Genomic DNA, 57,671 nt, shown 5'->3' with positions numbered 1-57,671 from the left:
GCGTCCTCCGTGAAGAACGGCAGGTCGTCGCGGCTGGGTTCGCCCCCGCGGTTCGCACCCGGCCGGGTGCCGCTGCCCGCCGGACCGCCGGCCAGCGCCTCGGTCACGTCGAAGGAGCCGGTGCCGCCGCCGTGCCCGGGGGCCACGGGGCCGCCGGTCGCGCCGGTGAGTCCGGAACCCGTCGTCCCGCCGGGACGGGGGCCGCCGGGGGCGCCCATGGAGCCGACCACGCCACCCGGACGTGCGGCGCCGGGCCGCGCGCCACCGGGCGCACCGGCCACCTTCGGCGCACCGGCACCCTTCGGCGTCCCGGGACCCGCCGGGGCACCACTGCCGGCGCCGGTACCCGAACCGCTCGGCGTGCCCGTCCCGTTGGCAGTGGCGCCGCCCGGACCGCTCTTGCCCGCACCGGACTTGCGCGGCGCGAACCAGTCACTGGCCGGCTTGTCCTCGTCCGCCGGGCCGGCGGACCGGTCGGGCCGGGCGGGAGGCTCGGCCGGGTCGGGGGACGGGGCCGGGGCCAGGGCCGGGGCCGGCGCCTCCGCGTCGGTGCGCCCCTTGGTCTCCGCGTCCTTGACGGGCTTGCGCACGACGACCGGCGGAATGGGCCGCGATCCGGGGATGTTGATCCGGATCCGGGTCGTCAGCGTGGTCTCGGTCTTGCGTTCCTCCGGTCGCGCGGCCGAACGGCCCGCGCCCGTACCCTCGTCCGGAATCGCCGGAATCCCGTAGGGCGGGGTGCCCGACGGATAGGCGGCTCCGCCGTGCCCGTTGGGCCCGGAGGACGGAGTGTCAGTTTCACGACTCAAGGCAGGTTCTCCCGGTTGGCTCCGCCGCCCGTCACGACCTCACGGTGGGGGTCCCCCCTTGCTCGGGCGAAGCCGAGAGTTCGAGGGAGGCTCGGCGGCGCGCACCACCTTACTGGCCATATCCGGCCCGTATCCCAGGACCGCTGGCGAAAAGCGCACCGGACCCCCACACCCGGGACACGGCGAAGTGGTACGTCACTTGCCAAGTCGGACAGGGCCCGTGTCCGGTTGCCGCCCGCCTCCGAGCGTGGCACAGATCACAGCGACCGCGATGCCGCCGAGCAGGAACAGGTACGAGCCGGCGCCCGCGGCGAACAGGAAATCCCCCTCCGGGCGGCTGGCCGTGAGCAGGATGACGACGAGCGTCCAGCCCGCGGCGACCACCGCGCCACCGGCCCGCCCGCGCATCACCCGCGACGCCCCGAGCACGAGTCCCGCCTCTCCCGCGAGAGCCAGCAGCAGTCCCCCCGGGAACCACGCGGGCTGGACGAGCGCCCCGGCCACGCCGACCACGGCACCGAGCACGAACAGGCCCAGGTAGGCGCCGGCCCGCCCGGCGGACGGCGGACGCAGCGGCTGTGCCATCACGGGCGCGCGGCCGCCGCTCACGGCGCCTCCCCCACCCCGGCGAACAGGTCGCTCTCCCGGCTCAGGGGGCGTTCCCCGCGCACCAGCTCGTAGTACTCGGTGGTGAAGAGCGGCTGCGCGAGCTCGTTGGAGAGCACGAAGTACGGGTCCGCGACGGTGATCTGGGTGGCGTGCGCCCGCATGGCGGCGGCCTTGGCGGATGCGTACGCGGTGCCGTCGATCACGGTGGTGATCCGCTCGTCGTCGACCACACCGGGTACGTCGTCGAGGACGCCCGCCTTCTCGAAGGGCAGCCCGTCCAACTCTCCGTTCAGCTTGGCGAAGGCCTCCTCGCCCACGGACCGGGGCACCCGGTTCCAGTACACCTTGGGCACATCCCACCCGGCCCCGGCGGCGAGCTCGACGGCACGCACGGCGACGCGGTGCGCCTGGATGTGGTCGGGGTGCCCGTACCCCCCGTTCTCGTCGTACGTGACAAGAACCTGCGGCCGCACCTCGAGGATCACCTCGGCGAGCAGCCCGGCGGCCTGATCCACGTCGGCCTGCCAGAAGCAGCCGGGGTCGTCGTTGTCGGGCAGTCCCATCATCCCGGAGTCGCAGTACCGCCCGGCCCCGCCGAGCAGCCGGAAGTCCGTGACCCCGAGCGCGCGCATCGCGTCCTTGAGCTCACCGAGCCGGTGCCCGCCCAGGGCGGCCCCGCTCAGGTGCCGCAGCTCGGGCGGGATGACCTCGCCCCGCTCACCGAGCGTGCAGGTGACCAGCGTCACCTGGGCGCCCTCGGCGGCGTACCGGGCCATGGTCGCGCCGTTGTTGATCGACTCGTCGTCCGGGTGGGCGTGCACCAGCATCAGACGCCGGGAGCGCATTTCCGTCATGGGATCACCTTATGAGGTCCCCGGCCGCCGCCCTCACGCCTGCCCGGAGTCGGCCTCCTCCGCGCCGCCGTCCTGCGGGACCGGTGCCGGTACGGGGTCGAAGACCAGCCTTCGCCTCCGAGGCCGGCTTCCTGCCGTACGCGGTCGAGGGCTGACCGCAACGCCCGTCAGACGTCCTGGAGGCGCCGGAACGGCTGGTCCGCCTCCAGGGCGAACGCCAGCTCCAGCAGCGTCCGTTCCGCGCCAGGGCGGCCGGAGATCATGACGCCGATCGGGAGGCCGTCCGGTGTCGCGTGCGCGGCCGGCACGGAGATCGACGGTGTTCCGACGACGTTGTTGACCGGGGTGAACGCGACGTAGGCGAGGATCCGCTCGATCAGCGTGGCGTACGGGACGGCCGGGCTGAGGTGGCCGATCGGCGGGGTGGTGTGGGCGAGGACCGGGGAGAGGATCACGTCCAGGCCGCGGAACCCGGCCGCGTACGCCTCCCGCGTGCGCTTGAGCCGGCGCAGGACGCCCGGGGTGTTCCTCCAGTTGCCGACGTACATCTCGCGCAGCCCCCGGCTGAGGCCGTCCATGCGGCGGCGGTCGAAGTCCGTGCCGAGCGTCCTTCCTGTGACGCCGATCAGGAACGACAGCAGACCCCAGTAGGTGAGGAAGTCGTCGGTGAAGCGCGGGTCGATGGACAGTTCCACCGGCTCCACGGTGTGGCCGAACCGCTCCAGGCGCTCGGCCGTCTCCGTGACGGCCGCCCGGGTGCCGGCGTCGGAGCGGACGCCGTTCGGGGAGTCCAGCAGGAGCCCGATGCGCAGGCGGCGCTCCGAGGGGCCCTCGACCAGGCCGACGGGCGGCAGTTTCGGGTTGCGCCAGTGCTGTTCAGCGGCGGCGAGGAACGTGGCGCTGTCGCGCACCGAGCGGCTCACCACGCCGTCGGTGACGAGGTCGATGGGAAGCTGACGGCCCTGCGCGTTCGCCACCATCCGGCCGCGGGTCGGCTTCAGGCCGACGAGTCCGCACGCGGCGGCCGGGATGCGGATGGAGCCGCCCCCGTCGTTGGCATGCGCGATCGGCACCGCTCCCGCGGCGACGAGGGCCGCGCTGCCGCCCGACGAACCGCCCGCCGAGTGGCCGGTGTGCCACGGATTGCGGACGGGCTCGGCCCCCTCGTACTCCGTGGTGGGGCTGAACCCGAACTCGGGCAGCCGGGTCTTGCCGAGCACGGTGACACCGGTGCTCAGGAACTGGCGGGTGAAGGGCGCGTGGCGCCGGGCGGCCCTGGGCGCGAACGCGACGCTGCCGTGGCCGGTGGGCAGCCCCTGGTAGTCGGTGTTGTCCTTGACGAAGGCCGGCACCCCGGCGAAGGCGCCGGTCCCCGGGCCGTGCGCCGGGATGTCCAGGTGGACCTGCACGGCGTTGAGCCGGGCCTCGACGGCCCTGACCCGGGCCACCGCGTCGCGGGAGGCCTCCGCGGCGGAGACCTCTCCCCGGCGGATCGCCCGGGCGAGGCCGACCGCGTCGTGGTCGCCGAGGGCGTCGTCCCGGAAGACGTGCACCCTGGTCCGTGCCTCGCTCTGTTCCTCGGAAGTCGTCACCGTCGGCTCCGCCCCTGCGCGTGTGGATGGTCGCCCGCCATCATTCCTTACCCATGGGTAACACGCGAGGGGCCGCTCACGGTCCGGTCCCAGTCGATCTCCCACACCCGCACCCGCCCGGCGGCGTCGCCGGAGACGACGTACCGGCCGTCGGGGGTCGGTACGGCCGCCGGCGGGCCGTCCCCCTTCGACTCCGGCAGCGGGAAGCACCGGCCCGTGCCGACGCTCCACACCTCGATCCCCTCCCGGCCGTCGCACACCACGAAGCGGCCGTCCCCGGTGAGACGGACGCCGAAGGAGGAGTAGCCGGCGAAGGTCCGCAGGCACTCACCGGTCGTCGTGTCCCACAGGCGCCGGACGCGCTCGCGGTGGTCGCCGCCCGACAGGGCGTGGCGGCCGTCCGGGCTGAGCCACACCGACCGCACGGCGCGAGTGTGGCCCGTCATGACGCGCAGGCAGCGGCCGCTGTCGAGGTCCCACAGGCGCACGTCCCTGTCGTCGCCCCCGGCGACGGCGAACCGGCCGTCCCCCGCGGTCCACACGGCGTTGACGGAGAGTTCCGGCCCGGTGAAGGCGCGCAGCGGCCGGTCCTCCTCCACGTCCCACAGGCGCAGCCTCCGGCCCGGGCCGCCGACGAGCGCGCGCCGGCCGTCGGGGAGCAGCCGGGCCGACGAGCCGTACGCCTCGTCGTCCAGGACGCGCAGGCACGTTCCGGAGGCCACGTCCCACAGGCGGGCGGTCCGGTCCCGGCCGAGTGACAGCAGGCGGGTGCCGTCGGGGCTGAGGCAGATCTCCTCCACCAGGTGCGTGTGTCCCTCCAGTACGCCGACGCACCGGGCCGAGGTGAGGTCCCACAGCCGGATGGTGCGGTCGCTGCTCGCGGAGGCGGCGATCGTGCCGTCCGCGGAGAGGTCGATCCCCGTGACGTACCCGGTGTGGCCGGTGAGTTCGTGGACCCGCCAGGCCGTACGCGGGCCCACCCGCTCGGCGCGGCCCTCCAGTCGCCGCCAGTGGGCGAGGAGCCGCGGGGCCCGCTCGTGGCCGGGGACGGAACGGGCGAGGGTGAGACGGTCCAGGGCGCGTGCCGTGTCGCCGTCGGCCAGGGCGTGTTCCGCCTCGGCGATCAGGGTGTCGACCCGCTCCGCGAGGCCGGAGAGCTCGGCCGGGGGACGGGGGCGGCTCAGGTGCGGCGGGGCGGTGTACCCGCCGGGCAGCGCCCACCGCCGCAGCGTGTCGTCCTGCGCGGCGCTCATGCCGTACCGGGCGTCCGGGCAGAACCGCACGGCCGCCACCGGACCGCGGTGCCCCGTGTACGTGCGCAGGCACCGGCCGGTGCCCAGATCCCAGTGGCGCACCTTGTGGTCGGCCGCGCCCGACAGCGCGAAACGGCCGTCCTCGCTCATCGCCAGGGAGAGGACGTCGGCGCCCCGGGGCCCGTGGAGCGTACGCAGCAGGCGGCCCGAGTCGACGTCCCACAGGTGGATCGTGCCGTTGCCGTGTCCGCTCAGTGCGCGGCGGCCGTCCGCGCCGAAGCACACCGACCACACGAACGAGGCGTCACCGCCGTGCAGTTGACGCACGGAGGCGTCGCTCATGGACACGAGCTGCAGGGTGCCGCTGGTGCCGCCGGCCAGCGCCCAGCGGCCGTCAGGGGCGACTTCCAGGGCGTGCACCGGTTCGTCGGTACGGCCCGGCCGGTTGACGGACCGCAGGGTGCCGCCGCGGCGCGTCACGCCGATGACCGTCCCCTGGTTCGTCCCGAACAGGACCGCCTGCCCGGCAGGGGTCAGCCGCACCGGCGACACGGTGAACCCGCCCTCGGCGGGCGCGGGGAAGCCGGCCGCGTACAGGCACCGCCCGTCCGTCAGGTCCCAGAACCGGACGTCCCGGTCCACGCCGACCGACACGGCGGTCCGCCCGTCGCGGCTCACGTCCACGGACCGCACCGGCCCGTCGTGGGCGCGGACGGCGAGCAGACACGCGCCGTCCGGCACGGACCACAGCCGCACGGTGCCGTCCCGGTCCCCACTGAGCACGGTCCCCGCCCGCGGGCCGAACCGGAGCCGGACCTCCGTCGCGACGCGGTCCCGGTCGGTCATCCGCTCACGCGGGTACGGCTGCCAGGGCATCCACGTCTCCTCGACGCAGCGCGCGTCGGCCACACGGCCGGACTCGGCGGCGCGGTGCGCGTCGGTCGCGTCCGGGTCCCCGGGCCGCTGCCCGAGCAGTGCACGGGCGGCCTGCACGTCGCCGCGTTCCAGGTGGACCTCGGCCAGCAGGCGGTCGGCGACATGAGCGGCGGGTTCCGCCCCGACGGCGGCCCGGGCGGCCTCCAGGGTGGTGACCAGGTGCTCGTCGGTGATCTCGCCCCGTCTCCAGCGCAGCAGGCCGACGTTGTACCGGGCGGCCGGGTGGTGCGGGTCGGCGGCCGTCGCCCGCTGGAAGGTCTCCGCCGCCTCGGCCGGGCGTCCGAGGTCGAGCAGCGACAGCGCGCGGTTGTTCAGTTCGTCCGCGCGCAGTTCGGCCGGGACCGGCACGGGGCGGGGGTAGGGGTGGCCGGCCGAGCGCTCGTACAGCGTCGTCAGCTCCGCGGCGACCTCGGTCATCGAAGCGGGCCGGCTCGCCGGGTCCAGCGACAGGCACCGGGCGAGCAGCGCCGCGACGTCGTCGGGCGGTCGCAGCATCCACCCGTCCGACCGCCGCAGGTCCTCGAGGGTCCGGCCGGCCACCGGACCCGCGAACCAGGTGATCTCGCCGACGAACATCTCCAGGACGGACACGGCGAAGCTGAAGAGGTCGCTCGCCGGGCCGACGCGCCGTCCCGCCCACTGCTCGGGGGAGGCATAGACCTGGGTCATCCCGAGGCCGGTGACGAGCATGTCCGCCGGGGGCGCCCCGCCGGTCCCGGCCGCCGCCTCCGGCCACGCCGCGGGCGCCTGCCGGCCGGCCCAGGACCGCGCCAGCCCGAAGTCCGTCACCTTCGCGACGCCGTCGCCGACGAGGACGTTCCCCGGTTTGACGTCCTGGTGCACCAGACCCCTGCGGTGCGCGTGCTCCAGTCCGCGCGCACACTGCACGGCGAGATCGAGGACGCGGGCCAGCGCCTCGCGCGGTGTCCCCCGGTACAGGCTCCGGCCGGCGATCAGCTCCCGCAGGCTGCCGCCGGACACGTACTCGGCGAAGACCCGCGGCACCCCCTCCAGGGTGCGGACGTAGTAGCAGGCGCAGACGTTGGGATGCAGGCCCAGCGCCACCCATTCCTCGGCCTCGGTGACGAACCGCTCCCGCCGGCGCGCGTCCCGGTACACGTGCGCCCGCGGGCTCTTCACGGCGAGGTCGATGTTCCAGCCCAGGTGCCGCACCTGGTGGACGAGCCCCATGCCGCCCTGGCCGTGCACACGGGTGACCCGGTACCTCCCGTCCACCACGTCGCCGACGCGCCACTGCGCCACGGCTTCCTCCTCACGGCAGCACGCGGGGCCCGGGCGGGCAGGGCGGCGGCCGGGGCCGGCCCCCGGCTCAGAAGTTGATGCTGCCGATCATCCCCGCGATGTTGTTCGTCAGCTCGCTGATCGTGGGCGCCATCGTCGACGAGGCGAGGTAGAAGCCGAGCAGCATGCACACGATGGCGTGCCCTGCCTTCAGTCCCGACTTCTTGATCAGCAGGAAGACGATGATCGCCAGCAGCACCACCGCCGAAATCGAGAGTGCCACGGCGGTTCACCTCCAAGAATCCCAGGGCGCGGGGGTATAGGAATTGGGGGCAGACAGTTCCACACAGCAGCCAGCAGGTTCATACCCACTGTGCGCGAACGATCATAACTATCCGTACGTGCGCATCGGTCGGCGCACGGCCGCACAAGGGGGCGCATGGCCAATATGGTCAGGGCATGACGACCGAGGCTGACTCCTTCCCCCGACGGCACGCCCGTACCCTGCGCTTCACGCTCGGCGCGCCGCGTTCGTTCAGCGTGGCTCCCGACGGTTCGCGTGTCGTGTTCCTGCGCTCGAATTCCGGTACGGACCGGGCCCATTCACTCTGGGTCCTCGACACGGAGGGGGGCGGGGAGCGCGTGGCGGCCGACCCGCGCGCCCTCCTGGGCGGGGCCCTGGAGAACCTCTCCGCCGAGGAACGCGCGCGGCGCGAGCGAAGCCGTGAGGGCGGCGCCGGCATCGTCGGCTACGCCACCGACACCGCCGTCGAGTTGGCGTCTTTCGCCTTGTCAGGGCGGCTGTTCACGGCCGAGCTACGGGCCGGCACGGCGCGTGAACTGACCGTACGGGGGCCGGTGATCGACCCCCGTCCTTCGCCCGACGGGCGGCACGTCGCCTACGTCGCCCGCGGTGCGCTGCGGGTGACCGGGGCCGAGGGGGCGGACGACCGCGCGCTCGCGACCCCCGAGACGGAGAACGTCACCTACGGTCTGGCGGAGTTCGTCGCGGCCGAGGAGATGGGGCGTTCGCGGGGCTTCTGGTGGGCGCCGGAGTCGGACCGGCTGCTGGTGGCGCGCGTGGACGACACGCCGGTGCAGTCGTGGTGGATCTCCGACCCCGCCCACCCGGAACGTGAGCCGGGCCACGTCCGCTACCCGGCCGCGGGCACCCCGAACGCGGACGTCCGGCTGTTCGTGATCGGCCTGGACGGGACGCGCACGGAGGTCGCCTGGGACCGTGCGCGCTATCCGTATCTGGCACGTGTGCACTGGTCAGCCGCGGGAGCCCCGCTGCTGCTCGTACAGGCGCGCGACCAGCGCGGCCAGCTCGTCCTGGCCGTGGACCCGGACTCCGGTGCGACCCGGATGGTGCACGCCGACGAAGATCCAACTTGGCTGGAACTTTTCCCCGGGGTGCCCTGCTGGAGCCCCTCGGGGCAGCTGGTGCGGATCGCGGACGAAGGGGGCGCGCGACGCCTCGTCGTCGGTGAACGACCGCTCACCGGAGCGCAGTTGCACATCCGCGCGGTGCTCGACGTCTCCGACGGAGAGGTGCTGGTCTCGGCGTCGGCGGGCGAGGAGGCGGCCGAGGCGGAGATCGGCGAGGTGCACGTGTACCGGGTGAACGAACTGGGGGTGGAACGCCTCTCGCAGGAACCCGGCGTGCACTCGGCGGTACGCGCCGGGGGCGTGACCGTGCTCGTCTCCGCCACACCGGATCGGCCAGGTTCGCGGGCCCAGGTGCTGCGTGACGGGAAACCGACGGCGACTGTCCGCTCGTACGCCGAAGACCCCGGTATGTCCCCCCGGGTGACTCTGACCCAGGGGGGCGCACGCCGCATTCCGTGCGCCGTGCTTATGCCTCGGGACTACGCCGGTGACACCCTTCTGCCGGTCCTCATGGACCCCTATGGGGGCCCGCACGGGCAGCGGGTGGTCGCCGCCCACAACCCGCACCTGACCTCGCAGTGGTTCGCCGACCAGGGTTTCGCGGTGATCGTCGCGGACGGGCGCGGGACGCCGGGCCGGTCGCCCGCCTGGGAGAAGGCCGTCAGGGACGACATCGCGGCGATCGTGGTCCAGGACCAGGTCGACGCGCTCCAGGCGCTCGCCGCCGACTTCCCGCTCGACCTGGACCGGGTCGCCGTCCGCGGCTGGTCCTTCGGCGGCTATCTGGCGGCCCTCGCGGCGCTGCGCCGGCCCGACGTCTTCCACGCGGCCGTGGTGGGCGCCCCGGTCACCGATCTGCGCCTCTACGACACGCATTACCAGGAACGCTACGTCGGCCACCCGGCCGAGCAGCCGGACGTCTACCGCCGCAACTCGGTGATCGACGACGCGGGCCTGGTCGACGCCGCCGAACCGCACCGGCCGATGATGGTCATCCACGGGCTGGCGGACGACAACGTGGTCGTCGCGCACTCGCTGCGGCTGTCCTCGGCCCTGCTGGCGGCCGGCCGGCCGCACGAGGTGCTGCCGCTGTCCGGCGTCACGCACATGACCCCGCAGGAGGAGGTCGCCGAGAACCTGCTCCGTCTCCAGCTCGACTTCCTCAGGCGCTCGCTGTCCCTGACAAACGGGGACGAACCGCGTTAACACGCAGGCAACGTCACGGAAGCGGTACCGATATGCGGACCCGGAACGCTGACGCGTACGGCCGTGCGGGTGCCGTGAGCGGGCCGGGGTGCGCCATGTCATCCCGGCCCGCCGCCGTGTCTCCCCTCCGGTACCACGTGTCTCTCCTCCGCGAAGTGGCAGGCCGAGTCGTGGGCCGCCGGGCCCCCGGCCGCGGCGAACGTGGCCGGCACGGCGAGCGCGGGCACCTCCAGCGCACAGCGCTCCCGCGCCTTCCAGCAGCGGGTGCGGAAGCGGCAGCCCGAGGGGATGTCCGTGGGTGACGGCACGTCACCACTGAGGATGATCCGCTCCCGGTGCTCCCGGGCCCCAGGGTCCGGCACGGGGACGGCGGAGAGCAGCGCCTGGGTGTAGGGGTGCGTGGGATGGTCGTAGATCTCGGTGTCCGTGCCCGTCTCCACGATCCGGCCGAGGTACATCACCCCGACCCGGTCCGAGATGTGACGGACGACCGACAGGTCGTGCGCGATGAAGACGTAGGCGAGGTCGAACTCGCTCTGCAGCCGGTCCATCAGATTGACGACCTGGGCCTGCACCGAGACGTCCAGCGCGGAGACCGGTTCGTCGGCGACGATCACCTCGGGCCGCAGCGCCAGGCCCCGCGCGATGCCGATGCGCTGCCGCTGGCCGCCGGAGAACTGGTGCGGATAGCGGTTGATGTACTCCGGGTTGAGGCCGACGACGTCCAGCAGCTCCCGCACCTTCCGGCGCCGGTCGCCCTTGGGCGCCACCTCGGGGTGGATGTCGTAGGGCTCCCCGATGATGTCGCCCACCGTCATGCGGGGGTTGAGGGAGGTGTACGGGTCCTGGAAGACCATCTGGATGTTGCGGCGCACGGCCTTGAGCGCACGCCCGGACAGCCTGGTGATGTCCTCGCCCTTGTAGCGGATCGAACCGGCCGTCGGCCGTTCCAGGTTGACCAGCATCTTCGCGACCGTCGACTTGCCGCAGCCGGACTCGCCGACGATGCCCAGCGTCTCGCCCCGGCCGAGGCGGAGGTCCACGCCGTCGACCGCGCGCACGGCGCCGGCCTGCTTGCGGAAGACGGTGCCCCGGGTGAGCGGGTAGTGCTTGACCAGGTCGCTGACCTCCAGGATCGGCTCAGTCATCCAGGCACTCCCGCCAGAAGTGGCAGGCACTCCCCCGCGTCGCCGAGACCTGGTACAGCGGGGGCTCGTCGGTGCGGCAGACGTCCCGGGCCAGCGGGCAGCGGGGGTGGAAGGCGCAGCCCGGCGGGATGCTCATGAGGTTGGGCGGCAGTCCCTTGATGGCGTAGAGCTCCTGCCCCTTCCGGTCCAGGCGCGGGATGGAGTCCAGCAGGCCGCGGGTGTAGGGGTGCGCGGGCGCCTTGTAGATGTCGTGGACGGGCGCCGACTCGACGATCCGGCCCGCGTACATCACGGCGATGCGGTCGGCGACGTCGGCGACGACGCCCAGGTCGTGGGTGATGAGGACGAGACCCATGCGGTACTCGCGTCTCAGTTCCGCGAGCAGTTCCATGACCTGGGCCTGGACGGTGACGTCGAGGGCGGTGGTGGGTTCGTCGGCGATGATCAGGGCGGGCTCCAGGGCCAGCGCCATCGCGATCATGATGCGCTGGCGCATGCCACCGGAGAACTGGTGCGGGTACTGCCCGACCCGCTCCCGGGCGGCGGGGATGCGCACCCGGTCCATCAGCTCGACGGCCTCGGCCCGCGCCTGCTTCCGCGACATGCCCCGGTGCACGGTGAACATCTCGCCGAGCTGGTCGCCGACGGTGAGCACGGGGTTCAGGGACGACAGCGCGTCCTGGAAGATCATCGCCATCTCGGCGCCCCGGATCCGCCGGCGTTCGTCCTCCTTCAGCGTCAGCAGGTCGCGCCCCTGGAAGACGACCTCGCCCCCGGTGACCCGGCCGGGCGGCACATCGAGGATGCCCATGATCGCCTGCGCGGTCACGGACTTGCCGGAGCCGGACTCGCCGAGCACGGCCAGCGTCTCACCCTCGTCCACGCGGTAGCCGACCCCGTTGACGGCCTTCGCGACCCCGTCCCGGGTGTGGAACTCCACGTGCAGGTCCCGCACTTCGAGCAGCACGACGGCTCACCTCAGCTTCGGGTCGAGGGCGTCGCGCACCGCGTCGCCGAGCATGATGAACGCCAGGACGGTGATCGCCAGGGCCCCGGAGGGCCACAGCAGCGCGTGCGGGGCGTTGCGGATGTACGGGGAGGCGGCGGAGATGTCGATGCCCCAGGAGACGCTGGGCGGCTTCAGGCCGACACCGAGGTAGGACAAGGTGGCCTCCAGCGCGATGTAGGTACCGAGGGCGATGGTCGCGACGACGATGACGGGCGCGACGGCGTTGGGCGCGATGTGCCGGAGCACCAGGCGGGAGTGGGAGGCGCCGAGGGCCCGCGCGGCCTGCACGTAGTCGTTCTGCTTGGCGGTGATGACGGCCCCGCGGGCGATGCGGGAGATCTGCGGCCAGCCGAGCAGCACGATGAAGCCGATGACGGGCCAGATCGTGTTGCTGGTGATGACGGAGAGCAGCACCAGTCCGCCGAGGACGACCGGGATGGCGAAGAAGACGTCGGTGATCCGGGACAGGACCGAGTCCCAGACGCCGCCGAAGAACCCGGCGAGCGCGCCCAGGACGCTGCCGAGGACGGTGACGCCGAGGGTGGCGAGGACGCCGACGGCGACGGACGTGCGGGCGCCGTAGACGGTGCGGGTGTAGACGTCGCAGCCCTGGCCGTCGAAGCCGAAGGGGTGGCCGGACTGCGACCCCTGCTGGGCCTTGGACAGGTCGCAGGTGAGGGGGCTGCCGGAGGCGATCGCCGAGGGCCACAGGGAGATGAGGACCAGGAAGCAGATGACCAGGGCGGAGACGATGAAGACAGGGTTGCGGCGCAGGTCGCGCCAGGCGTCGGACCACAGGGAGCGCGGCGGTTCCTGCGGTCCGCCTCCGTCCGGGCCGGGCCGCTTCCCCAGGGTCTCGGCCTCGTCGACGCCCAGGTCCATGGTGCCGCCCATTCCGGTGCCCGCGATGGCGCGCTCGGCTTCGTGGTACTGGTTAGGCATAGCGGATCCTCGGGTCCAGTACGGCGTAGAGGAGGTCGACGACGAGGTTGGCGACCAGGAACACCAGCACCAGCACGGTGACGAAACCGACGACGGTCTGCGTGTTCTGCCGGAGGATGCCCTGGTAGAGCTGGTAGCCGACACCGTGGATGTTGAAGATCCGTTCGGTGACGATGGCGCCGCCCATGAGGAAGCCGATGTCGGCGCCGATGAAGGTGACGACGGGGATCAGGGAGTTGCGCAGCAGGTGCCGGACGACCACCCGGTGCCGGGGCAGGCCCTTGGCGACGGCCGTGCGGACGTAGTCGGAGCGGCGGTTCTCGGCGATGGAGGTGCGGGTCAGCCGGGTCACGTAGGCGAGTGAGACGGAGGCCAGCACCAGGCCGGGCAGGATCAGCTCGTCGAAGGGGGCCTCCGAGGAGACCGAGGGCCGGATCCAGCCCCACTTCACGCCGAGCAGGAGCTGGAGCAGCAGGCCCGTGACGAAGGTGGGCACGGAGATGACGACCAGGGTGAACAGCAGGACGCCGGTGTCGACGGGGCGTCCGCGGCGCAGTCCGGTGACCACACCGAGGGTGACGCCGATGACGACCTCGAAGAGGATCGCGATCAGGGTGAGCCGGATGGTGACGGGGAACGCCGTCGACATCAGCTCGGTGACCTCCTGACCGTTGAAGGCGGTACCGAAGTCGCCGGTGAAGACGTTGCCCATGTAGGTCAGGTATTGCTGCCACACGGGCTCGTCGAGGCCGAACTCGTGCTCCAGCCGGGCGGCGGTCGCCGGGTCGCACCGGCGCTCGCCGCACAGTCCGGCGATGGGGTCGCCCATCACGTTGACCATGAGGAAGATCAGCAGCGTGGCCCCGATGAAGACCGGGATCATCTGGAGCAGACGCCGGACGACGTAGCGTCCCATGGCGGCTCAGCTCACCTTGATCTGTTCGTACACGGGGACGCTGAACGGGTTGAGCTTGACGCCGGACAGCCGCGCGGACCAGCCGGCGCTGCCGTTCTGGTACCAGAGCGGGATGGCGGCCATGTCGTCCCGGACGACCTTCTCGGCCTGCTGGAACAGCCCGACGGCCTTGGCGGTGTCGGTCTCCCGGTTGGCGCGGTCGACGAGGTCGTCGAACTCCTGGTTGGACCAATCGCCGTCGTTGGAGGAGGCGCCGGTGTAGTAGAGCGGCTGGAGGAAGTTCTGGATGAGCGGGTAGTCCATCTGCCAGCCCGAGCGGAACGGGCCCGGCATCTTCCGTTCGGTGATCTCGCTCCGGAAGTCGGCGAAGGTGCCGACCGGGGCGGCGGTGCAGGCGCGCTCGTCGTCCAGCGCGTTGTTGATGGAGTTGCAGACGGCGTTGACCCATTCGCGGTGGGATCCGGTGTCCGCGTTGAAGGTGATCGTCACCTTGCCGCCGGGCAGCCCGCCGCCCTCCTCGATGAGCTTCTTGGCCTCGTCGGGCTTGTACTCGCAGGCGTCTCCGCACAGGCCCTCCTGGTAGCCGCCGTCCTCGCCGAGGACGGGTGAGGTCCAGTCGGTGGCCGGGGTGCGGGTCTTCTGGAAGATCGTGTCGGTGATCTGCCCCCGGTCGATCGCCATGGACAGGCCCTTGCGGACCTTCTCCGAGCCCGGCTTGTTCCAGGCGTCGTCGTAGAAGGGGAAGGCGAGGGTCTGGGTGATGCCGGCGGGGGTGTTGAGGTAGCGGTCGCCGAGGTCGGTCCGGACGTTCTTCAGCTGGGCGGCGGGGATGTCGTCCGCGAGGTCGAGGTTGCCGGCCATCAGGTCGGTGTAGGCGGTGTTGACGTCGGTGTAGACCTTGAGGTCGACGCCACCGTTCTGCGCCTTGTCCGGGCCGGGGTAGGCGTCCCACCGGCGCAGGGACATCTGCGAGCCGCGCGTGTAGGAGTCGACGAGGTAGGGGCCGTTGCCGACCGGTTTCTTCACCCAGGCGTCGTGGTCGTCGAAGAAGGCGCGGGGCAGCGGGACGAAGGCGTTGTAGCCGAGCGTGTCGGGGAAGGTCGAGAACTTCTGGGTGAGCTTGACGGTGAAGGTCAGGTCACCGGTGACCTTCAGGCCGGACATGGTGTCGGCGGTCTGCTCCCCCTTGTCGGGGTGGACCTGGTCGTAGCCCTCGATGTAGCCGAAGAAGTACGCGTTGCGCTGGTTGTTCCTGAGGCTCGCGCCGTAGTTCCAGGCGTCGACGAAGGACCGCGCGGTGACCTTCTCCCCGTTGCTGAAGGTCCAGCCGTCCCTGACGGTGACGGTGAAGTTCTGCGAGTCGGAGGTCTCGATCTTCTCGGCGAGCATGTCCTTGGCCTCGCCGGTCTCCGGGTCGTACCGCTTGAGACCCCGGAAGATCATGTCGAGGACCTTGCCGCCCTGGACCTCGTTGGTGTTCGAGGGCTCCAGCGGGTTCTGCGGGTCGCCCCAGGAGGCGCTCAGCACGGCACCGGCGTCGCTGCCGCCGTCCCCGTCGCCTCCGCAGGCCGTCGCCGCGAGGGCGACCGCCACCGCGCAAGCGGCCCATCTGACGTGCGTGGCTCCGCGCATGGGTGCCTCCTCGTACGTGCGCCGGTCCTTCACGCCAAATATCGGCGCAAAGGGTGCAGCACGCACATGTACGGCACCTGTACGGGGGTGACTCCAGCCGTATGTACGTATGAGGGCCCCGAACGGACAACGGCTGCCGTCCGCCCCGGTGGGCGGTCGGCAGCCGTCGTGTCCGACGAGGTGTCAGTCCTTGTCGGCCGAGTCCTCCAGCGCCTTCAGGGCGGGGTCGAGGACGACGTCCTCGCCGCGGGCCTGAGTGGTCGGCTCCTCGGGGAAGTGGCAGGCCGTCAGGTGACCCTCGCGGTTGCCGGAGATCTGCACCAGCGGGGGCTCCTCGGTGGCGCACTTGTCCTGCGCCTTCCAGCAACGGGTGCGGAAGCGGCAGCCGGACGGCGGCATGATCGGCGAGGGCACGTCGCCGTAGAGGCGGATGCGCTCCCGGCTCTCCTCCTCGTCGTCCATGGCCACCTCGGGCACGGCCGACAGCAGGGCGTGGGTGTACGGGTGCCGGGGCCGGTTGTAGATGGAGTCCCGGTCGCCGACCTCGACCACCTTGCCGAGGTACATCACGGCCACGCGCTGCGAGAAGTGCCGGACCACCGCCAGGTCGTGGGCGATGAACAGGAAGGCGATGCCCAGCTCCTCCTGCACCTTCTGCAGCAGGTTGACGACCTGCGCCTGGATGGACACGTCCAGGGCGGAGACCGGCTCGTCCGCGACGATCAGCTTCGGGTTGAGCGCGAGGGCCCGGGCGACGCCGATGCGCTGGCGCTGGCCGCCGGAGAACTCGTGCGGGAAGCGGTTGTAGTGCTCGGGGTTGAGGCCGACGAGCTCGAGCAGCTCGCGGACCTTCTTCTCCCGGCCGCCCGCGGGGTTGATCCCGTTGACCTCCATCGGCGACCTGATGATGGTGCCGACGGTCTGCCGCGGGTTCAGCGACGAGTACGGGTCCTGGAAGATCATCTGGATCTCGGACCGCACGGGCGCAAGCTGCCTGCGCTTGGCGTGCGTGATGTCCTGGCCCGCGTACTCGATCTTTCCGCCGGTCGGCTCCAGGAGCCGGGTGATGAGCCGGCCGGTGGTCGACTTGCCGCAGCCCGACTCACCCACCAGGCCGACGCTCTCGCCGACGCCGACGGTCAGGTCGACGTTGTCGACGGCCTGGACGGCGCCGACCTTCCGCTTGATCGGAAAGCCGCCGTAGATCGGGAAGTGCTTGGTCAGGCCCTCCACCTTCAGCAGCGCCTCGGTGGACGTGCCGGTGGAGCCCTGCTGTGCGGGGAGGGTGAGGTTGTCGCTCATGTCTCGGATCTCTCCCTAGCGCAGCCGGGGCTGGATCGTGTCGATGAATATGGTCTGCTTCTGCTCCGCCGTCAGGTGGCAGGCAGCGGCCCGGCCCTCGCCGAGCGGCGGGCGCTCGGTGCTGCACCGGTTGCCCGGCACCTCGCCGGTGAAGGCGCAGCGCGGGTGGAAGGGGCAGCCGGAGGGCGGGTTCAGCAGGCTGGGCGGCGATCCGGGGATCGGGTTGAGCGCCTGCGAGGTGTCGCCGCCGAGGCGCGGCATCGAGCTGAGCAGGCCCCAGGTGTAGGGGTGCTTGGGCTCGCGCAGCACTTCACGGACGCCGCCGCGCTCCACGGCCCGGCCCGAGTACATCACCAGCAGGTCGTCGGCCATGTCGGAGATGACGCCGAGGTCGTGGGTGATGAAGATGATCGCGGAGCCGAACTCCTGCTGGAGGTCCTTGAGCAGGTCGAGGATCTGCGCCTGGACCGTCACGTCCAGAGCCGTGGTCGGCTCGTCGGCGATCAGCAGGTCGGGGTCGCAGACCAGCGCCATGGCGATCATGGCGCGCTGGCGCATGCCGCCGGAGAACTGGTGCGGGTAGTCGTCCACGCGGGTCTTGGGCTGCGGGATGCCGACCTTGGTCAGCATCTCGATCGCCCGCTCCCGGGCCTCCTTCTTGGAGGCGCCGGTGTGCTTCATGAACGGCTCGGCGATCTGCCGGCCCACCGTGTAGTACGGCGAGAGCGCCGTCAGCGGGTCCTGGAAGATCATCGCGACCTTGTTGCCGCGGAGCTTCTCCATCTCCTTCTCGGGGGCGGTGACCAGGTCCTGCCCCTCGAGGAGGATCTCGCCCTCGACGGTGGCGGTCTTGGGGTTGTGCAGACCGAGAACGGTCAGGTTGGTCACGGACTTGCCGGAGCCCGACTCGCCCACGATGCCGAGGGTCTTGCCGCGCTCGACGTCGAAGGACAGTCCGTCGACCGCCTTGACGATGCCGTCCTCAGTGGAGAACCGCACCCGCAGGTCGCGGACCGAGAGGAAGGAGTCAGGCCCGGTCGGGGCCTTGTCGCCTTCGGTCTTGGTCAGTGTGGTCACGGTGTTTCTCCTAGCTGAGCCGCACGCGCGGGTCGATGTATGCGTACGCGAGGTCGACGATGATGTTCAGGATCAGGATGAAGAACGCCCCGAACAGCATGATGCCCATCGTCAGCGGCAGGTCCTTGGTCAGCGAGGAGTCGACCGCGAGCCGGCCGAGGCCGGGCAGGTCGAAGGTGAACTCCGTGACGACCGCGCCCCCGAGCAGCGCGCTGAGGTCGATGCCGAGGATGGTGACGATCGGGATGAGGGAGCCGCGCCAGGCGTAGCGGAAGAAGACGAACCGCTGCGACATGCCCTTGGCGCGCGCGGTGCGGACGTGCTCCTCCTGCAGTTGCTCGATCATGGTCGAGCGCGACATACGCGTGTACTGGGCGGTGAAGATGGTGGCCATCACGGCCCAGGGGATGAGCAGTCCGAGAGCCCAGGTGGCCGGGTTCTCGGTGAACGGGTGGTACTTGGGGTTCTCCATGATGCCGCTGCTGTACACCAGGATGCCGAGGACGATCGGGCCGAGCAGGTAGATCTGGAACGAGCTGAGCACGATCGAGGCGCCGGAGACCAGCTTGTCGATCACGGTGCCGCGCTTCCAGGCGGCGAGCAGACCCGAGCCGAGGCCCAGGGTCAGGAAGATCACCAGGCCGCCGACGGTCAGTGACAGGGTCAGCGGGAAGCGGTCGACGATGGAGTCCCAGACGAAGTTGCCGCTGTCGAAGGACACACCCAGGCACGGCGCGGAGCAGTGCCCCTGCGGGAAGTCGCGGCCGGCCACGATGCCCGACATGAACTCCCAGAACTGTGTGGTGATGGGCTTGTCGAGGCCCAGGTTCTCCCGGATCACCGCGAGGTTCTCGGGCGAGCAGTTCTTGCCGCAGGACAGCGCAGCGAAGTCCTGTGGAACCGTATAGAACAGGAAGAACGTGAAGGCGCCGATCAGGAACATGATGACGACGGCGCCGATCAGCCTGCGGATGAGGAACTGAAGCATGGCGGGTGAATGCTCTCTTCGAAACGCGGCGGCAGGGAGGGGGAACCGTCCGCGGGGGTGCGCTCCGCCTGGCGCACACCCCCGCGGTCAGCCGAGCTGACGGTTACGGCTTCTTCAGGTACAGGTCGTTGATGTCGATGTAGCTCGACTCGGTGCTGTACTTGGCGCCACCGACGTTCGATCCAAAGAGCTGGATCTGCTTCGAGTAGTAGACCGGGGCAGCCGGGTTGATCTCCTCCACGATGCGGCGGTGAGCCTGCTCCCAGGTCTTGGCGGCCTCCTCCGGCTCCTGCGCCGAGGCCTTCTTGATCAGGTCGTTGACCTGCTTGTCGTTGATGTGCGAGTAGTTCGACGCACCGTCGGCGACGAGCTCACCGTCGTAGACCGGGGTGATGACCGTGGACGGCGAGGACCAGTCCTGGCCCCAGCCGGTCATGTAGATGTCGTACGGGTTGTCCAGCTTGCCGACCTGCTCGTAGAAGCTGGCCCGGTCGATCTCCTTGGCCTGGACGTCGAGACCGATCTTGCCCAGGGCGTCCTTGATGATGACCTGCTGGGCCTGGCCACGCGGGGTGTTGGAGTAGGCGTAGGTGAGCTTCGTGCCCTCCTTGACACCCGCCTCCTTCAGCAGCTGCTTGGCCTTCTCGATGTCGCCGTTGGGCTTCTTCAGCTTGCCGAACGGGTCGTACTCGGGGTCGAAGTTCGGCAGGGTCGGGGCGAGCAGACCGCCGGCGACCTCGCCGCCGTAGCGGCCACCGTCCGCCTGGACCATGGACTGGTTCGGGATGGCGTAGGTGATCGCGTCGCGGATCTTCTTGTCCTTGACGCGGTCGAGGTTGAAGGTGAGCTGCCACACGTAGGGCTGGTAGCCCTGGATGGTGCGCTTCTTGGCGTCCGCGTTGCTGATGACCGTGGACAGCTGCGCCGGGTCGACCGAGTCCGTGAACTGGATGGCGTTCTTGGCCTCGCCCTGGTCGGCGATCAGACGCTTGGTCTGGCTGGGCTGGTCGATCGTCGAGGTGAAGTTGTAACCGTCGACGTACTGGTGGCGCACCGAGTCCGTCTTCGGGTCCCACTGGTCGTTCTTGACCAGCTTCAGCGACTTGCCGGCCTTGTACTCGGCGATCTTGTAGGGGCCGAGCGCCGCCGGGGCGTCGTCGTACTTCTCCTTCGTGTCCTGCTTCTCGGGCACGATGGCGTAGCCGGCCATGGCCAGGGCCTGCGGGAGGTCCGGACGCGGCTTGTCGAAGTGGAAGACGACCGTCTTGTCGTCCGGGGTCTCCAGCACGGAGTCCGGCAGGTGCTTGCCCTTGTAGGGGCCGTCCGGCAGCGCCTTGCGGTAGTCGTTGCCCGACAGCCAGGACTGGATGTAGGTCGGGCCGTCGAAGATGACCTTCGAGTACTGGCGCTCGATGGTGTGGCGGACGTCGGCGGACGTGATGGCGTTGCCGTCCTCGTCCTTGACGCCGTCCTTGAGCGTGTACGTCCAGGTCTTGCCGCCGTCGGAGGACTTGCCGGAGTCGGTGGCGATGTCACCGACGACCGTCAGGTTGCCCTTGTCGTCCTCCTGGTAGTTCGTCAGGCCGCGGTGGACCAGGTTGGCGAACTGGCCGGCGTCGCTGACGTAGATCTGACCCGGGTCCATGTGGGACAGGTCGGACTGCATGTAGACGTTGATGAAACCGCCGGACTTGGCTCCGGAGACCTCCTCGGCCGGGCCGGTGGAGGCGGCGGCGTCACCGTAGGCGACAGGGTCCTGCTGCTCGGCGGCGTCCTTCTGCTGCTTGGAGTCGTCCTTGCCCTTGCTGCCGCCGCCGTTGTCGCCCGAGCAGCCGGTCAGTGCCAGCGAGCCGGCCACGATGGCCACGGCGATAGCGCGCGCGGTGCGCGTTCTGATGGGCTTCATGATGCCGATGCACCTACCTGTCGTTAGTTGTCCACGAGTGCTGCCTGACGGTCCGGTCACCCGGCACGGGGGCGGCAGCTCCCCCACCACCAATGGACGGTTAGCGTCCGGTCTTGGGGTCGAATGCGTCCCGGACGGAGTCTCCGAGAAGGTTGAAGGCGAGAACGAAGGTCACCAGCGCCACGCCCGGGAAGAACATGAACATCGGGTCCTGCTCGTACACGTCGGCGCCGACGGCGAACATCCGGCCCCAGTCGGGGGTCGGCTCGACGAAGCCGACGCCGATGAACGAGAGGAAGGCGATGGTGAGGATCGTGCTCGGGAGGATGTAGGTGGCCTGCACCAGGATCGGGGTGACGATGTTCGGCAGGATCTCCTTGCGCACGATGCGCCAGGGAGAAGCACCGGACACCTTGGCCGCCTCCACGAACTCCCTGTCCGCCAGCGACAGTACGGAACTGCGCACCAGACGGGCCAGGCCCATCCAGCCGAGGAACCACATCACCAGGATGATCGCCACGGCCCGCAGATAGGTGGGGGTCTCGTCCGCGGGAGAGACGAACATGGCGGTCACGACGGGCATGAAGGCGATGAAGAACAGCTGCTGCGGGAAGGCCAGGAAGAAGTCCGTGACCCGACCCATCCAGTAGTCCACCCGGCCGCCGAAGTAGCCCATCACCATGCCGATGACCACGCCCGTCACCACACACAGCGTGGTGACGACCACGGCCATGTACAGCGAGGTCCGCATGCCGTACAGCAGCATCGTGAACACGTCACGACCCAGCTTCGGCTCCACACCGAACCAGAACTCGCCCGACATGCCGCCGAAGGAACCGGTCGGCATGGCGAAGTCGTCCAGGAGGAAGGGATAGTCCGGCTCCTGGGCGTACAGCGTGTAGGGGTTCTTCCCGTACAGCTTCGCGATGAGCGGGGCACAAGCGGCGACCACGAAGAAGAAAATCACTACGCACGCGGAGACGACCCCGGTACGGTCGCGCTTGAAGCGCTGCCACATCAACTGGCCGGGGGAACGACCCTCGGGCTGCTTCTCGCCCTTGGCGACCGCTTCATCGGTGGTCGCTGCGAGCTCAGGGTCCAAGACAGCCGCGGACCCGGAGTCCTCGGCCTTGATTGGACTGGTCATCGTGTTCGTCCCCCGGGGGGTTGGAGAGTTGAGCGCAGCACAGATACCGGCAGGTTCTGTGGTTTGGGGGAACTTTCGCCAAGACCGTCAACGCGCGTCAAGGGCGGAAGACATAGGGATCTCCCTACCGTCCATATTTTGAGCAAAAATTGCAAAGATTGACACCTACGCGCGCTTGACACCCCCATAGGCAAACCGGCAATTCGGGCATTTAGGTGCACCTTTTTGTTTACTTGTCCGAAACGTGTTTGAGCACACACCGATATCCGAACGAAACTTTCCGCTCCCCGGGAGGCTCCTGGGGCCCGAGAGCTCGCGACGGCGGACCGCGCGACGGGCCCGTACCATGGGGTGAGGCCGTGGCGTGTGTCAGCCCGGCAGGGCCCGCACACCACAGACGCTCGTGCAGGGCATTCCTCAGCACTCCGGGAGATACGCCTTTTATGGCCACGCGCCACGACATCCGCAACGTCGCCATCGTCGCTCACGTCGACCACGGCAAGACCACCATCGTCGACGGCATGCTCAAGCAGGCCGGCGCCTTCGCCGCCCACCAGCTCGACCAGGTCGACGACCGCATGATGGACTCGAACGACCTGGAGCGTGAGAAGGGCATCACGATCCTCGCCAAGAACACGGCGGTGAAGTACCACCCCAAGGACGGCGGGGAGCCCATCACCATCAACATCATCGACACCCCCGGCCACGCCGACTTCGGCGGCGAGGTCGAGCGCGGTCTGTCGATGGTCGACGGCGTGGTGCTGCTGGTGGACGCCTCCGAGGGCCCGCTGCCGCAGACCCGCTTCGTGCTGCGCAAGGCGCTGCAGCAGCGGCTGCCGATCATCCTCTGCATCAACAAGACCGACCGTCCGGACGCCCGGATCGACGAGGTCGTCAACGAGACCTACGACCTCTTCCTCGACCTGGACGCCGACGAGGAGCAGATCGAGTTCCCGATCGTCTACGCCTGCGGCAGGGACGGCGTCGCCTCCCTGACCAAGCCGGAGGACGGCACGGTCCCGGGCGACTCCGACTCGCTGGAGCCGTTCTTCTCCACGATCCTGGAGCACATCCCGGCCCCCACCTACGACGAGGCCGCCCCGCTCCAGGCGCACGTCACCAACCTCGACGCCGACAACTTCCTCGGCCGCATCGCCCTGCTGCGCGTCCACCAGGGCGAGCTGAAGAAGGGGCAGACGGTCGCCTGGCTGAAGCGCGACGGCTCCGTCAGCAACGTGCGCATCTCCGAGCTGATGATGACCGAGGCGCTCACCCGCAAGCCCGCCGAGAAGGCCGGCCCCGGTGACATCTGCGCCGTCGCCGGCATCCCGGACATCATGATCGGCGAGACCCTGGCCGACCAGGAGAACCCGGTCCCGCTGCCGTTGATCACGGTGGACGAGCCCGCGATCTCCATGACCATCGGCACCAACACCTCCCCGCTGGTCGGCCGCGGTGCCACCGGCAAGGGCGCGGACAACAAGGCGGCCGTCAAGGACCGCAAGGTCACCGCCCGCCAGGTCAAGGACCGCCTGGACCGCGAGCTGATCGGCAACGTCTCGCTCCGTGTCCTGGACACCGACCGCCCCGACGCCTGGGAGGTGCAGGGCCGCGGCGAGCTGGCCCTGGCCATCCTGGTGGAGACCATGCGCCGGGAGGGCTACGAGCTCACCGTCGGCAAGCCCCAGGTCGTCACCAAGGAGGTCGAGGGCAAGACCTACGAGCCGGTCGAGCGCATGACCATCGACGTGCCCGAGGAGCACATGGGCGCGGTCACGCAGCTCATGGGCGTCCGCAAGGGCCGCATGGACAACATGTCCAACCACGGCTCCGGCTGGGTGCGCATGGAGTTCGTGGTGCCCTCGCGCGGTCTGATCGGCTTCCGCACGGAGTTCCTGACCCAGACCCGCGGCACGGGCATCGCCCACTCCATCCACGAGGGGCACGAGCCCTGGTTCGGGACGCTCACGACCCGTAACAACGGTTCCCTGGTCGCCGACCGCTCCGGTGCCGTCACCGCGTTCGCGATGACCAACCTCCAGGAGCGCGGCGTGCTGTTCGTCGAGCCCGGCACCGAGGTGTACGAGGGCATGATCGTCGGAGAGAACTCCCGCGCCGACGACATGGACGTCAACATCACCAAGGAGAAGAAGCTCACGAACATGCGGTCCTCCACGGCCGATGTGACCGAGTCGATCGTGCCCCCGCGCAAGCTGTCGCTGGAGCAGTCCCTGGAGTTCTGCCGTGACGACGAGTGCGTGGAGGTCACCCCGGAAGCGGTCCGCATCCGCAAGGTGAACCTGGACGCCCGCGAGCGCGCCCGCGCCGCGAGCCGCGCCAAGCACGGCTGATCCCGGCCGGCACGACACGTCGAGCGGCCCGCCCCGTCCGGGGCGGGCCGCTCGACGTGCGTGTCCGGGCGTCAGTCCCCCGACGGCGTCCCGGAGCTCCTTGCGCCCGGTGTGCCCGACGGTCCCTGGGCGGACTTCTTCAGGAAGCCCATGTCCTCGTACACCGGTGTGCGGAACCCGAAGGCGCCGGCGTTGGCCAGGTTCTTGCGGACCGCGGTGAGCTGGGGGCGCTGGTAGAGGGGGATCGAGCCGGCCGCCGCCCAGATGCGGGAGTCGGCCTTGCGGATCAGGGCGTGCCGCTCGGCGTCGTCCAGGGTGCCGATGGCCTGGTCGAAGAGCTGGTCGACCTGGTCGGTGCCGACGCGGGTGTAGTTCTGCTCCACGTTCAGGGAGCCGTCGGCGGCCGGGACGGGCTTGGAGTAGACGGGGCGGGCGTCGGTGGCGGGGAAGGCGGTCGCGGGCCACGAGTAGAGGGCGAGATCGTACTCGCCGGAGGCGATGTGGTCCTTGAAGTAGCTCTCGTCGTCCACCCGGGAGACGTCCGTACGGATGCCGATCCGCTCCAGCATCACCGAGATCCGGCCGGCCACGGTGGCCAGCGTGTCCGAGCCCGGCCCGGAGGGCAGGACGAACCGGAGGGTGAGCGCCTTGCCGTCCTTGGCCACCGGCGCGTTCCCCGCGCGGGCCGGGGCGGCGGTGCCCTCGGGGGCGTAGGCACCGGGCGCGCTCCCCTGCGGCAGGCGCTGGGCGCCGGTGCCGGAGTCGCGCGGGGCCTTGTCGTCGCCGCTCCCGGCGCCCGTGTCGCCGCCGTCCCCGTCCTTCTCGTCGTCCTCACCGACGATGTACGTGCCGTCGTCGCCCTCCGACCCGCTTCCGGAGCCCTCCCCGGAGCCGGCCTCCTCGCCCTCCGCGCCGGCCGCCTCCTCACCCTCGTCCTTCTTCTTCTCCTCCTTCACCGGGCCGCCCGGCACCCAGCCGGCGTCCGCGAGCAGGGCACGGGCCTCCTTGGCGTCCTGCTCGCCGAGGGCGCCGCTGCTGTCGGCGTAGGCGGCCTGGCCGGCCAGCGCGAGGTGGCTGCCGACGGGCTCGGCGGGCAGGCCCAGCGGCTTCAGGACGGCCCCGGCGATGTCCTCGCGGTCCAGGGCGCGGGCCACGGCGCGGCGGACCCGCTCGTCGGCGAGGGGGCCGTCGGCGCCGTTGAGGGCGAGCTGGGTGTAGGCGGGCTCGAGTGACGTGCGCACCTCGAAGCCGGTGAGTGCCTTCTGCTGGCGGGCGTACTTCGCGGCCTTCTTGCGCAGCTTCCTGCGGGCGGAGAGCTCCTCGTCGGCGGCGTCCTCGTCGGAGCCGTTGGCGACCGCCCAGGAGCGCAGCGCGTCCGCCGCGGACCGGTCGGCGCCGGGGCCCATGAGCGGGCTGTTCTCGTTCTGCGGGAGCGCGGCGACGGTGATCCGGCGGGCGGCGGCGGGGTCGATCTCGGCCAGGTCGACGGTGCCGGCGCTCAGCGCGGAGATCCGCTTGTCGCGGGGCACGGCGCGCAGCACGATCCGCGAAAGCTTCGCCGGATCGCCCCACCATCGCGCGTTCCGGGTGAGGGTGACCTCGTCCTCCTCGGTGTCGACCTTCTGCACCGTGAAGGGGCCGGCGGTGACCTTCAGCTTCCTGCGCGCCCCGTCGTTGAAGGAGTCGGGCGTGCCCATGACCTCCTTGGGGTAGAGCGGGGTGAACAGCGACCGCCAGTCGGCGTAGGGGCGCCGGAAGGTGACCTTGACCTCGAGGTCGTTCTCGCCCCGCTCGATCTTCTCGATGCGGTCGTAGCCCGCGTTGCGGGCCGTCCAGTAGGCGGTGTCCTTGCCGGACAGGGCGCGCCACTGGGCGGCGAAGTCGGCGGCGCCGATCTCGCGGCCGTCGCTCCAGACGGCCTGCTGGTTGAGCTTGTAGAGGACCACCTGCCGGGGTTCGGTGTCGACGACCTCGGCGGATTCCAGGTAGTCGGGGTTGCGCACCGCCCGCCCCCGGCCGTCCATCCGGTACATCGACGGCAGGACGGCCTGGGCGATCCGGGACGTGGTGGTGTCGGCGTCCGCCTGGAAGGTGTTCAGGGTGTCCGGGACGGTGTCCACGGCCCAGCGCAGCGTGCCCCCGTCGGTGATCCCGGCCCGTTCGGCGCGCCCGATGTCCGCTCCGGCGAGCGGCTCGCCCGCGGGGTCGTCGTCGGAACCGCATCCGGCCAGCGCGGGCACCGCGAGCATGCCGGCGGTGAGGAGGGCGACCGAGCGCAGAGCCGCGCGCGGACCGACGCCGTCGTGGGACATCTCTGGGTACCTCCGGGAAGCCGCGGGCGTTACGATCACTTTTGGTGGTATTTGGAGTTCATCCGATGTATGCGGCCCACTGAAGAGGAAAGGGTTCGGCAAGGCGGGGCGACACGGCGGCCACGGGCGGCAAGCCCACCCGTGCGGCGCAACGCACGGTCCGATGCACCCGTACGCCTCGGCCAATCGATGCACATCCCTTCACAGCGCAAGGTGTGACGCGCAACACTCTCAGGCGCATGAGCGTTGCCGCCTTGGGCCCGAGGGACCCGTGGAAGTGAGGTCACGTCATGTCCGTGCACGACGAACTGGCATCCGTCCAGCGCTGTCTCGACGACCTGATCAGGTCGGTGGGGCGCCTGGAGAAGCAGCTGGGCAGCGGCGGCCTGGAGATGCGCCGCGTCCGCGCCGACACCAACCACCTGCGCGAGAGCGTGGCGCTGCTGCGGGAGACGGCCGCCACCGCGGCCCCGCCGAAGCGCCCCGACCTCGTGACCATCTCCGACACGCCGTACGACCCCTCGCTGTGGGTGGACACGGACGACGAGGGTCTGGGCGCCCGCAACCGGCACGCCCCCTGACCACCCGCCGATCGCGGCGCCCCCGACCCCTACCGGAGTGGACAAGTGGCCACTGGCACGGAACCTCCTGCCACAGAACCCCATCACCCGAGCGGCGGCGTGAGAACCGGTACGCGCGCCGCCATCGCCGCCCGGCACCTGCGGACCGACCGCTGGTGGCTGGCCCCGGCCGCCACCGCGGCCGGACTGCTCGCCTTCGTCGTCTACTCGACCTGGCGGGCCTTCGCCAACGCCGACTACTACGCGGCGCCGTACGTCTCGCCGTTCTACTCGCCCTGTCTGGCGGAGAACTGCGAACCGATGAGGGGCGGGCCGAACTGGGAGCTGTTCGGAAGCTGGTGGGGCGTCTCGCCGGCGATCATCATTCTGATCTTCCCGCTCGGCTTCCGGCTGACCTGCTACTACTACCGCAAGGCCTACTACCGGGGCTTCTGGGCGTCCCCGCCGGCGTGCGCGGTGGCCGAACCGCACGCCAGGTACACCGGGGAGACCCGCTTCCCGCTGATCCTGCAGAACGTCCACCGGTACTTCTTCTACGCGGCGGTCCCGGTCGCCGGCATCCTGACCTACGACACGGTGCTCGCCTTCCGTGACGAGCACTACGACTGGGGCCACATGGGTCTCGGCACCCTGGTGTTCCTGGTCAACATCGTGCTGATCTGGGCGTACACGCTCTCCTGCCACTCCTGCCGGCACATCGTCGGCGGGAAGCTGAAGCACTTCTCCCGGCATCCCGTGCGCTACCGGATGTGGCAGTGGGTGGGCCGGCTGAACGCCCGGCACATGCAGCTCGCCTGGGCGTCCCTGCTGAGCGTGGCGCTCGCCGACCTCTACGTCTACCTCGTCGCGTCCGGTGTCTTCGACGATCCGCGCTTCTTCTAGCTGGGGGCCTTACCTATGTCCGTGGTCGACCGACAGGAGTGGGACGCCGTCGTGGTCGGGGCCGGCGGCGCCGGTCTGCGCGCCGCGATCGAGGCCCGCGAGCGGGGCGCCCGTACGGCCGTGATCTGCAAGTCGCTGTTCGGCAAGGCACACACCGTGATGGCCGAGGGCGGCATCGCGGCGGCGATGGGCAACGTGAACGCGGGGGACAACTGGCAGGTCCACTTCCGCGACACCATGCGCGGCGGCAAGTTCCTCAACCAGTGGCGGATGGCCGAGCTGCACGCCCGGGAGGCACCGCAGCGGGTGTGGGAGCTGGAGACGTGGGGCGCGCTGTTCGACCGGACGAAGGACGGCCGGATCTCGCAGCGCAACTTCGGCGGCCACGAGTACCCGCGCCTGGCGCATGTGGGCGACCGCACGGGTCTCGAACTGATCCGCACCCTCCAGCAGAAGATCGTCTCACTCCAGCAGGAGGACTTCCGGGAGACCGGCGACCACGAGTCGCGGCTGAAGGTCTTCCAGGAGTGCACGGTCACCCGGGTGCTGAAGGACGGCGAGCGAAGCGAGACGGGGGTCCCTCCGGCCGAAGGCCGGGGGAGGGTCAGCGGGGTCTTCGGCTACGAGCGGGAGTCGGGGCGCTTCTTCGTCCTCGAGGCGCCCGCCGTGGTGATCGCGACCGGCGGCATCGGCAAGTCGTTCAAGGTGACGTCGAACTCCTGGGAGTACACGGGCGACGGGCACGCGCTGGCGCTGCTGGCCGGGGCCCCGCTGCTGAACATGGAGTTCGTGCAGTTCCATCCGACCGGGATGGTCTGGCCGCCGTCGGTGAAGGGCATCCTCGTCACCGAGTCGGTACGCGGGGACGGCGGGGTGCTGCGCAACTCCGAGGGCAGGCGGTTCATGTTCGACTACGTCCCGGACGTCTTCAAGGAGAAGTACGCCGAGTCGGAGGAGGAGGGCGACCGCTGGTACGACGACCCGGACCACAACCGGCGCCCGCCCGAGCTGCTCCCCCGCGACGAGGTCGCCCGCGCGATCAACGCCGAGGTGAAGGCGGGCCGCGGCTCCCCGCACGGCGGGGTGTTCCTGGACGTGTCCACACGGATGCCGGCCGAGGTGATCAAGCGGCGGCTGCCGTCGATGTACCACCAGTTCAAGGAGCTGGCGGACGTCGACATCACGGCGGAGGCGATGGAGGTCGGGCCGACCTGTCACTACGTGATGGGCGGCATCGCCGTCGACTCCGACTCGGCGGCGGCGCGCGGGGTGCCGGGGCTGTTCGCGGCCGGTGAGGTGGCCGGCGGGATGCACGGCTCCAACCGGCTCGGCGGCAACTCGCTGTCCGACCTGCTGGTGTTCGGGCGCCGGGCCGGCCGGCACGCGGCCGAGTACGCGGGCGCCCAGGGGGCCGGACGGCCCCGCGTGGACGACGTACAGGTCGACGCGGCCGCCGCGGAGGCCCTGCGCCCGTTCTCCGCGGAGAGCGGGGAAGGCGCCGACGGGCCACCGGAGAACCCGTACACGCTGCACCAGGAACTCCAGCAGGCGATGCACGACCTGGTCGGCATCATCCGCCGCCGGCACGAGATGGAGCGGGCCCTGGAGAAGCTGGCCGAGCTGCGCCTGCGGGCCCGCCGGGCCGGAGTCGAGGGGCACCGCCAGTTCAACCCGGGCTGGCACCTGGCCCTCGACCTCAGGAACATGCTGCTGGTCAGCGAGTGCGTGGCCCGGGCGGCGCTGGAGCGCACCGAGTCGCGCGGCGGGCACACCCGCGAGGACCACTCCGCCATGGACCGGTCCTGGCGCAACGTCAATCTGCTGTGCGCGCTCACCGACCCGACGGGCGGTCTCGCGGGCACCGACGCGGTGCGCGGGCAGATCGCCCTCACCCGCGAGAGGACCGACCCCATCCGTCCCGACCTGCTCGCCCTCTTCGAGAAGGAGGAGCTGGTCAAGTACCTGGCCGAAGAGGAGCTCTACGAGTGAGCAGCTACGAGGCCCGCTTCAAGGTGTGGCGGGGGGACGTCGAGGGCGGCGGCCTGGAGGACTTCGCGGTCGAGGTGAACGACGGCGAGGTGGTCCTCGACATCATCCACCGCCTCCAGGCCACCCAGGCCCCCGACCTCGCCGTGCGCTGGAACTGCAAGGCCGGCAAGTGCGGTTCGTGCTCGGCGGAGATCAACGGGCGTCCCCGGCTGCTGTGCATGACCCGGATGTCGGTGTTCGGGCGGGACGAGACCGTCACCGTGACCCCGCTGCGGGCCTTCCCGGTGATCCGGGACCTGGTGACGGACGTCGGCTTCAACCACACCAAGGCCCGGCAGGTCCCGTCCTTCGTGGCGCCGGAGGGGCTCGCTCCGGGCGAGTACCGGATGATGCAGGAGGACGTGGAGCGGCCGCAGGAGTTCCGCAAGTGCATCGAGTGCTTCCTGTGTCAGGACGTCTGCCACGTGGTCCGTGACCACGAGGAGAACAAGCCGGCGTTCGCCGGGCCGCGCTTCCTGATGCGGATCGCGGAACTCGACATGCACCCGCTGGACGCGGCCGAGGAGACCGGCCTGGACCGCAAGCGCACGGCCCAGGAGGAACACGGCCTCGGCTACTGCAACATCACCAAGTGCTGTACGGAGGTCTGCCCCGAGGGCATCAGGATCACGGACAACGCGCTGATCCCGATGAAGGAACGGGCGGTGGACCGCACGTACGACCCGCTGGTGTGGCTGGGCTCGAAGATCAGGAGGCGGTAGGGCGCAGCCAGCCGTCGCGGTACTCCCGCCAGTTGGTCTCCGTCGCCGTGAAGTCGATGTACGGTGCGACGCCGAAGAGCTCGCGGTCGGCGTCCGTCCGGGAGAGGCCGAGGCGGGCGCCGCGGACGGCGGCGGCGACGGTCTCGGCGTGACCCCAGTGGCTGGGGTTGCTCTCGTGGTAGAAGGGCAGCCCCATCAGCAGGTGCGTGGTGGGCGGGGTGACCTCCAGGGCGAGGGAGGTCTGCAGGGCCACGTAGCCGCCGTAGGTGCCCTCCAGGGGCTGCGCGGTGTCGTACGACATCACGGCGATCTGGTCGACGCGCCGGGCGACCTGGCCGAAGAACTCCTGCGACCACCACTTGGGGTGGTCGGCGAAGAGGCCGGCGACGGAGTGGAGGGCCGGGAGCGGGTCGATCTGGTGGGCGGCCACGGACAGGTGGGCGTCCTTCGCACGGGTGAGGGCGCGCAGGTCGTCCAGGAGGGAGAGGTAGTCCCGGTCACCTGAGTGCAAGGGCTCCAGGTCGAGGTGGACGCCGTCGTAGCCGGTGTCCAGGACCTGGCCGGCGCTGCGGACGACCTCGGCGCGGGTGGCGGCGCGGTCCAGGTGCAGGCCCTCGGGGCCCTCGTTGGCGAGGACGTCGCCGAGGAAGGCCTGGACACGGACGCCCGGCAGCTCACGGTGCACCGCGTCGATCAGCCAGCGGGCCCTGGGGTAGGCCGACTTCGGCAGGGTGCCGTCGTGTTCCAGCGGGCCGGAGTGGACGTAGAGGTCGCGGATGCCGGTGTCCTTCAGGCGGCGGGCGAGGGCGGTGACGTCGGCGTCCTTCTTGCGTCCGTCCACCCAGGCGTGCCCGAGCCACATGGCGTCCCGGTCGCGGGTGTACGTCCCCTCCGCCGGGTCCCCCATGTAGTTCACCCGCAGGGCGGTCCCGGCGGCGAGCAGGGGGACGACCAGGAGGAGTGCGACCACGAGGGCGGCGCGCCGGGCCCGGCGGACCCAGGGGCTGCCGGGCTTCCCCCCGGGCGCGGGTGCGGTGCTCTCCCGCTCGCCGAGCGCCCGTTCCTCCGGCTCCGTGCCCTCCATGCCGCGTTCCCCTCGCCGTCGGTGTTGCCGGGGAGGACGAGGGGAACGGGTGTTCCGGTTGCGATCACCCGGCGGAAGGAGCCTGCCGTATGTGCCGGTGGCCGTCGAGGGGGAAGGCCGGCGGAGCGGCGGGGAGCAGGCCGGCCGGCGCGAACCCACTCTTCTCGGCGACCCGGCAGGAAGCCGTGTTGTCGACCTGGTGCAGCAACTCCAGGCGGGTCAGGCCCTCGTGGGCGAAGGTGGCGAACGCCCAGTCGGCCAGGGCTGTCAGGGCGCGCGGGGCCACTCCCCTGCCCCGCGCGTGGGCGGCCGTCCAGTAGCCGACCGCGGCCGGGGCGGAAGCCGCGGCGGGGCGCTTGAGGACGACGCCGCCTGCCGGGCGGGTGTCCGACGCCCGCGTCTCCTCCACCGCGAACGCGAGGCGTTCGCCGGTTTCCCAGCCGCGCCGTTGTTCGGCCACCCAGCGTGCCGCGCTCGGCTCGTCGTGCACGGGCGCGCTCGCCCAGCGGCGCATCGCCTCGTCCTGGTACAGCTCGGCGACGACGGCCGCGTCCTCGGGCTCCCAAGGGGCGCAGGGTGAGGAGGCCGGCCGTCAGGCGTATCGGGGCGATGTGCACGGTGCCAGCGTACGCGTAACTCCGACGGGCCGTCAGAACAGGCTCAGCAGCGCCTCCGCCGGATCGGTGAGACCGGTGTCGGTGCCGGGCAGGGGCAGTTCGAACCAGACCGTCTTGCCCCGGTGCGTGCGGCGTGAGCCCCAGGCAGCGCTGAGCAGGCCGACGAGCTGGAGGCCGCGGCCGCCCTCGTCGGTGTCGCGGGCGCGCCGGCGGCGGGGCTGGACCAGGCCGGCGTCCCAGACCTCGCAGACCAGGGTGCGGTCGAGGAGGAGCCGCAGTCTGATCTCCCCCTCGCCGTAGCGCAGGGCGTTGGTGACCAGTTCGCTGACCAGGAGTTCCGTGGTGTCGACCAGCGGCTCCATGTCCCAGCTGAGCAGTTGCGCCCGGGCGTACTCGCGGGCCCGGCCCACGCTGCGGGGCTCGCGGGGCAGGGTCCAGTCGCCGACGGAGTCGGCGGGCAGACCCTGGACGCGGGCCATCAGCAGGGCGATGTCGTCCTCGCCGTGGTGCGTGTCGAGGGTGTTGAGGACGTGGTCGCAGACGTCCTCCAGCGGCGCGGAGGGGTCCGTCAGGGTGCCCACGAAGGCCTGGAGGCCCTCGTCGAGGGGGTGGTCGCGGCTTTCCACCAGGCCGTCCGTGTAGAGCGCGAGCAGGGCGCCCTCGGGCAGTTCGACCTCCACCTCCTCGAACGGCTCCCCGCCGACGCCGAGCGGCATGCCGGGCGGCACGTCCAGCATCAGGGCGGGCTCGCCCGGTTCGACCAGGACGGGCGGCAGATGGCCCGCGTTGGCGAAGGTGCAGCGCCGGGTCACCGAGTCGTAGACGGCGTAGACACAGGTCGCCAGGTAGACCTCGGAGAGGTCCGCCTCGCGGGGTCGGCGGGCCGCCCGGGTGGCCTGCTGGACGCCTCCGGCGAAGGCCTGGGAGGGACCGCCGGGGGCGCCGAGGCCCCGGGCGATCTCGTCCAACTGGGACAGCACCTCGGCGGGTTCCAGGTCGAGCTGGGCCAGGGTGCGGACGGCGGTGCGCAGTTCGCCCATCGCCACGGCCGCACGCAGGCCGCGTCCCATGACGTCGCCGACGACCAGCGCGGTGCGGTGGCCAGGCAGTTCGATCACGTCGAACCAGTCGCCGCCGACCTCGCTGGGCCGGCCGGTGGCCGCGTTGCCGGGCAGGTAGCGGCAGGCGATGTCGAGGCCGGAGGCCTCCGGGTCGCCTGGCGGGAGCAGGGACCGCTGCAGTATCAGCGCGCGTTCGTGCTCACGGCGGTACAGACGGGCGTTGTCGATGCAGACGGCGGCCCGTGCGGCCAGTTCGACCGCGAGCTCGCGGTCGCGGTCGCCGAACGGCTCGCTGCCCTTGGTGCGGGCGAACTGGGCGAGGCCCACCACGGTGTCGTGGGCGACCATCGGCACGGCGAGCGTGGACTGCACCAGGCCGCCGTCGTCGCCCGGCACCTTCTTCGGGCGGGCGGTGCGCAGGGCGTCCGCGCAGGGCGAGTTGAAGGGGTAGTGGTGGACGGCGCCCAGCTTGACGGGCTCCGTGGTGCCGCTGAACGGCGCGTCGGAGACCGCGCTGGCGAAGGCGACCCGGCGCACCTCCGCGCTGCCGTCGGCGAGCCCCGGCGGGTTCTCGTCACCGGCCAGCAGTCCCTGGTACAGATCGACGGTGGCCAGGTCGCAGAAGCCGGGGACGACGACGTCCAGGAGTTCCCGGGCGGTGGTCTCCAGGTCGAGGGAGTTGCCGATCCGGGCGCCCGCCTCGTTGAGGAGGGCGAGATTGCGCCGCGCGGCGGCGGCCTCCCGGGCGGCGGCACGGCGGGCGGTGATGTCGGTGCCGAGCCAGGCGACGCCGATGGGCCGGCCGCTGCCGCTGTGCACGCGGTAGAGGTTGACGGACCAGTGACGGCGCTCGTCGGACCCCGGGACGAAGCCCGTGACGTGCATGTCCGTGATGGAGTCGCCCGAGTCGAGGACCCGGCGCAGGGTCGCCGCCACCCGCTCGGCCTCCCCGCGCGGCAGATAGTCGTACACGCCCTTGCCCCGGTGGTCGTCGGGGGTGCCGCCGAAGACGGACGCGAACCGCTGGTTGGCGCGGCGCACCCGCAGGTCGGGGTCGATCAGCAGGAAGCCGAAGGGGGATTGGCCGAATATGGCCTGCGAGGCGGCGAGGTCGGTCTCGATGCGGCGCAGGGTGCGGACGTCCACGACGATGCAGACGGCGGCCTTCTCCCCCTCCTCCGTCCGCGTCGGCATGACGTAGACCTCGGCGAGGCCCTCCCGGTCGCGCTCGTCCGCCACCATCGTGTCGGGCAGCCGGAAGGGCACCACTCCGGTCCACTCCCGGCCGTCCAGGATCTCGGCCATCTTGCGCTGGCCCCGCTCCCGCCGGACGGGCTCGATGAACGCCTCGATGGGGTCCATGCCGACGGCGCGGTCCGCGGGGATGCCGAAGATCTGCTCGGCGCGCAGGCTCCACTGGTCGACGAGCCCGTCCGGGCCGATGGAGAAGGAGGCGACCTTGATGTAGTCGTACATGGAGCCGGGCGGACTGCTCTGCCACATCGCGTCACCGGACGGGCCGTCGCCGAGGGTGAGGCCGTCGGCGGCCTCTCCTCTCGCGCCGCCCGACGGGTCCTCGGACTCCGTGGCCTTCGCTGGTATCTCGCTCACGCGAACCGTCCCCTCCAGCTCACCGCGTCCGGCACCGGTCACCGGGGGCGGCTGCCCGCAGTATCCAGCACTACGGCGCCGCACAACACGGTGTTCACGATCACAGCACGGTCCCGATGCTTTTCGGTCCGCGCCGTGAGAACACTCCCAGTCTTCTAACCAGCGGACACGTCGTCGAACCCCCTCTTCGGCAACCTCCGCAGGGCCGCCCCGGTCACCCGGCGGACGGGCGGGGCGCGGGGACCGGTGAACGCCCGTGCGAGATGTCATCGGGGCACCGTGAGTTCGAACCACACGGTCTTGCCGACGGCCCCGGGGCGGGTGCCCCAGCGGCGGGAGGCGGAGGCCAGCAGTTGCAGTCCGCGTCCGCCCTCGTCCTCCGGCCGCGCGGCGCGTTCGCGCGGGGGGTCGGGGAGCGGGTCGGAGACCTCCACGAGGAGGACTTCGTTGAGGTCACAGGGGCGTACCAGGCGGACACCGATGGGGCCGGTGGCGTGCCGCAGGGCGTTCGTGACCAGTTCGCTGACCAGCAGGGCCGCGAGGTCGCCGACGCCCTCGAGGCCCCAGAGGGCCAGTTGGTCGCGGACGGCGGAGCGGGCGGCGCGTACGGCTCCCGGGTCGGCGGAGAAGGTCCACGCGGCCCAGTCGCCGTCGGTACAGGTCACGCGGATCACTTCCCCGCCGCGGGAGTGAGGGAACTCGAAGAGGACATCCGCCCATGTCCGGTTTCATGCGGTTAAGGGGCCCATACCCGATATCCCGCACCCAGTACCCCGTTCGGTGGCGCATCGTGGCACGAGCGGCGCGGGACGGCGCTCACGCTCCGTCATCAGCGCGTCCGTGCGCCGCAGTAGTGCCTCACACGCTCTGCCGGGGGCCGCGGTGGGCGAGGGTGTCCCGGACGGCCGGCACGTCGTGCTCGAGCCAGTCGACGTCCCAGACCCGGTCGGGGGTCAGCCAGCGCAGCTCGTCGTGGTCCTCCAGCGGCCGGGGGGCGGCGGACCCGGGGCGCAGGCGCGCGGTCCACACCTGCATCACGTACGGGGTGCGCAGCGGCCACTCACCCGGGACGCGCTCGCCCGCCTCGGCGTCGACGCCGAGTTCCTCGCGCAACTCCCGTACGACCGCCGCGTCAGGGGTCTCGCCCGGTTCCACCTTGCCGCCGGGCAGTTCCCAGCGTCCGGCCAGCTCGGCGGGCGCGCTCCTGCGGGCGGCGAGCAGCCGCCCCTCGTGCCACAGGGCCGCACCGACCACCACGATCCGCTCGCTCATGCGCCGGAGCCTACGGCAGCGGGTCAGTCGGACGACGCTGCGTCCCGGGTGATCCGTTCGACCCAGTAGAGCCGCTGGTGTCCGCGCCCGTCGAGGCTGTCCGCGATCCGCTCCGCCTCGGCACGGGTCGCGTACCTGCCCACCCGGTAGCGATTGCCGTTGTCGTCCTGGCGCACGACGAGCCAGGGCAGAGTCACCGTGCCGTCGTTCATCGCTCCACTCCACTTCCCGCCCGCGGCCCGCGCCGCGCCCCGCCCGGTAAGGAAACCCCAGTCCGCATATGCCCGAGCCTACGCCTTACCTTCACTGAGCGAATACGCCTTTTCACCAAGAGGCACGCAACCGGCCAGTAACGCAGGGGGCGCACGGTGGTCAGTGCGCCGTGCGCCAGGGCCGACGCGTCCGGTCAGCGGCATACCGCGCGGCGTCCGCGCTCCGGGGGCGACCTGCGAGAACGGCCAGATTGCTACGGCGTGGGGGCGGCGCCGGCCCGCGTGGCACGCCGGAGCGGACCCGGGGCGGGGGGCGCGGAACGGAGCGCGAGGGGGCGACGAGGCGGGAGCGGCACGGCCCGGGGTCCGCCCGGCCGGGACCGCGCTACTTCACGGGGAGGTGGTAGGCGGCCCGGTAGCGGTCGGCGGGGATGACCACGTCCGCCGTCTCGACCGGACGTCCCGAGGCGAAGTAGGTCCGCTGGATGACCAGGACGACGTGCCCGGGGACACCGCCCAGCAGGACCAGCTCCTCGGCGAGGCCGGGGCGGGCTCCGACCTCCTCGGTGACGTTGTCCACGATCACGTCGATGGCGCGCATGCGCTCGACCACACCCATGCCGCCGAGCGGGCCCTCCTCGGGGAGCATCACGGGGGTCCGGCCGGTGAGGGCGAGCGGCTCCCACGACGTGGACAGCATCATCGGCTCTCCGGCCTCCCGGAAGAGGTACTTGGTGCGCATCACGCGGTCGCCGGGCTCGATGCCGAGCCGGCCGGCGACGGCGGCACCGGCGTCGGTCTGCTCACTGCTGGACTCCCAGGTGCCGCGGACGCCCGTGTCGGCCTGCTCCTGGCGGAAGGGCGTGGCCCCTCGCTCCGGACGGAACCCGGAACGGGCCACCCGCCGGGGCACCGGACGCTCGCGCACGTACGTCCCCGACCCGGAGCGGCCCTCGACGAGCCCCTCCGCCATGAGCACCTTGCGCGCCTCCAGGGCGACCGTGTCCGAGACGCCGTACTCCTCGCGGATCCTCGCCTGCGAGGGGAGACGGGTGTGCGGTGGAAGCCGGCCGTCGACGATCTGCTTGCGGAGATCACCCGCGACGCGCAGGTACGCCGGCTGCTCACCGAATGTCACGGGCCACTCCCATCAGGTTGTACAGACAGCAACAGCGTGGCAACCGTAGGTTGTACCAGGCAAGCGAAGGCCAGAGAATCACTCGATGTGATGACATCTGCCGGGTGAGGGCTTTACGCAGGCACTTTCTCCCCGCTATGGAGGCCGTCACACCTTCATGTCGCCGCTTTCGGGCTCGCGCTCCGCCTCCTCGTCGTACAGGGGCGGAGTGGTGGCGAGGCCCAGAGCCTTGCGTGCGGTGATCGAGCCGTCGTGGTCGACGAGATCCCATCCCCGGTAGGAGTGCTCGTAGTAGGCCTCCGCGTCACCCGCCTCGGCCGCCCGTGCCCACTCCTCGCCCGCCTCGTCCAGGTCGGCGGCGAGATCGCGCACCGGCCTCCGCGCGCCGGCGGGCCACTCGTGCGCGCGCAGCATCCCGGCCTGCTCGGCGGCCGCCTCCGCGACCTGCCCCGCCCACCGCCTGTGCCCCGGCAGGTCGTCCTCGGCGAACTCGGCCTCCGGCATCTCGTCGAGAGCGGTGTCGAGCACCCGGTCCGCCTCCAGATAGGCCAGCTGGTGCGCGTCCAGCGTGGTCGCGTCCCGGCGCAGCGACCCGGTGAGGGCGGCCCCCGCGTCCCGGTTGCCGAGGACACAGGTGATCTCGCGGTCACCGACGTCCCAGCTCTCCCGGGACGGGGTGAGGTGGTAGACGTCCACGTGGCCGGGCAGTGCCCAGGTGTCCATGACGTAGGCGTCCTGGAGGGCGTGGCACCGCTCGTCGGCCGTGCCGGTGAGGCGGGCGTCGCCCGGGTAGGCGCCGTCGGGCACGGTGACGACGGCGAAGACCTCTCCGTCGTGCTCCCGCGCGCAGGGCACCCGGTCGGCGTCCGTGGCCGAGCCCTCCAGACCGCCGGGCGAGTCGAAGCACTCGCCCTTGCGCAGGCCGAGGACGCTGTTGCCGCGCGTACCGTCCTTGACGCCCTGCCAGGCGTCGGCCGCGACCCCGGTGGCGAGCGCCACCGTCCACAGCGCGAGCCCGAGCGACGACAGCACGGATCCGGCGACCGCCATCCCCCGCCCGCGCTCCCCCCGCCGCTTGATCTGCCTCAGGGCGACCAGCCCCAGCACCAGCCCCAAGCCCGGCAGGAAGCACAGCACCCCGAGGACCAGGGCGGCGACGGCCACACCGTTGACGACGGCGGGCGGGCGGGGACCGCCGGGCCCGTACAGCCCGTACGGAGCGCATCCGGGCCGGCCCCCGTAGGGGAACTGCGGCGGCGGGGGGCCGACCTGGTGCTGGGGCCCGTCGGGCGGAGGTATGGACACGAGGCGCATCGTAGGCGCGCGGTGAACGGCCTCGCCCCCGGGGATCCTTCCCCGGGGGCGAGGGTGTGCCCGTCAGCGGGACGCCGGTCGGGTCAGAACTGCAGGGCCCAGCCGTTGAGCCGGCCGCTGTCCCACCACGCGTTGTCGCTCACGCGCAGCTTCCAGGTGCCGTTCGCCGCCTCCGCCGAGGCGTCCACGGTGTAGGTGGTGTTGATGTTGTCCGCGCTGCCGCCGGTGCCGTACGACTTCAGCGTGTACGCCGTGCCGTCGGGGGCGACGAGCTGGACCCGGAGGTCACCGATGTAGGTGTGGGTGATGTCGACCTCGACGGCCAGGTCCGAGGGCGCGTTGCCGGAGACGCCGGAGACGGTCACCGGGGACTCGACGGTGCTGTTGTCGGCGATGGTGTAGTCGGCGGTGTTCTCGAAGCGGTCACCGGTCGGGGGCGGGGTGGTGTCCCCCTCGCCCACGAACAGCAGACGGTTGGGCGAGCCGCTGCCCGGGCTGCCGACGACGCCGGTGGTGGCGGCGGAGGTCAGCGCGGCGGAGACCTGGGCGGGAGTGTCCGAGGGGTGGTCGGCCAGGTGGAGGGCGGCGGCACCGGCGACGTGCGGGCTCGCCATGGACGTGCCGGAGATGGTGTTGGTGGCCGTGTCGCCGCTGTTCCAGGCGGAGGTGATGGAAGAGCCCGGCGCGAAGACGTCCAGGACGGAGCCGTAGTTGGAGTAGCTGGCGCGGGCGTCGGAGGAGGTGGTGGCACCGACGGTGATCGCCTCGGTCACCCGGGCCGGGGACTTGGTGGAGGCGTCGGTGGACTCGTTGCCGGCCGCGACGACGAAGGTGACGCCGGAGGCGACGGCGTTGCGGACGGCCGTGTCGAGGGCGCTGTCCGCCCCGCCGCCGAGGGACATGTTGGCGACGGCCGGCTTGACCGCGTTCCGCGCCACCCAGTCGATGCCGGCGACGACCTGCGCGGTGGTGCCGGAGCCCGAGTTGTTCAGCACGCGGACGCCGACGACCTTGGCCTTCTTCGCCACGCCGTAGGAGCCGCCCGCGACCGTGCCGGCGACGTGCGTGCCGTGGCCGTGGCCGTCCTGGGCGGTGTTGTCGTTGTCGATGGCGTCGTAGCCGTAGGAGGCCCGGCCGCCGAAGTCGCTGTGGGTGATGCGGACGCCGGTGTCGATGACGTACGCCGTCACGCCCTGCCCGGCCGAATCCGGGTAGGTGTAGGAGCTGTTGAGCGGGAGGCTGCGCTGGTCGATCCGGTCCAGGCCCCAGGAGGGCGGGCTGGGCTGGGTGCCGGTGACGTGGAAGGTGCGGTTCTGGACCACGGAGGCGACGGCCGGGTCGGCGGCGAGACGCCTCGCCTCGGCCTCGGAGGCCTCGACCTCGTAGCCGTTGAGCGCCTTGGTGTAGGTGCGCTCGATGTCGGCGCCGTACTTCGCGGCCAGGGCGCGGCCCTCGGCGGAGCCGGAGCGGGCCTCGTCGGCCTTCAGGGTCACGATGTAGCTGCCGGCGACGGCGTTGGCGGCGCCCGCGTACTGGACGCGGCCTTCGGGAGCGGCGGGGGCCGCGCCCACGGGGAGAGCGGAGACGAGGCCCGCGACGAGGGCCGCGGTGGTCGCGGCTCCGAGGGTGGCCAGTCTTCGCCGGGGGTGACGCATCACTGCCATGTGAGGGTTCCTCCTCAGTCGGTGGTGCGCGTGCTGTGGGGGGTCGGTCGGCGCACGTGCTGCGCGTGCGGCGCAGCGAACCGGCCACTGACAGGATCATGTCAATCGCGTGACCAAGTCCGCGCCACAGCCGAAAGATTGAGGGTTCCACAGGATTTCCACAAGGGCCCCCGCACGAGGTAATGGGCCGGATCCGTGACGGGCTCACGGTGCGTCACCCCGCGGCCCGGCCCCGTTCGCTCGCCTCGGCCGGCGCGAGCGCAGGTCACGCCACTTGGTGACCGGCCACGGGGCGTTGACCCCGCCCAGGGTGGCCGGCACCGTCACCGAGTCGGCGTTGCCGGCGCCCGGGTCTCGGCCCCCGCACGGCGCGCACCCGGGGGAACACGTCACCCCCGTCGCCGCCCGAGCAGGTGCCATCCACGCGGCGTGAGCCGGTGTGTCACGTGCATCCCGGCGCGGTCGCTCGTGACGAGTCCCGCGTTCCTGAGGACGGTCAGGTGACCGCTCACCGACGACGCCGGCAGGGCGAGGCGCGCCGCCACGTCACCGGTGGTGCGGGTGGTCGCGAGGGCCGCGAGCACGCGCGCCCGGTTCGTCCCGAGCAGCCGTGCCAGGGCGGCCTCCTGGCGGGCTCCGTGCGGCGGCGCCGGCGGATCGCCGGCATGCAGGGGGTAGACCACGACGGGAGGCAGCCGGGGGTCGGCGATCGCCACGGGACGGGTGTGGCAGAAGAAGGAGGGGACGAGGCGCAGCCCCCGTCCCCTCAGACGGATGGTGCGGTCCACGGGATACGGGGCGCTGAGGACGGGTTCCCGCCACACGAAGGGCTTGAACGACGCGAGCACCGCCCCGAGTCCCCCTTCGAGTGCTTCCATCCGGCGCGCGCGATCGGCCGCGCCGACGGCCTCGACCTCGCTCCAGTCGGGGGTGAGCAGGCTGCCGTGGACGTGGCCGACGGCGTCCGCGACGGCGTCGAGGAGCGTGGGGTCACCGGCGGCCAGGCGCCGTGTCCAGGCGGGCAGCGGTCTGTGGCGCGACGCCTCGCGCACCTCCCGCTCGAGCCGGGCGCGTGAGGTCTCGCGCAGCACGCGCAGGCCGGCGGTGAGGCCTTCCTCCGACTCGGCGGGGGTGAGGAAGTCCGGCCAGTAGGTGGCGTCGGACGGGGCGAGGTCGTGCAGCAGGCGCAGGGCGCCCCGCACGTCCGGCCGCCGGACGCGCGTACGCGCCCGGCCGCGCCACAGACGCAGCCGGGCCGGGAGCCGGTCCGCCGGGGTGGTCAGCACGTGCAGGCCGAGGATGGCCTCCCACATGGGGTCCGGGGAGCGGGCGAAGCGCACGTGGAGGAAGTCGGCAGGGGTGAAGTGGATGCTCAGCGTTCCGGCCATGTCCCGGATGAAACCGCCTTCGGGCGACCGGCGGAAGGCTCGTTCCCGGGCTTCGCGGAGCGTGGCCGCCTGGGGTTTTCGACCTGTGCGGAAAAGCTGCCCAGTTATGGCATGGACACGTTCATAGACTCGACCGCGGCGCGCGCCGTCACGCGTGCGCACGCATCCTCCGGCCGACGCTCCTCACCCGCGCCGGCTCAGCTCCCCAGAAGGGCTCAGGGCCATGCCACTCAGACGCCTCCTGTCCGTCCTCCTCACCGGCGCCCTCGGGGTCATGGGCCTCGTCGGGCTCACCGCGACACCCGCCCACGCCGCACCGAACTTCAAGGCGCCCTACCCGTGCGGCCAGCAGTGGACCTACAGCCACCACTCCGCCGAGGTGCGCCTCGCCCTGGACTTCGTGCGTTCCGACGGAGGGGCCACCTCGGGCGCCCCCGTACTGGCCTCCGCCTCCGGCACGGCGTACCGCTACTACGAGGCCGGCGGCGCCGGCAACTACGTCGTCGTCGACCACGGCGGCGGCTGGAAGACGTACTACTTCCACCTGGCCGCCTACTCGATCGGCCACGGCCAGGGCGTCGCGCAGGGCCAGCAGATCGGCACGACCGGCTCCACCGGCGCCAGCAGCGGGGCCCACCTGCACTACGAGCAGCTCTACAACGGAGTCGGGCAGACCATCAGCATCAACGGCGCGTCCCTCGCCCCGTATCCCGGCTCGTACCACCAGAAGTACCTGACCAGCGACAACGGCTGCTCCGGCGGCGGCAGGTACTGGGTCGACACCTTCGCCGACGCGCCCGGGTACGGCTCGCCCACCAGCACGACCCGGACGGGCACGCTGTACGCGGGCACCAACTACGTGTTCTGCAAGGTCTGGGGGCGGGAGATCCGCGACGGCGCCGGCAACTACAACCACTGGTGGCTGCGCACGGACCTCGACGTGGGCCCCGCGAACCAGTACGTCTCGGCGTACTACCTCTCACGCTGGGGCAACGACCAGGCGCGTGACAACAACGGGACCGTCGTCCCGGACTGCTGAACGCCACCCGGCCGGGCCCGGGAACCGGCTTGCGTCGCGCGTCTTCGGGTACAGCGAGGGAATGAGGATTATCTCCGCAGCATCCCAAACATAATGAAAGCGATGTTTCGGTGACCCGTCTCGACGGCCCCGGTGACGACCACGACGGGGGTCCGGGCGATGCCCCGGACGCCGTCGCGCTGGACATCGCCGACGCTGTGGAGAGTCTGGCGAACCTGTGGTCGGTGGCCGCCCAGCAGGCGGCCCTGCGTCTGTCCACGCACCAGTTGCGGGCGCTGCTGGTGCTGGAGGCGGCCACCGGGCTGAACCTGACGGCTCTGGCCGAGCGGCTGGGCACAGGACTCCCCACGGCCAGTCGCCTCTGCGACCGGCTGGAGGCGGCGGGGATGCTGGAGCGCTCGCTGCACCCGGAGAAGCGCCGGGAGGTCCGGCTGAGCCTGACCGCGCAGGGACGCCGCGTACTGGACGACGTCGCGGCCCGGCGGGCCCGGGCCCTGGCGGCCGTGCTGGCGGGGATGGATCCGGCGGAGCGGTCGGCGCTGCGCCGCGCCCTGAAGGCGTTCCTCGCCGCCCGGAGCGCCGGATCGGGCCCGCCCGAGGCGCCGTGACCGGCCGGGTTCACTCCGCTCCGGTGGCCCTGCCGGTCCAGTCGAGACAGAGGACGGCGGCGTCGGTGGTGAGGTCCTTGCTGCCCGCGTGCTCGATCAGCCCGGCGACGACCGCGCGGGCCGTCTCGTGGGGCGAGCTTCGCCGTGTCGCGCCCAGGACCTGCCGCAGGGCCTGTTCGCCGAAGGGGTCTCCGGCCGCCGAGCTGGTGCCGTGCACCCCGGAGCTGATGCCGACCAGGCGGTCCCCGGGCTCCACCCGGAAGGTCTGCTCCTCGTACGGCGTCTCCTCGAACATCCCCAGAGGCAGCTGTGCGGTCAGCTCGATCCGTTCGATCCCGGCGCCGCGCAGCCGGTAGATCTGGGGTGAGCCCGCGTCGACGGCGCTCACGGTTCCCGTGTCCAGGTCGAAGCGCAGCAGCAGCGTCGAGGCGTACACCTTGCCGCCGTACTGGGCGAAGACGGCCTGGTCCGCGAGCGCGGCCTGGTCGGCGAGACCGATGCCGGCCCGGCGGGCGTTGCGCAGGGCGCTGACGGTGAGGCCGGTGAGCAGGGAGGCGTCGATGCCCTGGCCCATGCCGTCGGTGAGGGTGACGGTGAGGTGGTCCGCGCCGGTGGACCAGTCGAAGTTGTCGCCGCCGATCGCGTAGGCGGGCTCCAGGTGGGCGCCGATGGTGTACTCGGGGCGCGAGCAGCCGCGCCCCGGCAGGAGCTGCCACTGCATCTCGGCCGCGAGGGTGAGGCGGCGGATGCGGCGGGCCTGGAGGTAGAGGTCGGTGTCCCGGTCGGCCGTGGCGACCTCGTGCCCGAGCGCGGTGGCGAACTCACCGAGCCCGAGCACGGTGACCGGATCCGCGGAGCCGGCGGGGACACGGACGGAGAGGACGCCGAGCCGGTCGCCCCGGACCGTCATGGGCAGGTGGATCAGCTCGGTGGCCGGGTCGGCGGTGATCTCGACCACCGGTTTCTGGGAGGTGAACGCGGTGCCGGCCGGGCCGTCGTGCGCGGACACCGGTTCTCCCGTGTACGGCAGGCGCGTGACCGGCTGGAGGACCGTGAGGCCGTAGTCGGCCAGGAAGAGGGTGACCTCCCGGGCGCCGTACCCCTCGGACAGCAACGCCTCGGCGGCGGCGGGCAGCGCGTGGGGTGGCACCGCCCTCAGGCGGCTCTCCACGGACGACTGCTGTCCAGACGTTTTCACGATATCCGCCCTCTCCCCTTGGAATCTCCACGCTATCGCGGCGAGGGGCGTTCACCGAAGGCGCGGGCGGGACGCGGCACCCCGGCGGGGCGGCGGGCCGGCCGCGGCACCGCCCTCTGCCGCGGTGCTGTGGCAGAGCAGCAGACAGACGTCGTCGTCACGCTCGGAGGCCTGGACGAGGTGCTCGACCAGCGACTCGGCACACAGGTCCAGGTCCTCCAGGACGGGCTCGTCCAGCGCGGCGAGGGTCCGGCCGAGCAGCTCGATGCCGGTGTCGATGCCCTGGGAGCGTCGCTCCACCAGGCCGTCGGTGTAGAGCACCAGGGTCGAGCCCGGTTCGAGACCGGTCGTGTGGTCCCGGTACGTGAAGGGCACCGGGACGCCGAGCATGACCCCCGGTTTGCTGCCCAGCACCCGCACGGCACCCTGGGGAGCCCGGACGACACCCGGCGGGTGGCCGGCCGAGGCCCAGGTCACCCGGGGTTCTCCCGGCCTGAAGCGGGCGATCGTCGCGGTGGCGTACAGGTCGGGCTCCTGGTGGCGCAGCATGCGGTGCAGACGCGTGAGGATCTCGGCGGGTCCGGCCCCGTCGACGGCGTACGCGCGCAGCGCGGTGCGCAACTGGCCCATGACCACAGCGGCGTGCAGCCCGTGCCCGGTGACGTCGCCGATGACCGTCAGCAGACTGCCGTCGGGCTGGAAGAAGGCGTCGTACCAGTCGCCCCCGATGTTGAGTCCCCGGGTGGCGGGCAGGTAGCGGGCGGCCAGGCGCAGGCCGTCGGCGGCGGGCAGGTCGGTGAGCTGGGCGCGCTGGAGCGTCTCGGCGGTGTCCCGGTGCTGTTCGTAGCGGAGGGCGTTCTCCAGGGCGATGGCGATCCGGCGGGCCAGTTCGACCAGCATCACACCGGTGTCCGCGTCGAAGCGGTCGCCGGGTGCCGTGAGGGTCAGCACGCCCAGGGTCCGGCGCACCCCGAGGGGGATGCACAGCACGGGCCGGTCGGGGGAGAGCGCGGACGGCGGGAGGTCCTCGGTGCCGGGCAGTCCGCCGGGGTGTCGGCCGGCGTGCTGGGGACGGCCGGTGCGGGCCGCCGTGACCGCCGCGGCGGGGCGGACACCGCCGGGAGCTGCCCGGTTCCCGTCGAAGAGCCATACGTCGACCTGGCTCGCGTAGTGCGGGACGAGCCGGCCGGACAGGCTGCGCAGGATGTCCTCGTGGTCGAGGGACGCCGTCGCGGCCTCGGTGGCGTCGGTGAGGAACGTCAGCAGTCGCCGGGCCTTCTCCGCCTCACCGCGGGTGGTCCGTTCGGCGTCGAGCAGACCGCGCTGGACGAGGGCGGCGGCGTCCAGCTCGGCGTGCAGGGCCAGCACGCCCTGGTTGGTCTGGTGCAGTTCCTCGCGGTGCAGGCGGAGGAGTTCCTCCGCCTCGTCGAGCCTTCTCAGGACGGCCGCCGTCTCCTCGTCGGCGGTCAGGACGGCCTCGGTCGCCGCGGGGTCTTCCGGGTCCGCCGGGTGGGCGAGACTCCCGGGCGGGGGGCCGGGGCAGGAGACGGCGAGCCGCCACAGAGAGGCGCGCCCGCCCGGCGGGAGGGCCCGCACCGTCGCCCGTACGCGCCCGGCCCCGTCCGGGCCCGGTGCTTCGACGACGAGCGTGAGCTCCGCGCCGTCACCGCCGAGGCACCGGCGCAGCCGCTCCGTGAGGGCCGTGAGGAAGCGTGCGCGTTCGACCGCGGGGACTTCCAGGGCGGCCGTGAGGCGCGCGGCGGCGCTCCGGGCGCGGGCGGCGTCGGACGCCGTGGCGATCTTCCGGACGTCGGGCGGGATCACGACGCCGGTCCCGCGCGTGCGTGGGCGAGGACGGCCACCGTGGTGTCGTCGCGCGGGGGGCGGGCCGGACTTCCGGCGTCCCGCAGCAGGGTCACGGCGACCACCGCCGGGGCGTGGGTGAGGGGTTCGGGATCCCCGGGCGGCGTCCACCGGGCGGGCAGCCCGTCGCTGTGCAGGACGAGCCCCTGGAGCAGCTTGGTCGCCGGCTCCGTGGCGGCCGGGGCGGCGACCGCCGTGCGGTGCGGACCGAGGCCGGCCCGGGTGCCGGCCGCCTCGGCCGCCACGCGGACATCCCGTACACGGGTGGGGTCGTGTACCGGAACGTCCCGGACGCGTGTCATCACTCCCCCGAACGGGCCGCGGGTACGTCGGCGGTCCAGGCGACGACGGTGACGGTGGTGCCCCTGCCCGGTCCGGTGTCGAGCTCGAATTCGTGCACGAGGCGCCGGGCACCGCTGAGGCCGAGCCCCAGGCCGCCGCCGCTGGTGTGTCCGTCGGTCAGGGCCAGCTCGACGTCACGGATCCCGGGACCGCTGTCGACGAAGGACAGCCGCAGTCCCCGGGTCGTGTCCCGTGTCACCGGAGTGATCTCCACGTGGCCGCCGCCCCCGTGCACCAGGGTGTTGCGGGCCAGTTCGCTGGCCGCGGTGACCAGCTTGGTCTGCTGCACCAGGCCGAAGCCGAGCCCGGCGGCGGTCTGGCGGATCCGCTGCCGCACCCATGCCAGGTCCGCGTCCGAGCCGACCGGCAGACTCGTCGCGACGGGAGGGCCGGAGACGGGCATCACGTCCCCCTCCCGCGCCGGTCCGCAGCGGCCGGCCGGCTCCGCGTCAGCAGTTCCATCCCCTGCTCGACGTCGAGTGCGGTGGTCAGCCCCGGCAGGGTGAGACCCAGCTCGACCAGGGTGATCGCCACGGCGGGGCGCATGCCGACCACGACGGTGTGGGCCGCGAGCAGGCGGGCGCTCTCCGCGATCTCCGCGAGGACCCGTCCCAGGAACGAGTCCACGACGTCCACGCCGGAGATGTCGATGACCACGCCGGCCGCCCCGCTGCGGACGATGCGGTGGGTGACGTCCTGCTGGAGCTGCTCGGCCGTCCGGTCGTGCAGGTCTCCCTGCAGGGTGACGAGCAGGGTCTCCCCCAGCGCCAGGACCGGCACCGCGGCCGCGTGGCCGGGGTGGGGGGAGGTCACCGGCCACCCGCGCGCGGTGAGACCTCGATGCCCTGCTGGGAGAGGGCGTAGGCCAGGGCGTCCGCCAGAGAGGCGCGGGTGAGCACGGTGCCCAGGTCGATGCCGAGGTGCACGATGGTCTGGGCGATGGCCGGGCGGATGCCGGAGACGATGCACTCGGCCCCCATCAGGCGCGCGGCGGCGACCGTCTTCATCAGGTGCTGCGCGACGAGGGAGTCGACCGTGGGCACACCGGTGATGTCCAGGATGGCGTAGCGGGCACGCCGGTCGACGACGCTCTCCAGCAGGGACTCCATGACGACCTGGCTGCGGGCGCTGTCCAGCGTGCCGATCAGCGGCACCGCGACGACGCCCTCCCACAGGCTGATGACCGGGGTGGCCACCTCGAGCAGTTGCTGCCGCTGCCGTGCGATGAGCGCCTCGCCCGAGCTGAGTGCCGTCTGCATCACCACCAGGCGCAGCGTGCCCATCAGGACGGTCAGCGCCAGCATGGTCTCGGCCGCCTCCGCGGCGGTCGCGTCGGAGGGTTCCGCACGCAGCAGCTCGGCGGTCGGCGCCCGCAGGGCGGCCACCTCGTCCGCGATCTGCGCGGGGCTGGATCCGGTACGGGTCCGGGACCCGGCCATGCGCCCGAGCTGATCGCGCACCCGGTCGAAACCGGGGGCCGCGACGTCCTCCAGTCTCCCGGCCGACGCCACCTCGGACAGGGCGTCCAGGACGGCCTTGCAGGCCTCCACCGCCTCGTCGCGGGACACGGTGAACACGGCGCGGAAGAGCGGGGCGTCGGCCCAGCGCTGAGCGATCTGTTCCCGGCGGCGCTCCAGGAAGGCTCCCACCTCACGCGCCGCCGACTCGACCGCCTCTTGCTCCGACACCCTCACCGTCTCCTTCCCGCGGGGCCGTCCACCGGCCACCGCCATGACGCAATTATTGCCTCATGGCAAACGTTACTGTCGACAGCGTGGGACGGACAACACGGGTCTGCACATCACGCGAGGAGGCCGGCGGTCCCGCCCCGGGTCCCGGGTCAGCGGCCGTGCCAGTCGAGACAGACGACGAGGGCGTCGTCGTCGGGGAGGGAGCGGCCGCGGTGGCCGGTCAGCTCGCGCAGGATGGCGCGCGGGACCTCGGCGGCCGGCAGCAGCCGGGTGGACTGGATCGCCCGGGCGAGCGCGGCGTCGCCGTACGCCTCCCCCCGGGGGCCGGCGACCGCGTGCACGCCGTCGCTGACGAAGACGAGCCGGTCGCCGGGCTCGACCTGGAACTCCTGGGTCACGTAGTCGGTCTCCTCGAACATGCCCAGCGGGAGTTGGGCCTCGAAGGTGACCGGCTCGACGGATCCGTTCCGCAGCCGGACCGTCTGCGGGGAGCCCGCGTCCACGACGGCGACGCGCCCCGTCTCCAGGTCGAAGTCGAACATCAGCACCGACAGGTAGCAGCGGCCCTGGTAGTGGGCGTAGACCGCCTGGTCGGCCAGGGCTGCCTGGTCGGCGAGGGCGATACCGGCACGCCGCGCGTTGCGCAGGGCGTTGACGGCCAGATTGGTCAGCAGGGAGGCTTCTATGCCCTCCCCCATGCCGTTGGTGACGTAGAGCATCAGGTGGTCCGCCGTGACGGACCAGTCGAAGTTGTCGCCGTGGATCGCGTACGCGGGCTCCAGCTGTGCGCCGAGCTCGTACTCGGGGCGGGAGCAGGAGCGCCCGGGCAGCAGCTGCCACTGCATCTCGGCGGCCAGGGTGAGCCGGTCCTTGCGGCGCGCCTGCAGGTAGACGTCGGTGTCGCGCTCGGCGACGACCACTTCGTGGCCGAGCACCTGCGCGATCTCCGCGAGCTCGTCGAGGACCCCCTCGGCGCCGTCCTCGTCCGGCAGGGTCACCGACAGCACGCCCAGCCGGTCGCCGCGCACGCTGACCGGCAGGTGCACGCGCACACGGCCCCCGGCGGACTCGGCCACCGGCTCCTGGGCGCAGAACGCCCGGCCCACCACGCTGTTGTGCACGGACACCGGCTCCGTGGTGTACGGGAGCACCGACACCGGCTGGAGCACGGTCAGGCCGTAGTCGGCCATGAACAGGTCGGCGGACTCCGCCGCGTACAGCTCCGCCAGCACGCGACGGGTGGCGTCGAGCAGTTCGTGGGGTGCCGCTGTACGCAGAGCCCGCTCAGCGGTCACGAGTCTGTTCACGATGGCAATAACACCAATCCTTCGAAGAGTTGTTGTGGTTCCGTCCGAGCGGCGGTGCCGCTCACCGGCCGCGGCGCGGCGCCGGACCCATGTGTAGCCGCTGCGAATGGCTAGTACGCTGGCCGCTGTCCCAGTGCCTGCGAGAGTGTGACAGTGGCTGCTTTCCGCCCCCGCCCGGAGCCCGTCGAGGTCGCCCGTGTGACCGCGACGGCGGGAGAGTTGCTGGAAGTCCTGTGGGGCCGCGCCTCGACCGCCCCCGCGTCCGCGTCGCAGATGCGTGTGCTGCTCACCCTGGAGCACCAGGACGGTATCAATCTGCGCACGCTCAGCGCCGCCCTCGCCTCAACCCCCCCGTCCACCAGCCGGCTCTGCGACCGGCTGGTCGCCGCCGGCCTCGTCGAGCGCGTGGTCGGCCGGACCGACCGCAGAGAGATCCGGCTGCACCTCAGTAGGCGGGGCCGCGCGTTCCTCGACGACCTGCGCGCCCGCCGGGAGCAGGAGCTGCAGTCGGTGCTGACGCTCATGCCGGCGGGGAAGCGGGCCGCGCTGCTGGAGGGACTGGAGGCGTTCTGCGACGCGGCGGCGCTGCAGATGCACGACGACGGCATGCGGTCGGACGACCGGACCGCCTGAACTCGAGGCCGCACCACCGGGCTCCCCGATGCCGCGGGGCATCGGTGGCCGGTGCGCGGAGGGACTTCCGCCCCGCCGGAACATTCCACAACCTTCCCCGTCCGGTACGACTCGGCTGTTCGGTTGCCCCAGGACCATAGTTGTCCTCCGGCAATCAACGCCTGCCCAGGAGCCTACCCGCTCCGGATACCCCCGATGCACACGGGCGATTCCGAACCCGGCCGGACGACGACCGGAAGCCTGCCCGGCCGGCACGTCGGGGCCGTGGGCGGCATCGAGCCCCGGACGGTCGGCTCCTCTGCCGGGCCGCCACGACGGAAACGGGCTCGTCGGTGAGGGCGGGGTGGTGGCGGTGGAGAGCTGCCAAGCCGTACCGGTCGAAGCCGGCGGCCACCGGCACCGTGCGCGCCTGAGCCTGCGGGGGGGGATTCACGCCGCCGCCGGCGAGGCAGGCGGCGCCGTCGGGTGCGGGAGGCCGGGGCGTCATCCCCCGGTCAGTCGCCGGTAGTGATGCAGCGTCCGCACCGTCACGCCGGCCATGGCCGCGACCTGCCCCACGGAGTAGCTCATCCGCCCGTCCTTTCGCCGGCACACAGCCTCAAGCCTGACCTAGGGGGAGGGTGAACTCGCGTTCGGTGAGGGCATGGCGAGGGGCACGAGGGAGCCCTGTGCCCGACGGCAGGAGCGGAAGGGCCCGCTCACGGGCGGAGGTCTGGGGGCTCTCCGCAACGTCTGCGGCCTGACCGCGCTCACCGATTCCCGCACCCGGCCCGCCATTCGCCACTCACAGCGGCCAGGCGGTCAGCAGATCGTCGGGGCCGTAGGCGGCATCGAGTCCCGGACAGTCGACACCACTGCGCGAGACCGCCACGACGGGAACGGGTTCGCCGGTGAGCGCGGCGCGGTGGCGGTGGAGAGCTGCCAGGTCGTGCCGGTCGAAGGGTGACTGCTCCAGCCACTTGATCGAGCCGACGAAGAACAGCTCCTTGGCGATGGGGCCGCGGTCCGCCCCTACGATGTCAATCTCGACGTCGTTGGTGCGGGTCCAGTAGCCGCCCACGGTGGGGGCCGCGGGCAGCCGGTCGTCGGGCAGTATCCGTGCCAGTGCCTCACGGACAACGGGCTCGACAGCCCGCCCACGCCAGCTGGTCCAGTTCTCCCGGATGCGCGCCAAAGTCAGATCGCCCCGCCCCCGTTCGATCTCTCCCATGGACGGACCGAGCAGGTGCAGCCAGAACCGCAGGTAGGGATCCGTCACCGTGCAGCGACGGTCCTTCGACGGACGCGGCGACACGGGCAGGTCGGCTGCGACGATCCGCTTGCGCGTGAGCAGCTCCAGTGCTCGCTGCAGCGGCGTTGCCCCGATTCCGCCAGCCGCACGGGCGATGCTGGTGAAGGTCCGCTCGCCACTGCCGATGGCCGCCAGCACCGTACGCGCCTGAGCCTGCGGGGGGAATTCGGCCGCCAGTGAGCGCTCGGCAGACACCAGCAGGGCGGAGACCGGGTCGCTCAGCGCCTCGCCGAGGAAATCCCACAGCCCTGCACCCCGCGGCCACTCCGCGCAGATCAGCGGCAGCCCGCCGGTGACCAGCGCGGCATCGAAGGCTTCCGCCGGTTCCAGCCCCAGCATCCGCCCCACCTCGGCAGGGTTCAGCACTTCGTGGGCCGTGGGCAGGAGCTGGCGACGCTGGAGCGGGAGCTGCAGAAGGTGGCGACAGGGGTCGGCGGTCGTTGAAGCGGAATGTCTGCAGGCTGATCCTGACCTGCGGCGGAGCCCCCTCCAGGGCCCTGACCTGGGATTTCCTGGTTGACACGCGTTGGCTCCCGACGGCCGTTTACGGGTGTCCCGCGGACTGGCTGCGGACTGCCCGGGGGCTCCGAAGCTGCGAAATCCCTGGCACACCGGCGGGGCCCGCAAGGAGACTGCGCAGGTGAGCGACTCCTACCCCTGCCCCTGCTGCGGGCACCGCGTGCTGGACGCGATGCCTGGCTCGTACGAGATCTGCCCCGTCTGCTTCTGGGAGGACGACGGGGTCCAGTTCCGTTGGCCCACCATGAGCGGCGGGGCGAACAAGGTCTCCCTGATCGAGGCCCAGCGGAACTATCAGGACTTCGGCGCCTGCGACCAGCGCGGTCGGCGGTACGTCCGCCCGCCGGCCGAGGACGAGCCGCTCGACCCCGCCTGGCGCCCCATCGACCCGACACGCGACTCCTTCGAGGACTGGGCGGCCGAGGACCGCGCCCCGTGGCCGGACGACCACTCGGTGCTCTGCTGGTGGCTCCCAACCTTCTGGCGCCGGGACCACCCATGACCACTCACATTGAGAGACTCATCCAGCAGCTCGACGACTCGACCGGCCCGTCGTACGACGCCCGCGCAGAACTGATCGGCATCGGCTCCGACGCCGTCCCCGCCATCATCAACGGTCTGACCTCCCTCAGCGGCTTCGGTCAGCTGACCGCCATCGAGGTCTTCGAAGAGGTGGCGGACCCGCGCTGCGGCCCCGCTCTGATCGCCCTCCTGGGCAGCGACGACCCCACCGTCCGGGAATGGGCGGCGATGGCCCTGGCGAGCCTGGAGATCGACGGCGCGGTCGAGCCCCTGCGCCGCGCCTACCGCGCCTGCCTGGAACGGGCCACGCCACCGGACTGGAGCGAGCCCGACGGCATCCGCTGGGCCCTGACCGAACTCGGCGCACGCACCCCCGTCGTCCCGCCGCTCACCGCGCGCCTACGACCCACCACTGCGGACAACGCCCCCGGCTGGCCTTCAGCCCACTTCACCGAGATCATCAGCGACCTGGCCGACCACGCCCAGGTGATCCTCTACTCCCAGTTCTGGCGAGTGGACGCCAGCGGCACATACGGCGTCTCCGGCCCCGCCCTGGACTGGGAACTCGACTGGACCGCGCCCTGGGAACACCTGGTCGAAGAGTCCCGCACCTGGTCCCTTCTGGAAGCCTCCGAAGCCCCCACCGACGACAACATCTTCGTCACCCTCACCTGGATCGACCGTACCGACCTGTACCCGGAAAGGTGACCGATGCCATCCCAGCACTCCGAGGAAGTTGGCTACGGCCATGTGGTCGAGAGCTATGACGAGCTTGTACGGCGGTCTCCCGCGCTACCTCGTACTGAACGGCGGGCGGTTCCTGGGCCCCCGGTGGTGGCACACCACACGCTTTACCCGGCACCTGATCGCTGACGCCGCCGCGATCAACGACGAGGAACTGGAAGCCCTCCTCGGGTACACATGGCGCTCGCGTCTCACCGCCGGCCGGCTGATCGGCGTCGACCGCCGCGAACGGTTCCGAGCACGCATCGGCGACCTGCTCCTGGCCAGCGAGGTCTGCTATTCCGGCAGCGCCTGCTGCTTCGCCTTGGCCCGCTTCGGCACACACGCCGACGCTGAGATCCTCACCGCCTACCTCGACCGCTACCTTCCCCGCACCGACCTCCACTACGATCAGCCCGCCGCCCTGGGCGCCCGCCTCGGAACCCACCACGCCGACCGCTTCACGGAGCCCGACGGCCTCTGGGACGAGTGGGTCAAGGGCGTGGGACGCCTCGGCTACCCCAACCACACCCCCGCCGAACAGCGCCGCTGGACGGACCTCCACGGCGAGTTCGCCAACGGGTGGACCCGGCCGTAACAGCCGCCTGACTGCGGCTACGTGAAGTCCGCGTACGCCATGTATCGGCCGCACGCGCGGCACATGAAGAGGTAGCCCGTGGGCTGACTGTCCTTGTCCAGAGCACCCAGATAGCTCTCCATCGCCTCGGCGGACCACCCCCACGCGGCAACCTCGCTGCGCAGCGCCTGCAGGGCATCCGGGAACATGGCCAGCTCGGCCATCCCAACCGCCCTCAGGAACGCCGCACCATCACCGCAGTGGAAGAACCACTGCGGGTCCTGCCAGGAGGAGAAGCCCGGCGTACACGCATCGACGGACATCACGACCTCAAGCGGGACATCGTCCCCGATCGGGTCACCGATGAAGTGCGCGTCGTACTTTGCAGCCGCGCTGCCATCCGCGATGCACCACGGGCACAGCAGGTTGGAAAGTTCCTCGACCGCGTACACCGGGCCCGTGTAAATGAACCCCCGCGCCCTCCCGCAGCAAAGGCACGTCGTGCTGGACTCAACGACCGCCCCGGTCGCCAAGGGGTCGGGGTGGTAGGGAAAACCGGGCAACTCCTCGGACATGCCGGTCACGCTACCTGCGCACAAGAAGGCCGTGCCGGACTGCACCCGCCCTCGGTCCGAAGACGGTCACGGCCGCAGCAGCCGAGCCTGCGGGTCATAGCAAACGAGCCCCATCGATGCCGCGAGATCGGCGGCGTAGGCCGAAGCCTCCTCGGCCATGCTGTACCGCATCGGGAAGTAGATCAACGGCCCGGACGCCTCGCCGATCAACGGCCCCGTCGACCAAGGGGAGGTGTCCTCCTCGTCCTCCATGAGATCCACCCACCGCGCCAAGAGCCCAGCAACGTACTCCGCGATACGCGGGGAGGGTGGAAACTCTTCCTCCGTGTCGATGTAGCGGTCGTACATCTGCGTGAGGACCTCGCCCGCGATCACATCGTCAGCGGGCTTGCTGCCTTCCCACACCGCCAGGTCGTAACTCATGGCCGAACTGTGCCACGCCCTACTGACAGCACCGGCTGGCGTCGACCAGCAGGCCAGCCGCACCAGACGTCTGTGGTGTCGACGAAGGCTTCAGGGATAGCGCTGGCGTCGACCCAGCGAACCTGGGAGTGCTTGCGGCGAACTTCGCATACTCGCTGCGTTGGAGAAGGACCACGCGGTTGGCGGCCTTGTCGTGGACGATGACGGCGGCGACCAGCAGGGTCATGGATTCGAGCGCCGGCTTCGTTGTTGGGCATGTTAGGCGAGCGCTTCGCGGGCGCGGCGGGCCAGATCGGCGACACCAGGAACGCGGCGGCGCTGGTAAACCGCCAGGGTGGAGCGGATCGAGGTGATCGCCTTGCGGGTGCGGTCGGAGGTCATGCCTTCCATGAGGACCAGGGCTTGGGTCCAAGCGGCGACGGCTTCGTCGGCGCGGGCCTGGGCGGCGAGGCTGTCGCCGAGGTCGGCGTGGGTGAGGGCGTGGACGCGCTTGTACTTCACAGGGTCCCAGCGGGTGAGGGCGTCTCGGTGCTGCTGCTCGGTGCCGATGTGGTCGGCGAGGGGCCGCCGTCGACAAGGATTACGCGGACCAGTCCGCCGATGCCCAGCCGCAGGTCGACGAAGCGGCGTAGCCGCTTCCCCGCGCGCTGACCGAAGTCAGCACGCCGCGGACTCTGTGCGGACCGCAAAGGCCGCCCAACCCGCTCCGCCGCAGGTCAGACGGCCTTTCGCCGAACGTATTAGACGTTGAAGCGGAACTCCACCACGTCGCCGTCCTGCATGACGTAGTCCTTGCCCTCCATGCGGGCCTTGCCCTTGGCGCGGGCCTCCGCGACCGAGCCGGTCTCGACCAGGTCGGCGAAGGAGACGACCTCGGCCTTGATGAAGCCCTTCTGGAAGTCGGTGTGGATGACACCGGCCGCCTCCGGGGCCGTGGCGCCCTTCTTGATGGTCCAGGCGCGGGACTCCTTGGGGCCGGCCGTGAGGTACGTCTGCAGGCCGAGGGTGCGGAAGCCGACGTGGGCGAGGGTGGCGAGGCCGGGCTCGTCCTGGCCGACGGACTGGAGGAGCTCGAGGGCCTCGTCCTCGTCCAGCTCGGCGAGGTCCGCCTCCAGCTTGGCGTTGAGGAAGATCGCCTCGGCGGGGGCGACCAGGGCGCGCTGCTCGTTCTTGAAGTCCTCGTCGGTCAGCTCGTCCTCGTCGACGTTGAAGACGTAGAGGAAGGGCTTCGTGGTGAGGAGGTGCAGGTCGTGGAGGAGTTCCGCGCGCTCGCTGCCCTGGACGATGCCGTGGGCGAAGAGGGTGTCGCCCTTCTCCAGGATCTCCTTGGCCTCCTCGACGGCCTTGACCTTGGGCGCGACGTCCTTCTTGATCCGCGACTCCTTCTGGAGGCGGGGCAGGACCTTCTCGATGGTCTGCAGGTCGGCGAGGATCAGCTCGGTGTTGATCGTCTCGATGTCGTCCTTCGGCGAGACCTTGCCGTCGACGTGCACGACGTTCTCGTCCTTGAAGGCGCGGATGACCTGGCAGATCGCGTCGGACTCGCGGATGTTCGCGAGGAACTTGTTGCCCAGGCCCTCACCCTCCGAGGCGCCGCGGACGATGCCCGCGATGTCGACGAAGTCGACCGTGGCCGGCAGGACGCGCTGGGAGCCGAAGATCTCCGCCAGCCTGGTCAGGCGGGGGTCGGGGACACCGACCACGCCGACGTTCGGCTCGATCGTGGCGAACGGGTAGTTGGCCGCCAGCACGTCGTTCTTGGTCAGGGCGTTGAACAGGGTCGACTTGCCGACATTCGGCAGACCGACGATTCCGATCGTGAGCGACACGTTGCGACTTCCCGTACGTGAGGATGGGGGCGAGGACCGGCCGGCTGGGCAGCGTGGGCCGATCCACCAGTCTACGGCGTGCCCGTGCCCGCCCGGCCGTCGTCTCGAACGCCTGGCCGCGCTCGGGTTCCCGGCGTGTCTGACGGACTGTTCGACACATAAAACGACCTAAGTTGGTCCAGTGGAGCAACACAGGACGCGACCCGCGCAGTACGGACCGCGACGTGACCCGGCACCCGGGCCGCCCGCGCAGCCCAGGCCGTCCCGGTCGCCCCGGCCGCCGCTGCCTCCGCAGGCGGCACGCGCGGCGGGGGGCGGGGTCGTACGGTCCGCG

General features: G+C 71.5%; 47 protein-coding genes and 6 pseudogenes (1 of these 53 running past the window's edge). 12 read left to right on the top strand and 41 right to left on the bottom strand.

Annotated features, from left to right (window positions below; genetic code table 11):
- From BU52_RS26330 to BU52_RS26305, 6 genes are all read right to left on the bottom strand, one after another.
- Positions 1–809 carry the 5' portion of a hypothetical protein gene (locus BU52_RS26330; RefSeq protein ID WP_037938803.1) on the bottom strand. It extends 1,474 nt beyond the left edge of the window, so 809 of the gene's 2,283 nt are visible here — the first part of the coding sequence; it begins with the start codon at positions 807–809; its stop codon lies off the left edge, out of view.
- Positions 810–1,004: 195 nt separating this feature from the next.
- Complete coding sequence (locus BU52_RS26325; RefSeq protein WP_037938883.1) at positions 1,005–1,394, bottom strand: DUF6113 family protein; 390 nt, start codon at positions 1,392–1,394, stop codon at positions 1,005–1,007.
- Between the two features lie 20 nt (positions 1,395–1,414).
- On the bottom strand, positions 1,415–2,272 hold the full coding sequence (mshB, locus tag BU52_RS26320; RefSeq protein WP_037938801.1) for an N-acetyl-1-D-myo-inositol-2-amino-2-deoxy-alpha-D-glucopyranoside deacetylase: 858 nt from the start codon (positions 2,270–2,272) through the stop codon (positions 1,415–1,417).
- Positions 2,273–2,439: 167 nt separating this feature from the next.
- Positions 2,440–3,864, bottom strand: a complete 1,425-nt coding sequence (locus tag BU52_RS26315; RefSeq protein ID WP_037938798.1) for an amidase — start codon at positions 3,862–3,864, stop codon at positions 2,440–2,442.
- A 47-nt stretch (positions 3,865–3,911) separates the two neighbouring features.
- A complete protein-coding gene (locus BU52_RS26310) occupies positions 3,912–7,316 on the bottom strand; it encodes a serine/threonine-protein kinase (RefSeq protein WP_051858613.1) in 3,405 nt (1,134 codons plus the stop codon).
- Between the two features lie 67 nt (positions 7,317–7,383).
- Complete coding sequence (locus tag BU52_RS26305; protein ID WP_037938797.1) at positions 7,384–7,578, bottom strand: hypothetical protein; 195 nt, start codon at positions 7,576–7,578, stop codon at positions 7,384–7,386.
- Between the two features lie 176 nt (positions 7,579–7,754).
- On the opposite strand from BU52_RS26305, the gene BU52_RS26300 reads away from it, so the two are divergent.
- The gene (locus BU52_RS26300) at positions 7,755–9,893 is read left to right on the top strand and encodes a S9 family peptidase (protein WP_037938795.1); all 2,139 of its coding nucleotides are present in this window, start codon (positions 7,755–7,757) and stop codon (positions 9,891–9,893) included.
- A gap of 98 nt (positions 9,894–9,991) precedes the next feature.
- On the opposite strand, the gene BU52_RS26295 is transcribed toward BU52_RS26300, so the two are convergent.
- The 10 genes from BU52_RS26295 to BU52_RS26250 form a co-directional block, all read right to left on the bottom strand.
- The gene (locus BU52_RS26295) at positions 9,992–11,041 is read right to left on the bottom strand and encodes an ABC transporter ATP-binding protein (RefSeq protein WP_037938792.1); all 1,050 of its coding nucleotides are present in this window, start codon (positions 11,039–11,041) and stop codon (positions 9,992–9,994) included.
- Positions 11,034–12,008 (bottom strand): ABC transporter ATP-binding protein, encoded by a 975-nt coding sequence (locus BU52_RS26290; RefSeq protein ID WP_037938790.1) that lies wholly within the window; start codon positions 12,006–12,008, stop codon positions 11,034–11,036. The genes BU52_RS26295 and BU52_RS26290 overlap by 8 nt, the downstream gene beginning before the upstream one ends.
- Positions 12,009–12,014: 6 nt before the next feature.
- Positions 12,015–12,992, bottom strand: coding sequence for an ABC transporter permease (locus BU52_RS26285; RefSeq protein WP_037938788.1), 978 nt, complete (start codon positions 12,990–12,992; stop codon positions 12,015–12,017).
- Complete coding sequence (locus BU52_RS26280; RefSeq protein ID WP_037938786.1) at positions 12,985–13,908, bottom strand: ABC transporter permease; 924 nt, start codon at positions 13,906–13,908, stop codon at positions 12,985–12,987. Before BU52_RS26280 ends, BU52_RS26285 begins: the two co-directional genes overlap by 8 nt.
- 6 nt (positions 13,909–13,914) lie before the next feature.
- Complete coding sequence (locus tag BU52_RS26275) at positions 13,915–15,540, bottom strand: peptide ABC transporter substrate-binding protein (RefSeq protein WP_037938880.1); 1,626 nt, start codon at positions 15,538–15,540, stop codon at positions 13,915–13,917.
- A gap of 183 nt (positions 15,541–15,723) precedes the next feature.
- The gene (locus BU52_RS26270) at positions 15,724–16,842 is read right to left on the bottom strand and encodes an ABC transporter ATP-binding protein (protein ID WP_037938784.1); all 1,119 of its coding nucleotides are present in this window, start codon (positions 16,840–16,842) and stop codon (positions 15,724–15,726) included.
- A 15-nt stretch (positions 16,843–16,857) separates the two neighbouring features.
- Positions 16,858–17,919 (bottom strand): ABC transporter ATP-binding protein, encoded by a 1,062-nt coding sequence (locus BU52_RS26265; protein ID WP_037938779.1) that lies wholly within the window; start codon positions 17,917–17,919, stop codon positions 16,858–16,860.
- 10 nt (positions 17,920–17,929) lie between these two features.
- A complete protein-coding gene (locus BU52_RS26260) occupies positions 17,930–18,907 on the bottom strand; it encodes an ABC transporter permease (protein ID WP_037938777.1) in 978 nt (325 codons plus the stop codon).
- 103 nt (positions 18,908–19,010) lie between these two features.
- Complete coding sequence (locus BU52_RS26255) at positions 19,011–20,813, bottom strand: ABC transporter substrate-binding protein (protein ID WP_037938774.1); 1,803 nt, start codon at positions 20,811–20,813, stop codon at positions 19,011–19,013.
- Between the two features lie 100 nt (positions 20,814–20,913).
- Positions 20,914–21,960: an ABC transporter permease gene (locus tag BU52_RS26250; protein ID WP_037938771.1), complete on the bottom strand. Its 1,047-nt coding sequence runs from the start codon at positions 21,958–21,960 to the stop codon at positions 20,914–20,916.
- Between the two features lie 443 nt (positions 21,961–22,403).
- Here BU52_RS26250 and typA point away from each other — a divergent pair, with 443 nt between their 5' ends.
- On the top strand, positions 22,404–24,311 hold the full coding sequence (gene typA / locus BU52_RS26245) for a translational GTPase TypA (RefSeq protein WP_037938768.1): 1,908 nt from the start codon (positions 22,404–22,406) through the stop codon (positions 24,309–24,311).
- Between the two features lie 71 nt (positions 24,312–24,382).
- Here the strand turns inward: typA and BU52_RS26240 are convergent, their stop codons facing one another.
- Entirely contained in the window at positions 24,383–26,623 is a 2,241-nt protein-coding gene (locus BU52_RS26240; RefSeq protein ID WP_037938767.1) for an ABC transporter family substrate-binding protein, read from the bottom strand.
- Between the two features lie 290 nt (positions 26,624–26,913).
- Between BU52_RS26240 and BU52_RS26235 the strand changes: the two genes are divergently transcribed.
- From BU52_RS26235 to BU52_RS26220, 4 genes are read left to right on the top strand one after another with little or no spacing between them, the layout of a single operon-like run.
- Positions 26,914–27,204: a hypothetical protein gene (locus BU52_RS26235; RefSeq protein ID WP_037938766.1), complete on the top strand. Its 291-nt coding sequence runs from the start codon at positions 26,914–26,916 to the stop codon at positions 27,202–27,204.
- 45 nt (positions 27,205–27,249) lie between these two features.
- On the top strand, positions 27,250–28,086 hold the full coding sequence (locus BU52_RS26230; RefSeq protein ID WP_037938765.1) for a hypothetical protein: 837 nt from the start codon (positions 27,250–27,252) through the stop codon (positions 28,084–28,086).
- Positions 28,087–28,101: 15 nt separating this feature from the next.
- Complete coding sequence (locus tag BU52_RS26225; protein ID WP_037938760.1) at positions 28,102–30,075, top strand: fumarate reductase/succinate dehydrogenase flavoprotein subunit; 1,974 nt, start codon at positions 28,102–28,104, stop codon at positions 30,073–30,075.
- Positions 30,072–30,836 carry a succinate dehydrogenase/fumarate reductase iron-sulfur subunit gene (locus BU52_RS26220; protein ID WP_037938757.1) on the top strand — a complete coding sequence of 255 codons (765 nt, stop codon included), beginning with the start codon at positions 30,072–30,074 and terminating at the stop codon, positions 30,834–30,836. The genes BU52_RS26225 and BU52_RS26220 overlap by 4 nt, the downstream gene beginning before the upstream one ends.
- Here the strand turns inward: BU52_RS26220 and BU52_RS26215 are convergent.
- The 10 genes and pseudogenes from BU52_RS26215 to BU52_RS26170 form a co-directional block, all read right to left on the bottom strand.
- Positions 30,823–31,920: a glycoside hydrolase family 18 protein gene (locus BU52_RS26215; protein ID WP_051858610.1), complete on the bottom strand. Its 1,098-nt coding sequence runs from the start codon at positions 31,918–31,920 to the stop codon at positions 30,823–30,825. The two genes, BU52_RS26220 and BU52_RS26215, sit on opposite strands and share 14 nt — an antisense overlap.
- Before the next feature lie 64 nt (positions 31,921–31,984).
- Positions 31,985–32,531: pseudogene (locus BU52_RS26210) on the bottom strand (GNAT family N-acetyltransferase).
- Between the two features lie 38 nt (positions 32,532–32,569).
- Positions 32,570–35,209 carry a SpoIIE family protein phosphatase gene (locus tag BU52_RS26205; RefSeq protein WP_037938755.1) on the bottom strand — a complete coding sequence of 880 codons (2,640 nt, stop codon included), beginning with the start codon at positions 35,207–35,209 and terminating at the stop codon, positions 32,570–32,572.
- A gap of 266 nt (positions 35,210–35,475) precedes the next feature.
- Positions 35,476–35,883 carry an ATP-binding protein gene (locus BU52_RS26200; protein WP_037938752.1) on the bottom strand — a complete coding sequence of 136 codons (408 nt, stop codon included), beginning with the start codon at positions 35,881–35,883 and terminating at the stop codon, positions 35,476–35,478.
- Positions 35,884–36,067: 184 nt separating this feature from the next.
- Positions 36,068–36,481, bottom strand: a complete 414-nt coding sequence (locus BU52_RS26195) for a (deoxy)nucleoside triphosphate pyrophosphohydrolase (RefSeq protein WP_037938750.1) — start codon at positions 36,479–36,481, stop codon at positions 36,068–36,070.
- Positions 36,482–36,504: 23 nt separating this feature from the next.
- Positions 36,505–36,693: a hypothetical protein gene (locus BU52_RS26190; protein WP_037938749.1), complete on the bottom strand. Its 189-nt coding sequence runs from the start codon at positions 36,691–36,693 to the stop codon at positions 36,505–36,507.
- Between the two features lie 385 nt (positions 36,694–37,078).
- Positions 37,079–37,831 (bottom strand): GntR family transcriptional regulator, encoded by a 753-nt coding sequence (locus tag BU52_RS26185; protein ID WP_037938747.1) that lies wholly within the window; start codon positions 37,829–37,831, stop codon positions 37,079–37,081.
- 147 nt (positions 37,832–37,978) lie between these two features.
- The gene (locus tag BU52_RS26180; protein ID WP_407702062.1) at positions 37,979–39,136 is read right to left on the bottom strand and encodes a DUF4190 domain-containing protein; all 1,158 of its coding nucleotides are present in this window, start codon (positions 39,134–39,136) and stop codon (positions 37,979–37,981) included.
- Between the two features lie 92 nt (positions 39,137–39,228).
- The gene (locus BU52_RS26175) at positions 39,229–40,809 is read right to left on the bottom strand and encodes a S8 family peptidase (RefSeq protein ID WP_037938746.1); all 1,581 of its coding nucleotides are present in this window, start codon (positions 40,807–40,809) and stop codon (positions 39,229–39,231) included.
- A gap of 389 nt (positions 40,810–41,198) precedes the next feature.
- Positions 41,199–42,197 carry an ArsR/SmtB family transcription factor gene (locus BU52_RS26170; protein ID WP_037938744.1) on the bottom strand — a complete coding sequence of 333 codons (999 nt, stop codon included), beginning with the start codon at positions 42,195–42,197 and terminating at the stop codon, positions 41,199–41,201.
- A gap of 223 nt (positions 42,198–42,420) precedes the next feature.
- Between BU52_RS26170 and BU52_RS26165 the strand changes: the two genes are divergently transcribed.
- Together BU52_RS26165 and BU52_RS26160 are read left to right on the top strand one after the other, a co-directional pair.
- Positions 42,421–43,236, top strand: coding sequence for a M23 family metallopeptidase (locus BU52_RS26165; RefSeq protein ID WP_037938741.1), 816 nt, complete (start codon positions 42,421–42,423; stop codon positions 43,234–43,236).
- 110 nt (positions 43,237–43,346) lie between these two features.
- Positions 43,347–43,844 (top strand): MarR family winged helix-turn-helix transcriptional regulator, encoded by a 498-nt coding sequence (locus BU52_RS26160; RefSeq protein ID WP_037938739.1) that lies wholly within the window; start codon positions 43,347–43,349, stop codon positions 43,842–43,844.
- 10 nt (positions 43,845–43,854) lie between these two features.
- Here BU52_RS26160 and BU52_RS26155 read toward each other — a convergent pair whose 3' ends face one another.
- The 7 genes and pseudogenes from BU52_RS26155 to BU52_RS26125 form a co-directional block, all read right to left on the bottom strand.
- A complete protein-coding gene (locus tag BU52_RS26155) occupies positions 43,855–45,042 on the bottom strand; it encodes a PP2C family protein-serine/threonine phosphatase (RefSeq protein ID WP_037938736.1) in 1,188 nt (395 codons plus the stop codon).
- Between the two features lie 51 nt (positions 45,043–45,093).
- Positions 45,094–46,866 (bottom strand): PP2C family protein-serine/threonine phosphatase, encoded by a 1,773-nt coding sequence (locus tag BU52_RS26150; RefSeq protein WP_051858608.1) that lies wholly within the window; start codon positions 46,864–46,866, stop codon positions 45,094–45,096.
- A pseudogene (locus BU52_RS35995) lies at positions 46,863–47,048 on the bottom strand (phosphatase); the annotation flags it as partial. The gene BU52_RS26150 and the pseudogene BU52_RS35995, both read right to left, overlap by 4 nt.
- Before the next feature lie 158 nt (positions 47,049–47,206).
- Positions 47,207–47,650: an anti-sigma regulatory factor gene (locus BU52_RS26140; protein ID WP_037938731.1), complete on the bottom strand. Its 444-nt coding sequence runs from the start codon at positions 47,648–47,650 to the stop codon at positions 47,207–47,209.
- Positions 47,650–48,060, bottom strand: coding sequence for an STAS domain-containing protein (locus BU52_RS26135; RefSeq protein ID WP_037938730.1), 411 nt, complete (start codon positions 48,058–48,060; stop codon positions 47,650–47,652). The genes BU52_RS26140 and BU52_RS26135 overlap by 1 nt, the downstream gene beginning before the upstream one ends.
- Positions 48,057–48,941: an STAS domain-containing protein gene (locus BU52_RS26130; protein WP_037938872.1), complete on the bottom strand. Its 885-nt coding sequence runs from the start codon at positions 48,939–48,941 to the stop codon at positions 48,057–48,059. The genes BU52_RS26135 and BU52_RS26130 overlap by 4 nt, the downstream gene beginning before the upstream one ends.
- Before the next feature lie 146 nt (positions 48,942–49,087).
- A complete protein-coding gene (locus BU52_RS26125; protein ID WP_037938729.1) occupies positions 49,088–50,245 on the bottom strand; it encodes a PP2C family protein-serine/threonine phosphatase in 1,158 nt (385 codons plus the stop codon).
- A gap of 147 nt (positions 50,246–50,392) precedes the next feature.
- Here BU52_RS26125 and BU52_RS26120 point away from each other — a divergent pair, with 147 nt between their 5' ends.
- The gene (locus BU52_RS26120) at positions 50,393–50,878 is read left to right on the top strand and encodes a MarR family winged helix-turn-helix transcriptional regulator (protein WP_200881297.1); all 486 of its coding nucleotides are present in this window, start codon (positions 50,393–50,395) and stop codon (positions 50,876–50,878) included.
- 504 nt (positions 50,879–51,382) lie between these two features.
- Here the strand turns inward: BU52_RS26120 and BU52_RS37015 are convergent.
- Together BU52_RS37015 and BU52_RS26115 are read right to left on the bottom strand one after the other, a co-directional pair.
- Positions 51,383–51,448, bottom strand: a pseudogene (locus tag BU52_RS37015) (MerR family DNA-binding transcriptional regulator); the annotation flags it as partial.
- Between the two features lie 214 nt (positions 51,449–51,662).
- Positions 51,663–52,532: pseudogene (locus BU52_RS26115) on the bottom strand (DUF234 domain-containing protein); the annotation flags it as partial.
- A 277-nt stretch (positions 52,533–52,809) separates the two neighbouring features.
- On the opposite strand from BU52_RS26115, the gene BU52_RS26110 reads away from it, so the two are divergent.
- From BU52_RS26110 to BU52_RS32885, 3 genes are read left to right on the top strand one after another with little or no spacing between them, the layout of a single operon-like run.
- Entirely contained in the window at positions 52,810–53,190 is a 381-nt protein-coding gene (locus tag BU52_RS26110; protein ID WP_037938722.1) for a CPCC family cysteine-rich protein, read from the top strand.
- Positions 53,187–53,918 (top strand): HEAT repeat domain-containing protein, encoded by a 732-nt coding sequence (locus tag BU52_RS26105; RefSeq protein ID WP_037938717.1) that lies wholly within the window; start codon positions 53,187–53,189, stop codon positions 53,916–53,918. The genes BU52_RS26110 and BU52_RS26105 overlap by 4 nt, the downstream gene beginning before the upstream one ends.
- Positions 53,919–53,973: 55 nt before the next feature.
- The gene (locus BU52_RS32885) at positions 53,974–54,531 is read left to right on the top strand and encodes a DUF6000 family protein (RefSeq protein ID WP_235216424.1); all 558 of its coding nucleotides are present in this window, start codon (positions 53,974–53,976) and stop codon (positions 54,529–54,531) included.
- Positions 54,532–54,548: 17 nt separating this feature from the next.
- On the opposite strand, the gene BU52_RS26095 is transcribed toward BU52_RS32885, so the two are convergent.
- From BU52_RS26095 to ychF, 5 genes and pseudogenes are all read right to left on the bottom strand, one after another.
- Positions 54,549–55,085, bottom strand: coding sequence for a CbrC family protein (locus BU52_RS26095; protein ID WP_037938867.1), 537 nt, complete (start codon positions 55,083–55,085; stop codon positions 54,549–54,551).
- A gap of 66 nt (positions 55,086–55,151) precedes the next feature.
- Positions 55,152–55,508: a hypothetical protein gene (locus BU52_RS26090; RefSeq protein ID WP_037938716.1), complete on the bottom strand. Its 357-nt coding sequence runs from the start codon at positions 55,506–55,508 to the stop codon at positions 55,152–55,154.
- A gap of 136 nt (positions 55,509–55,644) precedes the next feature.
- A pseudogene (locus BU52_RS37185) lies at positions 55,645–55,734 on the bottom strand (NUDIX domain-containing protein); the annotation flags it as partial.
- Between the two features lie 32 nt (positions 55,735–55,766).
- Positions 55,767–56,069: pseudogene (locus BU52_RS26085) on the bottom strand (tetratricopeptide repeat protein); the annotation flags it as partial.
- 179 nt (positions 56,070–56,248) lie between these two features.
- Positions 56,249–57,337, bottom strand: coding sequence for a redox-regulated ATPase YchF (ychF, locus tag BU52_RS26080; protein ID WP_037938713.1), 1,089 nt, complete (start codon positions 57,335–57,337; stop codon positions 56,249–56,251).
- Positions 57,338–57,671 lie beyond the last annotated feature (334 nt).

This window comes from Streptomyces toyocaensis (assembly GCF_000725125.1).
Classification (GTDB): domain Bacteria; phylum Actinomycetota; class Actinomycetes; order Streptomycetales; family Streptomycetaceae; genus Streptomyces; species Streptomyces toyocaensis.
Note: the sequence above shows the minus strand (reverse complement) of the source record. Positions and strands in the feature narration are given on the sequence as shown.

What these genes read in the sequence shown, in the direction of transcription:
- BU52_RS26165 (WP_037938741.1), top strand. Translation starts at nt 42,421, where the DNA reads ATGCCACTCAGACGCCTCCTGTCCGTCCTCCTCACCGGCGCCCTCGGG.
- BU52_RS26225 (WP_037938760.1), top strand. Translation starts at nt 28,102, where the DNA reads ATGTCCGTGGTCGACCGACAGGAGTGGGACGCCGTCGTGGTCGGGGCC.
- BU52_RS26295 (WP_037938792.1), bottom strand. Translation starts at nt 11,041, where the DNA reads ATGACTGAGCCGATCCTGGAGGTCAGCGACCTGGTCAAGCACTACCCG.
- BU52_RS26280 (WP_037938786.1), bottom strand. Translation starts at nt 13,908, where the DNA reads ATGGGACGCTACGTCGTCCGGCGTCTGCTCCAGATGATCCCGGTCTTC.
- BU52_RS26270 (WP_037938784.1), bottom strand. Translation starts at nt 16,842, where the DNA reads ATGAGCGACAACCTCACCCTCCCCGCACAGCAGGGCTCCACCGGCACG.
- BU52_RS26275 (WP_037938880.1), bottom strand. Translation starts at nt 15,540, where the DNA reads ATGCGCGGAGCCACGCACGTCAGATGGGCCGCTTGCGCGGTGGCGGTC.
- BU52_RS26105 (WP_037938717.1), top strand. Translation starts at nt 53,187, where the DNA reads ATGACCACTCACATTGAGAGACTCATCCAGCAGCTCGACGACTCGACC.
- BU52_RS26190 (WP_037938749.1), bottom strand. Translation starts at nt 36,693, where the DNA reads ATGAACGACGGCACGGTGACTCTGCCCTGGCTCGTCGTGCGCCAGGAC.
- BU52_RS26285 (WP_037938788.1), bottom strand. Translation starts at nt 12,992, where the DNA reads ATGCCTAACCAGTACCACGAAGCCGAGCGCGCCATCGCGGGCACCGGA.
- BU52_RS26090 (WP_037938716.1), bottom strand. Translation starts at nt 55,508, where the DNA reads ATGAGTTACGACCTGGCGGTGTGGGAAGGCAGCAAGCCCGCTGACGAT.
- BU52_RS26170 (WP_037938744.1), bottom strand. Translation starts at nt 42,197, where the DNA reads ATGGCCGGAACGCTGAGCATCCACTTCACCCCTGCCGACTTCCTCCAC.
- BU52_RS26325 (WP_037938883.1), bottom strand. Translation starts at nt 1,394, where the DNA reads ATGGCACAGCCGCTGCGTCCGCCGTCCGCCGGGCGGGCCGGCGCCTAC.
- BU52_RS26300 (WP_037938795.1), top strand. Translation starts at nt 7,755, where the DNA reads ATGACGACCGAGGCTGACTCCTTCCCCCGACGGCACGCCCGTACCCTG.
- mshB (WP_037938801.1), bottom strand. Translation starts at nt 2,272, where the DNA reads ATGACGGAAATGCGCTCCCGGCGTCTGATGCTGGTGCACGCCCACCCG.
- BU52_RS26250 (WP_037938771.1), bottom strand. Translation starts at nt 21,960, where the DNA reads ATGACCAGTCCAATCAAGGCCGAGGACTCCGGGTCCGCGGCTGTCTTG.
- BU52_RS26095 (WP_037938867.1), bottom strand. Translation starts at nt 55,085, where the DNA reads ATGTCCGAGGAGTTGCCCGGTTTTCCCTACCACCCCGACCCCTTGGCG.
- BU52_RS32885 (WP_235216424.1), top strand. Translation starts at nt 53,974, where the DNA reads ATGACGAGCTTGTACGGCGGTCTCCCGCGCTACCTCGTACTGAACGGC.
- BU52_RS26260 (WP_037938777.1), bottom strand. Translation starts at nt 18,907, where the DNA reads ATGCTTCAGTTCCTCATCCGCAGGCTGATCGGCGCCGTCGTCATCATG.
- BU52_RS26215 (WP_051858610.1), bottom strand. Translation starts at nt 31,920, where the DNA reads ATGGAGGGCACGGAGCCGGAGGAACGGGCGCTCGGCGAGCGGGAGAGC.
- BU52_RS26140 (WP_037938731.1), bottom strand. Translation starts at nt 47,650, where the DNA reads ATGCCCGTCTCCGGCCCTCCCGTCGCGACGAGTCTGCCGGTCGGCTCG.
- BU52_RS26240 (WP_037938767.1), bottom strand. Translation starts at nt 26,623, where the DNA reads ATGTCCCACGACGGCGTCGGTCCGCGCGCGGCTCTGCGCTCGGTCGCC.
- typA (WP_037938768.1), top strand. Translation starts at nt 22,404, where the DNA reads ATGGCCACGCGCCACGACATCCGCAACGTCGCCATCGTCGCTCACGTC.
- BU52_RS26195 (WP_037938750.1), bottom strand. Translation starts at nt 36,481, where the DNA reads ATGAGCGAGCGGATCGTGGTGGTCGGTGCGGCCCTGTGGCACGAGGGG.
- BU52_RS26255 (WP_037938774.1), bottom strand. Translation starts at nt 20,813, where the DNA reads ATGAAGCCCATCAGAACGCGCACCGCGCGCGCTATCGCCGTGGCCATC.
- BU52_RS26235 (WP_037938766.1), top strand. Translation starts at nt 26,914, where the DNA reads ATGTCCGTGCACGACGAACTGGCATCCGTCCAGCGCTGTCTCGACGAC.
- BU52_RS26175 (WP_037938746.1), bottom strand. Translation starts at nt 40,809, where the DNA reads ATGGCAGTGATGCGTCACCCCCGGCGAAGACTGGCCACCCTCGGAGCC.